Consider the following 57,671-nt stretch of genomic DNA (forward strand, 5'->3'; position numbering starts at 1 on the left):
TACCTTATTCTGGTCATACTACCAGCGATAAGAACTTATCGGATACAAAAAACGTTTTTTAGGAGGATTCACCATGCCTTTAGTTTCTATGAAAGAAATGCTAAACAAAGCACTAGAAGGAAAATACGCAGTTGGTCAATTCAACATGAACAACTTAGAGTGGACTCAAGCTATCTTAGCTGCTGCGGAAGAAGAAAAATCTCCTGTAATCCTAGGTGTATCTGAGGGTGCAGCTCGTCATATGACTGGTTTCAAAACAGTTGTAGCTATGGTTAAAGCTTTAATCGAAGAAATGAACATCACTGTTCCTGTAGCGATTCACCTTGATCATGGTTCAAGCTTCGAAAAATGTAAAGAAGCAATCGATGCAGGTTTCACATCTGTAATGATCGACGCTTCTCACCACCCATTCGAAGAAAACGTTGAAACTACTAAACAAGTAGTAGAATACGCACACGCTCGTAACGTATCTGTTGAAGCTGAGCTTGGAACAGTTGGCGGACAAGAAGACGACGTAATCGCTGAAGGCGTAATTTACGCTGACCCAGCAGAGTGTAAGCACCTTGTTGAAGCAACAGGTATCGATTGCCTAGCTCCAGCTTTAGGTTCTGTACACGGTCCTTACAAAGGTGAGCCTAACTTAGGATTCGCTGAAATGGAACAAGTTCGTGACTTCACTGGCGTACCTTTAGTATTACATGGTGGTACTGGTATCCCAACTGCTGATATCGAAAAAGCTATCTCTTTAGGTACTTCAAAAATCAACGTAAACACTGAGAACCAAATCGAGTTTACAAAAGCTGTTCGTGAAGTATTAAACAAAGACCAAGAAGTTTACGATCCTCGTAAATTTATCGGACCTGGCCGCGACGCTATCAAAGCAACTGTTATTGGTAAAATTCGCGAATTCGGTTCTAACGGTAAAGCGTAAGAATAAAATTCCGTTTTGGAAACCGTCTAGTCTTTTAGACGGTTTCCTTTCGTTGTATAATGAAAGCGTGAACAAGTCTAAAGATTTTATCATTTTTGTTTTTAAATAGAAAATAATGTGCATAGTCCTATTAATAAATGTGATAACGTATCTAAATTGATAAAGTGCATTCGATGAATAGTTGATCTTTATCTATTCGTGCTACAGGAGAAATGAAGATAATGGTTTCCTATTTATTGAGTTTTGGGATGGAAAGAGTAATTGAGATTCTTAAGGGGAGCTTTCTATAAAAAGATAGAAAGTAAATACATTCACAAGAAGGGAGCTCAATATGGAAAAATTGCTAATTGAAGGCGGAAGAGCTTTAAATGGAACAATTCGAGTAAGTGGTGCAAAGAACAGTGCCGTTGCATTAATTCCAGCGACAATTTTAGCAGATACTCCAGTAACTATTGGTGGTGTCCCTAATATTTCGGACGTGAAAATGTTAGGAGACTTACTAGAGGAAATTGGAGGGAAAGTAACTTATGGACAGGAGGAGGAGATGGTAGTCGATCCTTCTAACATGGTTGCAATGCCTTTGCCAAATGGAAAAGTGAAAAAATTGCGCGCTTCTTATTATTTAATGGGTGCAATGCTTGGCCGTTTTAAAAAAGCTGTTATTGGGCTTCCGGGTGGATGTCATTTAGGACCGAGGCCGATTGATCAGCATATTAAAGGGTTTGAAGCGCTAGGTGCACATGTTACGAATGAACAAGGTGCCATCTATTTAAGAGCAGATGAGCTACGCGGGGCACGTATTTATTTAGATGTTGTTAGTGTAGGAGCTACGATTAATATTATGCTAGCAGCTGTACGAGCAAAAGGTAGAACTGTTATTGAAAATGCAGCGAAAGAGCCTGAGATTATTGATGTAGCTACATTGTTAACAAGCATGGGGGCACGTATTAAAGGTGCTGGTACAGATGTAATCCGAATAGATGGTGTGGACTCTTTACATGGTTGTCACCATACTATCATCCCAGATCGTATTGAAGCTGGTACGTATATGATTCTAGGAGCTGCATCAGGAGGAGAAGTAACGGTTGATAATGTTATTCCTCAGCATTTAGAATCAGTTACTGCAAAGCTAAGAGAAGCTGGTGTTCAAGTTGAAACGAACGATGATCAAATTACGGTGAACGGTAATAGAAAATTAAAAGTAGTTGATATCAAAACGCTTGTATATCCAGGTTTTCCAACAGATTTACAACAGCCGTTTACGACGCTTTTAACAAAGGCGCACGGAACGGGAGTTGTAACAGATACGATTTACGGTGCCCGTTTCAAACACATTGATGAATTACGTCGTATGAATGCTCAAATTAAAGTAGAGGGTCGTTCGGCAATTGTAACTGGTCCTGTGTTACTGCAAGGTGCAAAAGTGAAGGCGAGTGATTTACGAGCGGGAGCGGCACTTGTTATTGCAGGATTAATGGCAGATGGAATTACAGAAGTAACAGGACTGGAGCATATTGATCGAGGTTATGAGAATATAGTGGACAAGCTTAAAGGGCTTGGAGCAAACATTTGGCGAGAACAAATGACAAAGCAAGAAATTGAAGAAATGAAGAACGCATAAGTGATACTTCCGCAAGGGGAAGTGAAGCATCACTACTTGCGGAAGTACACTTTATAGAAAAACACGGTTCACAAAATACGGCAGAAATATAAAGACTTAAAGGAGAGGGATTATCGTGGAGAGAAGTTTATCTATGGAGTTAGTACGTGTAACAGAGGCTGCAGCTTTATCATCAGCGCGTTGGATGGGGCGCGGGAAAAAGGATGAGGCAGACGGTGCAGCAACATCAGCTATGCGTGATGTATTTGATACAATTCCGATGAAAGGGACAGTTGTAATTGGTGAAGGTGAGATGGATGAAGCACCAATGCTATATATCGGAGAGAAATTAGGTACAGGATATGGACCACGTGTAGACGTTGCGGTTGATCCTTTAGAAGGGACAAACATCGTAGCAGCTGGTGGCTGGAATGCTCTTGCTGTTATTGCAATTGCAGACCACGGTAATTTGTTACATGCCCCTGACATGTACATGGATAAAATCGCGGTTGGCCCAGAAGCAGTTGGGGCGGTCGACATTGATGCGCCTATTATTGATAACTTACGTGCAGTTGCGAAAGCGAAAAATAAAGATATTGAAGATGTTGTAGCGACAGTTTTAAATCGTCCACGTCATCAAGAAATTATCGAAGAAATTCGTAAAGCTGGTGCTCGCATTAAATTGATTAATGATGGAGATGTAGCTGGAGCGATTAATACAGCGTTTGATCGTACAGGTGTAGATATTTTATTTGGATCTGGTGGAGCACCTGAAGGTGTATTAGCAGCAGTTGCTTTAAAATGTTTAGGTGGAGAAATTCACGGAAAACTATTGCCACAAAACGAAGCTGAATTAGCGCGTTGTAAAAAAATGGGTATAGAAGACATTAATCGTATCCTTCGTATGGAGGACTTAGTAAAAGGTGACGATGCAATCTTTGCAGCAACAGGCGTAACAGATGGAGAACTATTACGCGGTGTTCAATTTAAAGGTAGCGTAGGAACAACGCAATCCCTTGTTATGCGCGCAAAATCAGGCACAGTACGCTTCGTGGATGGACGTCATAGCTTGAATAAAAAACCAAACTTGGTTATTAAATAAAAAGCGTAAGCAGCTCGTTCAGAATGGGAGGGGGATGGAGCTTCTGACGTAGAGGCGCTTTTTGCCTCGTAGGAAGAAGTGAAGCCACCGACCATTCTAGCTGCTGAAGCTGGATTAAGTAAAAAGCGGAGGTGGCTTGCTCAGAAGGGGAAGGCATTGGAACTCCTGACGAAGAGGCGTTTTGTGCCTCGCAGGAAGGGGTGAAATGACTGATCCTTCTAGACACCGGAGCTGGATTAAATAAAAAGTGCAAGCGGCTCGTTCAGAATCGCAGGCTATTTGGAGCTCTCGACCTTGAAGCGCTCTTTGCTTCGAGTGAGAGAGTGAAATGGTCGACTTTTCTAACTATCGGAGCTGGAACTAAATTAAATAAGAAGCGAAGACAAATTTTCTTGTCTTCGCTTCTTGTATTTGTGTTCCAACGTATTGATTAAAACTAGATAAAAGGGTTACAATAGTGAATATTACCCTACTTGAACTTATTGCCTTTCATTATTAATTATTTGCCTTCCGTATTTTTTCCCTTTACCCATGAAAAAAGAGAATAACGTTAAAGTGTGGTGTCTGAATGAATTTGTCAATTGCAGCATTAGAAAACATGAAATTAAAAGAGTTATACGAGCTTGCGAAAGAATTTAAGATTTCGTATTATAGCAAGTTAACGAAAAAAGAGTTAATTTTTTCTATTTTGAAAGCTCGAGCAGAAAAAGAAGGTTTCTTTTTCATGGAAGGCGTATTAGAAATTATTCAATCAGAAGGATTTGGATTCCTACGTCCTATCAACTATTCTCCAAGCTCAGAAGATATTTATATCTCAGCTTCGCAAATTCGTCGTTTCGATTTACGTAATGGAGATAAGGTTTCTGGTAAAGTACGACCTCCGAAAGAAAATGAACGCTATTTTGGGTTATTACAAGTTGAAGCTGTAAACGGAGATGATCCAGATTCAGCAAAAGAGCGTGTGCATTTCCCTGCATTAACACCATTATACCCAGATCGCCAAATGAAATTGGAAACGGAACCTAAAAAGTTACCGACACGCATCATGGATTTAATCGCACCAGTTGGATTTGGACAACGTGGTTTAATTGTTGCGCCTCCAAAGGCTGGTAAAACAAGTCTATTAAAAGAAATTGCACATAGTGTTACAACAAATCATCCGGAAGCAGAATTAATTGTACTTTTAATTGATGAGCGTCCAGAGGAAGTAACAGACATTGAACGTTCTGTTAAAGGAGATGTTGTAAGTTCTACTTTTGATGAAGTACCAGAAAATCATATTAAAGTAGCTGAGCTTGTGTTAGAACGTGCGATGCGTCTTGTAGAGCACAAGAAAGATGTTATCATTTTAATGGATAGTATTACCCGTTTAGCTCGAGCTTACAACCTCGTTATTCCACCAAGTGGTAGAACATTATCAGGTGGTATCGATCCAGCTGCCTTCCATAGACCGAAGCGTTTCTTTGGAGCTGCGCGTAATATTGAAGAAGGCGGTAGCTTAACAATTTTAGCAACAGCCCTTGTTGATACAGGATCCCGTATGGACGATGTTATTTACGAGGAATTTAAAGGAACTGGAAATATGGAACTTCACTTAGATCGTTCATTAGCTGAACGTCGTATCTTCCCGGCGATCGATATTCGTCGCTCTGGTACACGTAAAGAAGATCTATTAATTCCAAAAGAACATTTAGACAAGTTATGGGGCATTCGTAAAACAATGCGTGATACACCAGACTTCGTTGAAAGTTTCTTACGTAAGCTTCGTCAAACGAAGACAAATGAAGAGTTTTTACAAAACATTGTTGCAGACTCAAAAAGGTATGTAACAACTAAGTAAAGGGAAAAAATCAGGACTCGCTTATTTTATAGTAAGCGAGTTTTTTATGCTGTTTAGGTGATATTAAAGAGAGAGAGAAGTGAGAGAAACTTAGCCAGTCAGAGCTAAACGAGCCGTCTCCACTTTAAGATAATATCCAGTTCCGGTGGCTAGCTCTTCGCATCTAAGAACCTTCTGCCCGAAAGGTAAAAAGCACCTTTAGGGCGAAAGAACCTTAGCTGGTCAGAGCTGAGCGAGCCACCTCCACTTTAAATTTAATATCCAGCTTCAGCGGCTAGAATGGTCGGTGGCTTCGCGTCTTCCTACGAGGCAAAAAGCGCCTCTACGTCAGAAGCTCCATCCCCCTCCCATTTTGAACGAGCCGCTTGCGCTTTTAAAATTAAAAAGACAAAAACAGGTAGTTGCAAAATGAAGTTAGCCTTGTTATAATTTCATCATATGTGTTTCATCAATATAGTTGTGTATGCAGCTGAAGATGAAAAACTCTGTTTCGAAAATGATTCAGGGCGGAAGGAGATGAAAAGAATGAAAGCAGGAATTCACCCAGATTACAAGAAAGTTGTATTCATGGACACAAACACAGGCTTCAAATTCTTAAGCGGATCTACTAAAGGATCTAACGAAACTGTTGAGTGGGAAGATGGTAACACTTATCCATTACTAAAAGTTGAGATCAGTTCTGATTCTCACCCATTCTACACTGGACGTCAGAAGTTTGCTACTGCAGACGGACGCGTTGACCGCTTCAATAAGAAATACGGTCTTAAGTAATAAAAACATAAAACAGGCAAGTGTATGTATTCGCTTGTCTGTTTTTTTTGCGAAAATATTATACCTTTACCCTACTTTTAACTGAAAAGTAGATGAAAGGAGAGCTTCATGTACTTAATAAATCAAAATGGCTGGATTGAAGTGATTTGCGGTAGTATGTTTTCTGGCAAGTCAGAAGAGCTAATCCGCCGTGTGCGCCGTACGCAATTTGCAAAACAACATGCAATTGTATTTAAACCATGTATTGATAATCGATATAGTGAAGAAGATGTAGTATCACATAATGGATTAAAGGTAAAAGCAGTTCCTGTTTCAGCTTCAAAGGATATATTTGAACATATTACAGAAGAGCTGGATGTTATTGCAATCGATGAGGTGCAATTTTTTGATGGGGACATTGTGGAAGTGGTGCAAGTATTGGCAAATCGTGGCTATCGTGTCATTGTAGCTGGTTTAGACCAAGATTTCCGTGGTCTACCATTTGGACAAGTTCCTCAGCTGATGGCGATTGCTGAACATGTAACAAAACTACAAGCAGTATGTTCTGTATGTGGATCTCCAGCAAGTCGTACACAACGATTAATTGATGGAGAACCAGCGGCATTTGATGATCCAATTATTTTAGTTGGAGCTTCAGAATCGTATGAACCGCGTTGTCGTCATTGTCATGCAGTACCTGCAAACAAAGATAAGTAAAACTCGCTGCGCAAGGCGGGTTTTTTTCAAAATAGAGAGAATGAGCGGTGTGAGCCGCTTACGCTTTTAAATATATCTAGTTCTGGTGGCTAGCTCTTCGCATCTAAGAACCTTCCGCCCAAAAGGTAAAAAGCACCTTTAGGTCGAAAGAACCTTAGCTGGTCAGAGCTGAAAGAGCCACCGCCACTTTTAAATATATTATCTAGCTCCAGCGGCTAGAATCTCCGGCCATTTCACTCTCTCGCTCGAAGCAAAGAGCGCTTCAAGATCGAGAGTTCCAATGTCCTGCGATTCTGAACGAGCCGTTTGTGCTTTTAAATATAATTTGCGTTTTTTTGAGTAAGTACCATATACTATTTGTATTAGATACTAGGATGTAGAGGTGAATGATGTGTTAGATCGTTTGCAAGCTGTAGAAAATCGTTATGAGAAGTTAAATGAATTGTTAAGTAATCCAGCGATTATTAGTGATTCAAATAAGCTTCGTGAATATTCAAAGGAACAGTCTGATATACAGGAAACGGTAGAGGTGTATCGTGAGTATAAGGATGTTCGTGAGCAATTAAAAGATGCGAAAGCAATGTTAGAAGATAAGTTAGACGCAGAAATGCGTGAAATGGTAAAAGAAGAAGTTTCTGAGTTAGAATCACAAGATAAAACATTATCAGAGCGTCTGAAAATTTTACTTGTTCCAAAAGACCCTAATGATGATAAGAACGTTATCGTTGAGGTTCGTGGAGCTGCTGGTGGAGACGAGGCAGCTTTATTTGCTGGTGACTTATACCGTATGTATAGCCGTTACGCTGAGGTACAGGGCTGGAAAACGGAGATTATTGAGGCTAGCTATACAGAGTTAGGTGGATATAAAGAGATTATCTTTATGATTAATGGTAAAGGTGCTTTCGCGAAGCTGAAATTCGAGAATGGTGCTCACCGTGTCCAACGTGTTCCTGAAACGGAATCTGGTGGACGTATTCATACATCTACAGCAACTGTAGCTGTATTACCAGAGGCAGAAGAAGTAGAAATTGATATTCATGAGAAAGATGTTCGTGTTGATACATTCGCTTCTAGTGGACCTGGTGGACAGAGCGTTAATACAACGATGTCAGCGGTGCGTTTAACGCATTTACCGACTGGTGTAGTTGTATCTTGTCAGGATGAGAAATCACAGATCAAGAATAAAGAAAAAGCGATGAAAGTATTACGCGCACGTGTTTATGATAAGTTTAGACAAGAAGCGCAAGCTGAGTATGATCAAAACCGTAAACAAGCTGTTGGTACGGGAGATCGTTCAGAGCGTATTCGTACGTATAACTTCCCGCAAAACCGTGTTACAGACCATCGAATCGGTTTAACGATTCAAAAGCTAGATCAAATCTTACAAGGTAAGTTAGATGATTTCATCAATGCCTTAGTGATGGAAGATCAGGCTCAAAAGATGGAGGCAGCTGAGTAATGCGTGTCTATGAAGCCCTGAAATGGGCTTCTTCTTTTTTACAGGAAAATGGACGAGATGAAAATGCGGGAGAAATTGTCCTTTGTCATGTATTAAAGGTGAACAGAACAGGATTACTTATGAATATGCGTGAAGAAATAACTGAGGATCAAGAGAAAAGCTTTACGGAGTTTATCCACAAGCATGTAGAAGGTATTCCTATTCAATATATGATTGGTTATGAAATGTTTTATGGACGGTCTTTCTTTGTGAATGAAGAAGTATTAATACCAAGACCGGAAACAGAAGAGCTTATAGTGGGAGTATTAGAAAGAATCGAGCGCCATTTTGGTGATGAGAAACTACATGTAGCAGATATAGGTACAGGTAGTGGAGCGATTTCTATTACGCTTGCTTTAGAAAATGAAAATCTTCATGTTTATACAGTAGATATTGCACAAGAGTCGATTGAAGTTGCAAAAGAAAATGCAAAAGCTTTAGGTGCAGAAGTAACGTTCTATCACGGTGATTTATTGTCACCATTTCATAAAACGGGTCAAAAGCTAGATGTTGTTGTTTCAAATCCTCCATATATACCGGAAGAGGATTGGCGTGGTCTTTCTCCTGTTGTGAAAGAGCATGAGCCGAAGAGAGCACTTGTTGGTGGTGAAGACGGATTAGATTTCTATCGCCGTTTTATGGAAGAATTGCCGAATGTGTTGCAGAAGAAAGCGATTGTGGCGTTTGAAATTGGAGTAGGACAAGGTGAGGATGTAAAAAGATTGTTACAACAAGCTTTTCCACATGCTCATGTTGAGGTTGTTTTCGATATTAACGGAAAAGATCGTATGGTATTTGCAGAGATGGAGTAAGGTTCACACCTTACTCTATTTTTTTGTGGAAAAATTCATATAGATTTTGAATTTAATAGTTTAGAAAGATGAAAGTCTGTCCACACTGTTTGTAGAAGGGACGGTGGAGGAAATGAAAAAACAAGTTATTGCTTATCTTCTTATACTATTAATTGGTGCACAGTTACTTGTGCAGTTTGGATATATGAAAGCTGATGCGAAAGGGCCTTCAGTTATTCCGAAAGAGGCCGTTCGATTACGAATTTTAGCAAATAGTGATTCAGATAAAGACCAGGCATTGAAACGTAAAGTGCGTGATGAAGTAAAAGCACAAATTGATGGGTGGGTAGCGGATTTAACTTCATTTGAAGAGGCACGCAAAGTAATTCAAAGTCATATTCCAGAAATCGAGAAAACGGTGGAAAATACGTTAAAAAGAGAAGGAAGTAAAGATTCATTTCAAGTTAAATTTAGTAAGAATGTAAAGTTTCCTACAAAGGTATACGGGAATTTTATTTATCCAGCAGGAGAATATGAAGCGGTATTAATCACAATTGGAGAAGGTGAAGGGGCGAACTGGTGGTGTGTATTATTTCCACCAATGTGTTTCTTAGATTTTTCGAGCGGGACAGCTGTAAGAAAGGAAGAGCACGTTGTGAAGGCGGAATCTCCTGAAGAGGAGCAGGTGAAACAACTAGATGAGGAAGTAATAGATAAAGAAGAGAAGAAAGTAGATAAGGTAAAAGAAACGAAAGCTGTAAAGCAGGAAGTAGTAAAAAAAGTAACAGCTTCTGAAAAGAAAGTAGTAAAAAATGAAACAAAAGTCGAAGAGCAGCCTGTAAGTAAAGAAGAAATGAAAACTGTGGAAAAAGTGGAGAAACCTGTGGAGAAAAAACAAGAAAAGCAAAATGAGTATGTAAAAGTAGAAGAGGAAGAAGAAAAGCCAGAAGTTAAATTGTTTATTGTAGAAGCTTTTACATCTTTATTCTCTAAATAGTACTATTAATAAATCCCTCTTCATATATAAAAATGAGGAGGGATTTATTATGAAGAAAGTGTATTTTGCTACGAAAGCAGATGTGGAAAGATTACATTCTTTTTTCGGACAAGCTAATAAAAAAGATGATAAAATAAATGAGTTGTACGCACAATTTATGATTTTGGAAGAGGCGGAAGAAATACGAGCTGTAATTGGTTATGAACAAAGTGGGGAAGATGTGCTTATTCGTTCTTGTTTATTCACACCTCATGTGGATAAACAGACTTTCTTATATTTTTTTGAAATGTTTTTGCAGTATATGAAAGAAAAAAGTGTTCAACAATTGTACTTACTAACAAATCATCCACAATCTGTACCGATCTTTCAGTTTTTTGACTTTTTTACTATAGAAAAGGATGAGGTTCCAGAGGGAATTCAACAACTAGAACATTTTTGTAAAAATATAAAAGAGCAGAATGCAATAATACTAAATTGTCAGCTATTCACAAAGTTATCCACGGATTAATTAGGTTTATCCACATTTTGTGGATAAACCTTGTTTGTCTTTTGGATAAATCTCATAGTAAACTAAAAATATACAAGTATTTAAGGGTAGAAAAGGACGTGGAAAAAAATGCATACAAACATGTGGGTTGTGGATAATGTTGTGGAAAGAAAAAAATATTATCCACAGTTACAAGAAGCAGCAAAATTATTAAGAGAAAATGAGGCGGTGGCTTTCCCTACGGAAACAGTATATGGGTTAGGTGCAAATGCGATGGATGATGAAGCAATCGCGAAAATTTTCGAAGCGAAAGGAAGACCGAGTGATAATCCACTCATTGTCCATATAGGTACAAAATCTCAGTTAGATGGGATTGTGAAAGAAATTCCACCAGTTGCAGAGAAGTTAATGGCGCATTTTTGGCCAGGACCATTAACAATTATTTTGCCGAGAAAAGAAGGGATTTCAGAGAAGGTGACGGCAGGACTTAATACGGTTGGAGTAAGAATGCCTGATCATCCAATTGCACTTGCTCTTATTGAAGAGGCGAATGTACCTGTTGCAGCACCAAGTGCGAATCGTTCAGGGCGTCCAAGTCCAACATTAGCTTCTCACGTATATGAAGATTTGAATGGGAAGATTGCAGGTATTGTTGATGGTGGTGCAACTGGAGTAGGCGTTGAATCAACTGTAATTGATTGTACAAGCGCGGTTCCAACAATATTACGTCCAGGTGGGATTACGAAAGAACAATTAGAAGCGGTGATAGATACTGTTTCTTTAGATCCAGCTTTAAAGGATGAGAAGGAAAAACCGAAATCGCCTGGAATGAAATACACACATTATGCGCCGAAAGCACCACTTAGTATTGTTGAGGGTTCACGTGAGTTTATTCAGCATCTTGTGGATGAGAAAAAGGAAGAAGGATTTAAAGTAGGCGTATTAACGACAGAAGAGTATCAGCATGTATATAGTGCAGATGTTATATTATCTTGTGGTGTTAGAAGTGACTTAGCTAGTGTTGCGACTAAATTATATGATGTACTTAGAACATTTGATGCAAGTGAAGTGGATGTTATTTTTAGTGAGTCATTCCCTAATGAAGGAATAGGGAATGCGATTATGAATCGTTTAACAAAAGCGGCAGGACATCATATTATTATTGAATGATAAGGTAAGATTAGCAAACAGAATATTTCTCCTTGGATAAGCATATTGTGAAGTAGCACGTCCAAGGAGGGGCATGAATGACGTTTGAACAGCTAATACCTTTAATAATTATGGCATTCGCCTTAGGGATGGATGCGTTCTCGGTGAGTCTTGGTATGGGGATGATACCCCTAAAGTTAAGACAAATCCTGTATATTGGTATGACGATAGGGATATTTCATATTATTATGCCGTTTATAGGAATGGTACTAGGTCGTTTTTTATCAGAGAAGTATGGAGATATCGCACATTTTGCGGGTGCTATTTTATTAATCGGACTAGGGTTTTATATCGTATATTCAAGCATTTTACAAAATGAAGAGACTAGAACAGCCCCTATTGGAATTAGTTTATTCGTATTTGCATTTGGCGTCAGTATAGATAGTTTCTCAGTAGGACTTAGTCTTGGTATTTATGGGGCACAAACAATTATTACGATTTTACTTTTTGGATTTGTTAGCATGTTATTAGCGTGGATGGGTTTATTAATTGGGAGACATGCGAAAGATATGCTCGGTACATATGGTGAGATAGTAGGTGGTATCATTTTGGTTGGGTTTGGATTATATATCCTTTTTCCTATATAATTTTATGTAGGAGGGAATTATGAACAAGCTATTGGAATGGTATGTTAAATTTTTAACCTTCTATCCTCGATGGCTAAGAAGACTTATAATTTGGGGTATTATTTTGCAAATTTCGATGTTAGGTTGGATTAAGTTAATTCGTGAATGGTGAGATAGTTCCTTTCTGTGAATATTTTGTTTGTACTATATTTATTGCGCTAAAAATTACAGATATAGAAAGGATGAGATGAATGACGAGATTGAAGCAAGTTTTTGGTATTATTATTAGTTTTTTTGTTTTTTGGTTTAGTATGCTCGGTGTACAAATGTTTGCTGAGTTTTTAGATATTGAGTCATTGAAATTTGTTGCGGGAAAGACTGAGGCGGCGCGTGCCTTTTACTCTCCGTACCCGTTTTTAATTGTTTTTCTTATTACATTGCTTTCCCTATACTTCTTCGTAATTAAGCTAGGGAAGCCGAAAAAAGAGAAAATGCCTACTTTAGAGGAAAAGAAGGAAGAATTACAATGATAAAATCCCCTGCTAAAAAGCAGGGGATTTTATATTTGAGTGATGGGAGGAATCTAGCCGCCTTGCTTTTAAATATATCCAGCTCCAGCGGCTAGAATGGTCGGTGGCTTCGCGTCTTCCTGCGAGGCAAAAAGCGCCTCTACGTCAGAAGCTCCATCCCCCTCTCATTCTGAGCGAGCCGCTTCCGCTTTTAGATATTATCCAGTTCCAGCGGCTAGAATGGTCGGTGGCTTCGCGTCTTCCTGCGAGGCAAAAAGCGCCTCTACGTCAGAAGCTCCATCCCCCTCTCATTCTGAGCGAGCCGCTTCCGCTTTTAGATATTATCCAGTTCCAGTGGCCAGCTCTTCGCATCTAAGAACCTCCCGCACGAAAGGTAAAAAGCACCTTTTGTGCGAGAGAACCTTAGCTGGTCAGAGCTAAACGGGCCACTTCCACCTTTAAACTGGCCTAACTAATTCAAATTGTTCTCCTAATTTTGCATAGTTGTGTCCTGCTAGGCGGCTTATTGGTTTGAGTCCTTCGGCGTGAATGCGCCCTTTTTCATATAGATGTTCGGCAACGTGGAAACGAACGACGCGTCCAATTAGTAGATCACAAGCTGGTGAGTCTTCCGTTCCGCCAAGTGGAATTGCACGTTCTAATACGCATTCCATTCGAATATTTGCTTCTTTTACACCTGGAACAGAGATGACTTCACTTTCGATTGGTGTTAGTTTTGCTAGTTCAATTTCACTTTCATTTGGCGGGAGATTAGCTGCTGTTTCGTTAATTGCTACTACATATGATTCGTCAGAAATATGTACGACAAATTCTCCTTTTTCAATTGCGTTTCGGGAAGTGTCCTTTCTTTCTCCGGCTTTTCGTTGTACAGATACTGAGATAAGTGGTGGATTAGCAGCGACAATATTGAAATAACTATATGGTGCTCCGTTTAGTACGCCTTCTTTTGTTACAGAAGTAACGAATGCGACAGGACGAGGGATGATACTTCCAGTAAGTAATTTGTAATTATCTTTTTCAGTTTGTTCATTTGGATTAATGGATAACATGCTTGTAATCCCCTTTCTAAATATGAATACTTATTGTTTGTTTACAAGATAACGATGAGAAAATCCTGCTGGAAATAATATTTTGTTTCATAAAAAGAACTTACTTCAATTGTAATGAAGTAAGTTCTTTTTTCAAGAATCTCAAATTTGAGATAAAAATTAAAGTAAAACGTATGCGCCAGGTCCGATTAAAGCTACACCAACAGCGACAGCAATTAACATTAAGTTATATTCATATCCGTTTTGTGTTACCCAGTAACCATTTTTTCCGTGAACAGTGAAGATAGCCATTAACATTGTTCCAACGATAAATAATGAACCAACTACAATGAAAATACCTGATGCAAATAAGAAACCACCTAGTAATTCAGTTGCGCCAGCCATAAATGCCATAAATACACCAGGACGTAAACCGATTGACTCCATCCAGCCACCTGTTCCTTTTAAACCGTAACCGCCGAACCAACCAAATAATTTTTGAGCGCCATGACCCATGAATGTAATTCCTATAATAAGACGAATAATAAGTAGACCGAAATCCATCATTTTTAAAAACCTCCTAAAAGTTATTAACTTACCTTACGTAAGTAATAATAAGATAGTTACTTACTTTAGTAAAGTTGATTTTGAAAAAAGTTTGAATTAAATTTTACAAATTAACAACAAAAAATAAAATGTAGTAAAGACCTCTAGACAAGTTGGGCAAAAAAGAGAAAATATAAATAGAAGTTAACTTCTAATTGTTATTCAGACAATCAGAATTGACTGGAATTTTGTGAAGCGCTACAATAAGAGTCTATTAGTAATGACGTAATTTATTTCGAAAGCGTTTTTACAGTATAATATTCGAAGTATGAAGTCTTACATGTATCCCGAGCTTTACTAGGGATTGCCCTATAAACTTTTAGGTAAATTATAAGGAGGACTATCCTATGTTTAAAAAATTATTCGGTCTTGGTTCAAAAACAAATGAAGAAACAATCGTAGCTCCATTAACTGGAGCAGTGAAAAATATTGAAGAAGTACCAGATCCAGTATTTGCTGGTCGTATGATGGGTGACGGTGTTGCAATCGATCCTACTGAAGGTGTAGTTGTATCTCCAGTTGATGGTGAAATCGTACAATTATTCCACACAAAACATGCTATCGGAATTAAAGCGAAAAACGGTACAGAAATTTTAATCCACGTTGGATTAGAAACTGTAAAAATGGAAGGCGAAGGTTTCGAAGCTCACGTTTCTGAAGGCCAAGCTGTAAAAGCTGGAGATAAATTAATCTCATTCGACTTAGAATTAATCCGTGAAAAAGCGAAAAGCACAATTACTCCAATTGTTATTACAAACACAGATGCAGCTGAGTCTATTAAGACAACTGTAGGCGTAGCAGCTACAAAAGGTTCAACAGAAGTAATGAAAGTTACAATGAAATAATTGCAATATAAGAGGAATCCGTTTCGTATGAAATGGATTCCTTATTTTGTTGCATGTTCAGCATGTATGTTAAAATACTCTAGGCACTTGGAAATAGGGTTTCACATATATGTGGATAAGGCGCATTTTTCTTAGAAAAAATATAAGAGAAATGCGCCTTTTGTATATTCACATTTCTTTTGTTCTATTCTAATGTAAGTTATGATGAATGGTAAGAAATCGAATATAGGGGTGGGTTTGAATGAAACGAGTGTTATTTGTTTGTACTGGCAATACATGTCGTAGTCCAATGGCTGAGGCGTTGCTTCGTCATCACGGAGGAGATAAGTTTGAAGTGCAATCTGCTGGTGTTTTCGCCTATCCTGGGAGCGATGCATCGATACATGCGAAGGAAGCTTTAGCTGAAAAAGGAATTTTAATTGATCATGCGGCGCAGCAAGTAAATGAAACTTTGCTTGATTGGGCTGATATTGTCGTAACGATGACAGAAAACCATAAGCAAATTGTACTTGGGCATTATCCGAGCGTTGAAAAGAAATTAAATACGTTATATGGATTAACTGAAGGTATAGGCAAGGACATTTCAGATCCCTTTGGAGGCTCGCTTTCTATTTATAAAGAAACGTTAGATGAGATGGAAAAACTTGTACAAACTTTACTGAAAAAACATTCAGTAGGTTGATGTTTCGTGTATAATACGATATTGGAGATCACTTCTTCCTATGTGAGGTAGCGAGTGTGAAATGAAGATAATTGATTGAAAATTTGGAGGGGTAAAAATGAAAGTAGTAATAGCATCTGATCACGGCGGTATGAATATCCGCAAAGAACTTGTAAGTTTATTAGAAGAGTTAAATATTGAATATATTGATTTAGGTTGTGAATGTGAAGCTGGTTCTGTTGATTACCCTGACTTTGCGTTTCCAGCAGCTGAAATGGTAGCGAATGGTGAAGTAGATCGTGGTATTTTAGTTTGTGGGACAGGCATTGGTATGTCAATCGCAGCAAACAAAGTAAATGGTATCCGTTGTGCGTTAGTTCATGATACTTTCAGCGCGAAAGCAACGAGAGAGCATAATGACACTAACATGCTAGCGATGGGCGAGCGTGTAATTGGTGCTGGTCTAGCGCGTGATATCGCGAAAATCTGGTTAACAACTGACTATGAAGGTGGTCGTCACGAAAACCGCGTAGGAAAAATTAAAACATACGAAACAAAGTAATAGATTCTAACTATCAGTAGTGTGAAATATAATTTGGTGAACCAACCTGTGAAAGGAAGAGGCGTAATGACAGAAATCGTAAAGGTAAGAGAACAGCTACAAATGTCGCTTTCTGATTTCCAAGAACAAGCTTCATTACAAAGCGGTCAAATTTTTGTAGTGGGTTGTAGCACGAGCGAAGTGCTAGGCGAAAGAATTGGAACATCAGGAACGATGGAAGTAGCAGAGGCGATTTTCTCTGAGTTAAAACAATTTCAAGAGCAAACAGGTATTGAATTAGCGTTTCAATGTTGTGAGCATTTAAACCGTGCTTTAGTAGTTGAGAGAGAAGTAGCGATAAAATATCAATTTGAAATTGTAACAGTTACGCCTGTTAGATCAGCAGGTGGTGCATTGGGGACATACGCGTATCACAATTTGAAAGATCCGGTAGTAGTTGAGTTTATTAAAGCTGATGCAGGAATGGATATTGGTGATACATTTATCGGTATGCATTTAAAGCATGTAGCTGTTCCGGTTCGTACAAGTGTGAAGGCAATTGGAAGTGCGCATGTAACGATGGCCAAAACACGTGGAAAACTAATTGGTGGAGCGCGTGCTGTCTATGCGGCAGTGGAAGAGACTACCACTTGCCGTTAAATATGAGAAATTAGGAAGTCATATAGTAACTGTTTATCATAAGATAAAAGGTATGTTGTCTGACTTTATAATAGAAGAAAGAAAAGACCGATTTTCGGTCTTTTTTTTCTTTTATGATATAGAAAGTCATGTTAGAATGTAGTTGAAAACATGAAGGTTCGAAAGAATTACAACCTGAATTTTCGTTTTTTCTGAATAAATAAGAAAAAACTGTTGGGAATCGATGTAATTCGTTCAGAAAAGGGGGATTTTGGTGGATCATTTAAAACGTCAAGATGAAAAGGTATTTGCTGCAATTGAGGCAGAACTAGGAAGACAGCGTTCAAAGATTGAGTTAATTGCTTCGGAAAACTTCGTAAGTGAAGCAGTAATGGAGGCACAAGGTTCTGTTTTAACGAATAAGTATGCTGAAGGATATCCTGGAAAACGTTACTATGGTGGCTGTGAACACGTAGACGTAGTAGAAGATATCGCACGTGATCGCGTGAAAGAAATTTTCGGCGCAGAGCACGTAAATGTTCAACCACACTCTGGTGCACAAGCGAACATGGCAGTATACTTTACGATTTTAGAGCAAGGCGATACAGTACTTGGTATGAACTTATCTCATGGTGGTCACTTAACACACGGAAGCCCTGTTAACTTCAGTGGAGTACAATATAATTTCGTAGAATATGGCGTGGATGCTGACTCTCACCGTATTAATTACGATGATGTATTAGCAAAAGCGAAAGAACATAAACCAAAATTAATCGTTGCAGGTGCAAGTGCATACCCTCGTGTTATCGATTTCAAGCGATTCCGTGAGATTGCAGATGAAGTGGGCGCTTATTTAATGGTTGATATGGCACATATCGCTGGTTTAGTAGCTGCTGGTTTACACCCAAATCCAGTACCACATGCACATTTCGTTACAACGACAACACATAAAACGTTACGTGGTCCGCGTGGTGGTATGATTTTATGTGAAGAGCAATTTGCAAAACAAATTGATAAATCAATCTTCCCTGGTATTCAAGGTGGTCCACTTATGCACGTAATCGCTGCAAAAGCTGTTGCATTTGGTGAAGCACTTCAAGATGATTTCAAAACATATGCACAAAATATCATTAACAATGCGAACCGCTTAGCTGAAGGTCTTCAAAAAGAAGGACTTACACTTGTTTCTGGCGGAACAGACAATCACTTAATCTTGATTGATGTTCGTAACTTAGAAATCACAGGTAAAGTAGCAGAGCACGTATTAGATGAAGTTGGTATTACAGTGAACAAAAATACAATTCCATTTGAAACAGCAAGCCCATTTGTAACAAGTGGTGTACGTATCGGTACAGCAGCTGTAACATCTCGTGGTTTCGGTTTAGAAGAAATGGATGAAATTGCGTCACTTATTGCTTATACATTAAAAAATCATGAAAATGAAGCTGCATTAGAAGAAGTACGTAAGCGTGTAGAAGTGTTAACTAGCAAATTCACAATGTATCCAAATCTATAATAGATTGAAGAAGACTGCCGAGACTTAATTGTTTTGGCGGTCTTTTTTGTGGACATATATTATTTTTAAAGTATGTATACAAATGATGAATAAATTTTGGCGATATAATGAAGGATACAGCTCCCATAATTGGTAAAGATACTAGATAGATTCATCGTAAAATCATGATTTTGCCAAATTTGCCCTTGAATATTAGTAGCGTTTTCTTTACAATCGTAAATAGTGTAAAAAAGCGTGCAAACGCATGAATATCATCTAAAGGAGAGATTCACATGGGAAAACTGTATGTATTTGATCACCCGTTAATTCAACATAAGATTACATATATTCGCGATAAGAATACAGGTACGAAAGATTTTCGTGAATTAGTGGACGAAGTAGCAAGCTTAATGGCTTTCGAAATTACTCGCGACCTTCCACTTAAGGACATTGAAATTGAAACACCTGTAAGCAAAGCGACAACAAAAGTGATCGCTGGTAAAAAACTTGGTTTAATTCCGATTTTACGTGCAGGTTTAGGAATGGTTGATGGAATTCTGAAATTAATTCCAGCAGCAAAAGTAGGACACGTTGGTTTATACCGTGACCCTAAAACATTGCAACCGGTAGAATACTATGTGAAACTTCCAACGGATGTAGAAGAGCGTGACTTTATCGTACTAGATCCGATGCTAGCAACAGGTGGTTCTGCGGCTGAAGCAATTAACTCTCTGAAAAAGCGCGGTGCGAAACAAATTAAATTAATGTGTATCGTTGCAGCTCCAGAAGGGGTAAAAGTAGTACAAGAAGAACATCCTGATGTTGATATTTATGTAGCAGCATTAGATGAGAAATTAAATGACCACGGATATGTAGTACCAGGTCTTGGTGATGCTGGTGACCGTTTATTCGGAACGAAGTAAGACAACTGACGAGCAGGGGAGATTCCCCAGCTCGTCTTTTTTGTTGTAAGCAAGTAGGGGAGGGGGAGAGGATAAATATACATCGTATATACAACATAAGTTGCATACACCTCACATATAATATAGAAGTCTTACGTCTGAGGAACACTATATTATGGAAGAAAAGCGTTATATCTCGAAAATATAATAGTGACAAACTTGTGAACATTTCCTTCTATTATAAAGAGAAAACTGTTAGAAATTGCATATATGTAACCAGTATTTAGAAGGGGAACGTTTTCATTTTTGGGAGGAAATGCCTAATACTCAAATTTTTAGATTTTTTACGATTTCTCGTTGACACTGTTAATACCCTATTGTATGCTAACAACGGGGATAGATGGTAGGGCTTTCAGTGACAAAATTACATCTATTCCGTGACGAAAATGTAAACTTTTTGTTTTGTATAGGATTTATGCAAAAAAATGAGTTATTATTAACACATCGTGAATGAGGGTTACATATTGGAGGGATGAATCCTTGCAAAAAAACGATCGCAGCCATATAAAAGCTTATGCTTTAATGTCAGGTATTCTTGCTCAATTAGTCGGTTCTATTCTTGTTGGAATCTTTGGTGGGCAGTGGATTGATAATAAGGTTGGAACGTTTCCGTTGTTTCTTATTATAGGGTTATTACTCGGACTAGGAACAGGGGTATACGCAATGATTCGACTCATTCGACATTACTATTCGGGAGAGCAATGATGATAGACGTACATGGACTTGTCCAAAGACAAAAGAAATATATGTACTACTTGCTTGCGCTTCTAGTGCTAGGATGGGGATTTACCTCTTACAAGGATGTATTTCTTGGACTGATTATCGGGACGATTTTCAGTTTTCTTAGTTTGCGCATCATTGCACGTAGAACAGACAAGCTGCTAGATCGCGTAACAAATGGAGAAAACGTGAAGTTCAAGGCAACAGCGGTAAGTACATATTCAAGATTCGCCACGATTGGGTTATTAATTTTATTTGCAGCCAAATATCAAGAGTTAATCGCGATGTGGGGCCTAGGTGTAGGATTGCTGACAGGATACCTTGTCATGATCATAGATTTTCTTTATTTAGAGTATAAGAGCAGGGAAGAGAGGTGAATTACTAGTGGAACACGGTAAATTAGTTGAATTTCTAGGTTTAACGTTCGATTTGTCATCAGTTATGATGGTTACTGTAGCAGCAGTTATTGTTTTCTTAATCGCTGTTATCGGAACTCGCAGCTTAGCTCTTCGCCCAACCGGGATGCAAAACTTCATGGAATGGGTGTTTGACTTCGTGAAAGGGATTATCAATAGTACGATGGACTGGAAAACAGGTGGACGTTTCTTAACGCTTGGCGTTACGCTTATCATGTTTATCATCGTATCGAACTTCCTTGGTTTACCATTCATGTATTCAGCAACTGAAGCTGGCGAACATATTGCATGGTGGAGATCACCAACGTCTGATCCAGCAGTTACATTAACATTAGCCGTGATGGTAGTTACCCTCACCCATTATTATGGAATTAAGATGAAGGGTACGAAAGAGTACGTAAAAGGTTATTTCCAACCTATGAAATTCTTATTCCCATTAAAGGTTATTGAGGAGTTTGCTAACACATTAACGTTAGGTCTTCGTTTATTTGGTAACATTTATGCAGGTGAGATCTTATTAGGATTACTTGCTAAGTTGGGCGGAGCATCATTCCTTGGCGCATTAGGTGCACTTGTACCTATGTTAGCGTGGATGGGATTCAGTGTATTCGTTGGTTCAATCCAAGCATTTATTTTCGTTATGTTAACGATGGTTTATATGGCTCATAAAGTAAGCCATGACCATTAATATAATTTAAGTAAGAAAAAATTTATTTTTTTATAATACAAAGGAGGACAAATTAAATGAGTTTAGGTGTAATCGCAGCTGCAATTGCAATTGGTTTATCAGCATTAGGTGCAGGTATTGGTAACGGTCTTATCGTATCACGTACAATCGAAGGTGTTGCTCGTCAACCAGAACTAAAAGGCGCACTTCAAACAATTATGTTCATCGGGGTTGCTTTAGTTGAGGCACTTCCAATCATCGGTGTAGTTATTGCTTTCATCGTAATGAACAAATAAGGGAGACTCCCCTTACATAGATGGCGAAGAGTGTTTTTCCGAACTTTCTTCGCCATTGCTTTATGAATGAAACGTATGTCTTTTTTTTTCATATGATCAATTTAGATATTTTGAAGGGAGTGAATCCTTGTGCCAACTTTATTATTAGGTGCTGCCATTCCATTTGGAACGATTGCTTATACATTGTTCATTTTCTTACTTCTATTAGTAATGCTACGCAAATTTGCGTGGGGTCCTTTAATGGGAATTATGAAAGAACGTGAAGAGCATGTTACTAATGAAATCGACGCTGCAGAAAGAAGTAATGCTGAGGCGAAGAAGTTAGTAGAAGAACAACGTGAAATGTTAAAACAATCACGTGTTGAAGCACAAGAGTTAATCGAAAGAGCGAAAAAGCAAGCTGTAGATCAAAAAGATGTTATTGTTGCTGCTGCGAAAGAAGAAGCAGAATCAATTAAAGCATCTGCTGTACAAGAAATTCAACGCGAAAAAGAGCAAGCAATTGCTGCTTTACAAGAACAAGTTGCTTCTTTATCTGTTCAAATTGCTTCTAAAGTAATTGAAAAAGAATTAAAAGAAGAAGATCAAGTGAAGTTAATTCGCGATTATATTAAAGAAGTAGGAGAAGCGCGATGAGCAATGGGATTGTAGCAAAACGTTATGCTGTCGCTCTTTTTAAAATTGCTAAAGAAAAACACGTATTAGAAATGTTTGAAGAGGAATTACGCCTTGTACAAAACGTTTATGTAAAGAACGGAGAACTACATAGCTTTTTAACGCAACCGAACATTTCAAAGGAACAAAAGAAAACGTTTCTTGCAAACGTATTCGGATCTGTTTCTGAATCTATTTTAAATACGTTATATATTTTAATTGATAACAAACGCATTGATATCTTACCTGAAATTGCAGATGAATATGTTGTTCTTGCTAATGAAGAACGTAACGTAGCGGACGCAACTGTATATTCTACTCGTCTTCTATCAGAAGAAGAGAAGCTTAACATTGCAGAAGCATTTGCGAAGAGAACAGGAAAAGATGCAATTCGCGTGAAAAATGTTGTAGATGAAGATTTACTAGGCGGAATTAAAGTACGTATTGGAAATCGCATTTATGACGGAAGTTTACAAGGAAAATTAGCACGTATTCAGCGTGAATTAATGAAGAATAGATAGGGGTGAAGCACATGAGCATCAGAGCTGAAGAAATTAGCGCACTGATAAAGCAACAAATCGAGAACTATCAGTCTGAAATCGAAGTTAGTGATGTTGGTACAGTTATCCAAGTTGGTGACGGTATCGCGCGTGCTCATGGTCTTGATAACGTTATGGCTGGTGAACTTGTAGAGTTCTCTAACGGCGTTATGGGACTAGCACAAAACTTAGAGGAAAATAACGTAGGTATTATCATTTTAGGACCTTACACAGAAATTCGTGAAGGTGACGAAGTTCGTCGTACTGGTCGCATCATGCAAGTACCGGTAGGAAAAGAACTAATTGGTCGTGTTGTAAACCCATTAGGTCAACCAGTTGATGGTTTAGGCCCAATCAATACAACAAACACTCGTCCAATTGAAAGTCCAGCACCAGGTGTAATGGATCGTAAATCTGTTCATGAGCCACTTCAAACAGGTATTAAAGCGATCGATGCTCTTGTACCAATTGGCCGTGGTCAACGTGAGTTAATCATTGGTGACCGTCAAACTGGTAAAACAGCAGTTGCACTTGATACAATCATTAACCAAAAAGATGAAGATATGATTTGTATCTACGTAGCAATTGGACAAAAAGAATCAACTGTACGTAACGTAGTAGAAACACTACGTAAGCACGGTGCATTAGAGTACACAATCGTTGTAACTGCATCTGCTTCTCAACCAGCTCCATTATTATACCTAGCTCCTTACGCTGGTGTAACAATGGGTGAAGAGTTCATGTACAATGGTAAACACGTATTAGTAGTATATGATGACTTATCAAAACAAGCAGCGGCTTACCGTGAGCTGTCATTACTATTACGTCGTCCTCCAGGTCGTGAAGCTTACCCAGGGGATGTATTCTACTTACATTCTCGCTTATTAGAGCGTGCAGCAAAATTAAGTGATGCAAAAGGCGGCGGTTCTTTAACTGCACTACCTTTCATCGAAACACAAGCAGGGGACGTATCAGCATACATCCCAACAAACGTAATTTCTATTACGGATGGACAAATCTTCTTACAATCTGACCTATTCTTCTCTGGCGTACGTCCAGCGATCGATGCGGGTACTTCTGTATCTCGTGTAGGTGGATCTGCTCAGATTAAAGCAATGAGTAAAGTATCAGGTACACTTCGTCTTGACCTTGCATCTTACCGTGAGTTAGAAGCGTTCGCTCAGTTCGGTTCTGACCTTGATAAAGCAACTCAAGCGAAATTAAACCGTGGTGCTCGTACTGTTGAGGTATTAAAACAAGGATTACACAAACCATTACGTGTAGAGAAACAAGTTATCATTCTTTACGCTTTAACACGTGGATTCCTAGATGATATCCCAGTAGTAGATATCACTCGTTTTGAAGAAGAATTCCATGCTTGGTTAGATTCTAATGCGACTGACTTATTAGAAGAAATCCGCACAACTAAGAAACTTGCGGATGACGACAAATTTGCAGCAGCAATCAATGGATTTAAAAAAGTATTTGTAGCTTCTGAATAATAATAAAAAGTGAAGCCGACTGTTCAGCCCCATCGGCTAAGGTTCTTTCTCACAGAAGGTGCTTTTTACCTTCTTGTGGGGAAGGTTCTTAGACGAAAGGGGCTAGGAGGCGGAACTAGATTAATAAAAGCGGAAGCGGCTCGTTGTGAATGTGAGGGGGATGGAGCTTCTGACGAAGAGGCGGTGTTTGCCTCGTAGGAAGAAGTGAAGCCACCGAGCATTCAAGCCGCTGGAGCTAGATAGTATATATAAAAGGCATCTCGGGCTCTGAGATTGCTAAAGGTCATGTAAAGGAAAAGAGTAGGTGCACCTATTCTTTTCCTTCAATCATGAGCAAGAATATCTTGCAACGTAGATTAGGAAGAGGATTCTTACTAATCGTGCCAACTTCCGGAAAAAAGGTGGTGAAAACCTGTGGCATCTTTACGCGATATAAAAGCGAAGATTAACTCGACAAAGAAAACGAGTCAAATTACGAAAGCGATGGAGATGGTATCTGCATCTAAGTTAAACCGTGCAGAGCAAAATGCTAAATCTTTCGTTCCGTATATGGAAAAGATTCAAGAAGTAGTAGCGAGCATTGCGCAAGGAAGCAAAGGGATTAATCATCCAATGCTAAATGCGCGTCCTGTAAAGCGTACAGGATACATCGTTATTACGTCTGATCGCGGACTAGCAGGTGGTTATAACAGTAACGTATTACGTACAGTAAGTAACGTAATTCGTGAACGTCATAATATGGATTCAAACCAATATTCTATTATTGTGCTTGGACGACTAGGACGTGATTATTTAAAACGTCGCGGCTTTAACATTATTGATGAAGTAGTTGGATTATCTGACCACCCATCATTTACTGATATTAAAGACCTTGCTTCTCGAGCAATTGCGATGTTTGCAGATGGTGCTTATGATGAGCTGTACATCTACTACAACCATTACGTAAGTAAAATTTCACAAGAGGTAACGGAAAATAAAATTTTACCGCTTACTGATGTGGCGTCTGACAAACCGACGACAGCTTATGAATTCGAACCTTCTGAAGAAGAAATTTTAAAAGTACTATTGCCACAATACGCAGAAAGCTTAGTGTACGGTGCATTACTAGACGGTAAAGCAAGTGAACACGCAGCGCGTATGACAGCAATGAAGAGTGCTACAGACAACGCAATGGAAGTTATCGATTCACTTACACTTTCATTCAACCGTGCGCGTCAGGCAGCGATTACGCAAGAAATTACGGAAATCGTTGGTGGAGCAGCAGCGTTAGAATAGTATTAAAAGGCGGAAGCGGCTCTGTCAAAAGAGTCGCGTAAGCTATAAACCAATAAAAAATTAAAAGCTAGCTGCTCGTAGAAAGTTGGCTAATTAAAAGAAAGCTAGGAGGGAACCCGATGAATAAAGGGCGCGTTACGCAAATCATGGGTCCGGTTGTAGACGTTAAGTTTGATGGCGGAAAGCTACCAGAAATCTACAACGCCCTTACGGTAAAACAAAGCAACGAAAACGGAAGTATTAACTTAACATTTGAAGTTGCACTTCATTTAGGTGATGATACAGTTCGTACAGTTGCAATGTCTTCCACAGATGGACTTGTTCGTGGCACAGAAGTAGAAGATACTGGTAAACCAATCTCTGTACCAGTTGGTGATGTAACACTTGGTCGCGTATTTAACGTATTAGGTGATGCAATTGACTTAGATGGTGAGGTTCCTGCAGATGTACATCGTGATCCAATTCACCGTCAAGCACCTGCATTCGAAGAATTATCTACTAAAGTAGAAATTCTTGAAACTGGTATTAAAGTAGTAGACTTACTTGCTCCTTACATTAAGGGTGGTAAGATCGGCCTATTCGGTGGTGCCGGCGTAGGTAAAACAGTATTAATTCAGGAATTAATTAACAACATCGCACAAGAGCACGGTGGTATCTCTGTATTCGCTGGTGTAGGTGAGCGTACTCGTGAGGGTAATGACTTATACCACGAAATGAGCGATTCTGGCGTAATCAAGAAAACTGCGATGGTATTCGGACAAATGAACGAGCCACCTGGAGCACGTCAACGTGTTGCATTAACAGGTTTAACAATGGCTGAGCATTTCCGTGATGAGCAAGGACAAGACGTACTTCTGTTCATCGATAACATCTTCCGTTTCACGCAAGCGGGTTCTGAAGTATCTGCCCTTCTTGGTCGTATGCCATCTGCGGTAGGTTACCAACCAACACTTGCAACAGAAATGGGTCAATTACAAGAGCGTATTACATCTACAAATAAAGGGTCTATCACGTCTATCCAAGCGGTATATGTACCAGCCGATGACTATACTGACCCAGCACCAGCTACAACGTTCGCTCACTTAGATGCAACAACAAACTTAGAGCGTCGTTTAACGCAAATGGGTATTTACCCAGCCGTAGATCCATTAGCATCTACATCTCGTGCACTTTCTCCAGAAATCGTAGGAGAAGAACATTATGAAGTAGCTCGTCAAGTACAGCAAACTTTACAACGTTATAAAGAGCTTCAAGATATCATCGCTATCTTAGGTATGGATGAGTTATCTGAAGAAGATAAGTTAGTTGTACATCGTGCTCGTCGTATTCAATTCTTCTTATCTCAAAACTTCCACGTAGCTGAGCAGTTTACAGGTCAAAAAGGTTCTTACGTACCTGTAAAGAATACAGTTAGTGGTTTCAAAGAAATTCTAGAAGGAAAATATGATGACCTTCCAGAAGATGCATTCCGCTTAGTAGGTGGCATTGAAGAAGTTATTGAAAACGCGAAGAAAATGATGGCGTAAGGCCTTAGGAGGGACGAAGTATGAAGACATTTCCAGTCAGTATTGTAACTCCTGATGGACCGGTTTACGAAAAAGAAGTAGAAATGGTAAGTGTAAAAGCAGAGAGTGGGGAAATGGGGATCTTACCAGGTCACATTCCAACTGTTGCACCATTAAAAATTAGTGCAGTTCGTCTGAAAAATGGTGGACACACTGATTATGTAGCAGTAAGCGGTGGCTTTATCGAAGTTCGTCCAGATAAAGTGACTGTATTATCATCATCTGCTGAAGAAGCAAACCATATCGATATCCATCGCGCAAATGAAGCGAAGCGTCGCGCTGAGCAACGTCTGCAAGATAAACAAGCACATGTTGACTTTAAACGTGCAGAAATGGCATTACAACGTGCCGTGAACCGTTTAAACGTTTCCGATATGAAGTGAAAAAATCCGTAAGGGCTTTGCCTTTACGGATTTTTTTTGTGTATTTTATGGATAATTTTACAAAACTGGTATAATTATATTGATGCTTGTATAAGTAGAAGTGTACAACAATTTATATTTCATAAAGGGGATGAATCAATGATTGGTGAAATGAAGCGAGAAGCATTGTACTCTTTAAAGGGAAAATGGGGACTAGGTGTTGGATCAACAATTTTATATTTTATTTTAAGTTATGTTGTTTCGATGGCTGCAATGCTTATACTATTAATTCCAGGAATTATTATATTTCTCTTATTTGCTGGTTTAGTAGGTTCACTTGAAGGGCAAACAATATCAAATGGAGCAAGTGTTACATTCGGGATTTTTTATTGCATTATGATAATTTTGAGTAGTGCATCCTATGGGATTACATCATACGGTTATACAAATGTATTTTTACAGATTAGTAAACGAGAAGATGCTAAAGTAGATTACTTATTCGAAGGATTTCGTGGCTTTAAAAGAATGATGAAAACAATATGGGCAATGCTTGCAATTTTATTATATACAGGTACATGGATTCCGATATTGTTAGTAGCCTTATTTGCATTTTTTGGTGAAGAAGGAAATGCGTCGTTTGCTATTGCTATCTGTGTACTACTAGCTATTTCAATCGTTGGTATGACTGTGATGTATTTTTCTTATGCACTGACGTACTATGTGATGATTGAAAATCCAGAATATAGTGTTTCGCAGGCGATGAAGGAAAGTAAGAATCTTATGAAGGGTCATAAGTTAGATTTGTTTCTTTTATGGCTGAGCTTCATAGGATGGGCTATTTTAGCGCTTCTTACTTTTGGAATAGGATTTCTTTGGCTTAGTCCGTATATGAGTACGACGACAGCACACTTTTATCGCTATATTTCAAAAGGTGAATTTCAATAGGAACATGCTATACTAATAGAATTATTGTGTATAGGAGGCGAGGCTACGCATGATTAGTGATTTAAAAGGAGAAGCACTAGATTCATTAGAAGGAAAATGGGGATTAGCTGTTGGAGCTACACTACTCATTTCAATTCTTATCACGGCTTTTAGTTTTAGTGTTGATTGGGGATTTTCTTTGATTTTCGGTTGGCAAAAAACAAATGGTTCACTTTCAACGAATATTCTTACATTTTTTGTTACTGGACCGTTAACTTTAGGTGGATATTACCTTGGTTTAAATATCCTTCGTGAAAAGCAAGCTAGTATTGGTAATGTATTCATTTGGTTTTCAGAGGGAAAGAGATTTCTAAAATCATTTTTATTATATTTATTAGTAAATCTTTATCTTTTCTTATGGACGTTATTGTTCATTATTCCAGGTATTATTAAATCATTTTCTTATGCGATGACATACTTTATTATAAACGATCATCCTGAGTATTCACTGAACCAAGCTATTACAGAAAGTCGTCGTATGATGGATGGACATAAGATGGAGTATTTCATTTTATGTTTAAGTTTTATTGGCTGGTTTATATTAAGTTGTATTACGTTAGGGATTGGATTCTTATGGTTAATTCCATATTTCTATACGACATCTGCAGCTTTTTACGAAGAGATTGCAGAAGAATATTATGAGAAAAATATTTAGCACTAAAAAACCCCCGGTATGAATTATTTGTTCATACTGGGGGTTTTTTGTAGAAACTTTATAAACTGATTGCTAGTAAGTGGTTTACTGAAATAGTAACCTTGCATATATTTACAGTTATGTTTTTGCAGAAACTTAAGTTGTTTTTCGGTTTCAATTCCTTCGGCGACGACTGAAAGATTTAAAGTATTCGCGAGGGAAAGTATTGTAGAAACGATGGCTCGTTCTTCAGGACGATGATCAGCTAATTGTGTAAATTCTCTCGGTACTTTTAATGTGTCGATTGGAAAAATTGATAAATAAGCAAGAGAAGAGTATCCAGTACCGAAGTCATCAATGGAAGTTTGGATACCGTATTCTTTTAATTGCTTCAGTCTTAATAACGTTTCTTTCTCGTCAACCATTGCAATTCTTTCTGTTAACTCAAGTGTTACATATTTTGGATCGACTTGCACGTCGTTTAATATTTGTGAAATGCTTTCAATTAATTGATCTTGCCGGAACTCTTTTGCGGATAGATTAACACTTATTTTTAAATTTTGGTAGCCAAAGGTATGCCATATTTTTAATTGGAGACAAGCTTCTTGTAATACCCAATGTCCAAGTGGGACTACTTGTGGCGTCTCTTCTACAATTGGAATAAACTCACATGGTGAAATGTCACCTAATAGTGGGTGTTTCCAACGTATTAAAGCTTCAGCGCCGATAATTTTATTTGTTGTCGTATCAATTTGTGGTTGATAAACGAGATAAAATTCTTTGTTTACTAAAGCGATTGGCAAATCTTTTTCAATTCGAGCTTTTCGTTCCATTTTTTTATATAGTTCTTTCGTGTAAAGAGAGCTACCGTTTTTTCCTTTATTCTTTGCTTCGTACATGGCCATATCAGCATGCTGCAAAATGGATAGCGCATCTTCACCTGCTTCAGGATATATTGCAATTCCGATGCTCGGTGAGATTTGTAAATGTTGATTTTCGATTTCAAATGGCTCATTCATGGCCGTTACAATCCTATCAGCTATTTTTTGGACATCTGGCTTTTTTTTGTAATTCTCGATAAGGATTGTGAACTCATCCCCAGCTAGCCGCGCGAGTTTCATATTTGATGTTGCTATTCTTTCGAGCCTTTTTGCTACTGCGATGAGCAATAGGTCTCCTACTCGATGACCGAGGGTATCATTAATAACTTTAAAACGGTCTAGGTCGAGAAACATAACAGCAAAAGGCTTTTTCGATATTTTTGCTCGCGCAATTGCCTGTTCTAAATGTTGATGAAATGCACGTCGATTTGCAAGCTCTGTTAAAGTATCATGGTATGCTAGGAAATTAATTTGTTCTTGTTGTTGTTTGCTTTCTGTAATATCTTTAATCATTAAATAAACCCCAGAAATTTTCTCCTTTAAAAAGATCGGTACGGCGGTAACGTGCAAGTAGTAAATATCTCTGCTTTTATGGTAAGCCCGTATTTCTAAAGAGATAGAATACCCCTTTTTCACGCGATGAAAGGTGTTAATCATTTCTTCTAAATCTTCTTCGTATATGAGTGAATAGTAAGGCTGGTTTAATAATTCATTCGTTTGATAACCGAGTAAAGTAGTGCCAGCGTTATTTACTTTGAGAAAATTACCGTACAAATCTAATGTGAAGATTGGATCTGGATGATGCTCGTATAAAGATTTAAACATTTGTTGATTATGATAGAGTTCATTTTTCTGTTCTACTAAATCTTCTGTACGTAGTTTAATTTGTTTCTCGAGTTCTGAGTTGAATTGCATTTGAGCAAACAATAATATTTTATTTTGTTTTCGAACTAAGCTATGACGTATGAGAACGAAAGAGAAAGTTATTATAAGTCCGATTACTATAATAGGCGCAAAAACGTATTCAACTAATATAAAAACAATAAGCATTACTACCGAAATATACGGTAATGATAATCGGATTGATTCACCAATTTTAGGTGTTAGTAGTACTTGTTCTTGTTTTTCAGGCTTTTTTGTATGGAGAATACAGGCGATTGCTACTAGTACTAAGGTTACTTGATAGAAAGGAGTAACTGTAAACATAGAATACTCTGGTATGAAGTATTTTATATACGCATAAATCGCATCTGTAGTAGCATATAAAATTAAAGCACTGCCAAGAAGTGCACCGACCTTTTTAGGTAATAAGGATAGTGGTTTGAATAAAAGGTTGATTCCTATTAAGAGAAAGAGTAAATCAGCCATTGGATAGGTAAGTTGAACAAATATGTCGATATAGGATGTTGTAAAGATATGAATAGTTCGTTCAATAAGTAAGTAGTAACTTAAAGTAAATTGGGCTGTAACGATAATACAAATATCACATAGCATAAAAAGTTTTTCTAATAAATCTCGGTTATAAATGATTTCGTATAGAAAGGAAAACGTAAAGCTAACTAAAAAAAGTAAGTAAAAAAAGTCAGATGGATCAACGAACGTATAGAAGTCCTTTACAATTAAACGCTGATAGGCAACGACTATATCACCGATAAAATAAGAGAGAGCTCCAACAGATAATATGATCCAAAATAAACGAGATAGCCCTTCTTTCATGTTTGAAAAATAAAGTATATAACTACAAGCGATAATATCAATTAATAGGGTACTCGTTCCGATTAATAGCTGAAAAGAAAATGAGTATTCATATAGAAAAGGCATCGCTACATAGTGAAGCGTTATAGACAGCAATACAATGCTTATAAGAATACTTACATGTGTTTGTTTTTTCATTTATATCACCTACGGTTTCTTGAAAAGCATATATAAGTTTATATTTATTTTGCACAATTATAGCAAGTTGTAAAGATAGATTTTAATAATTCTTGTTTCTGCCTCCCAACATATCGACATAGGAATTTGAAGTTTGCTATAATGGTTAGAATAGTTGCATTATTTAGAAAAATTTAAAAATAATAATTACTGCAACTAGGACATATTGTTTACTATGTGAACTTGTTCTTAATTTAGGGGGGAGGGTTTCACAATGGCAAGTGTATATGAAAATAGTTATATGATCGTTTTGATTTTCTTGCTATTAGGTATATTGCTGCCGGTAGTGGCTCTTACATTAGGAAGGATGCTGCGCCCAAATAAACCAAGTGCAGCAAAGGCGACGACGTATGAGAGTGGAATTGAGCCTTTTCATGATGCAAATATTCGGTTTCATGCTCGTTATTATATTTTCGCTTTATTGTTTGTGATCTTTGATGTAGAAACTTTATTTTTATATCCTTGGGCTGTTGCGTATGACAAGCTAGGTTTATTTGCATTAATTGAAATGCTCATCTTTGTTGTAATGTTGCTAGTTGGATTAGCGTATGCTTGGAAAAAGAAGGTGTTACAATGGTTATAAATTTTGAGGAATTACATCCAAATGAGCGAGCAGAATTAGAACGAAATATCTTTTTTTCTACATTGGAACAGTTGAAAGGATGGGCGAGGAGCAATTCTTTATGGCCGATGACATTCGGACTGGCGTGCTGTGCAATTGAAATGATGGGAGTAGGCTCATCACATTATGATTTAGATCGATTTGGGTCATTTTTTCGGACTTCACCAAGGCAATCGGACGTCATGATTGTATCGGGAACGGTAACGAAGAAGATGGCTCCTATTGTTCGGCGCTTATATGATCAAATGCCCGAACCGAAATGGGTTATTGCGATGGGATCTTGTGCAACAGCAGGTGGTCCGTATGTAAATTCATATGCTGTTGTGAAAGGTGTAGACCAAATTGTACCAGTTGATGTGTATATTCCTGGTTGTCCCCCAAATCCAGCTGCTTTAATTTATGGAATTAATAAATTAAAAGAAAAAATTCGTTACGAAGCAAAGACCGGGAAGCAGGTGACGAATAAATGAGCAATCCAAATAAAGATTTAGAGGAGCTGAAAAAAGAAGCAGCTAGGCGTGCAAAAGAAGAAGCGAGAAAACGCCTTGTAGCGAAACACGAGGCGGAAATAAGTGAGCTTGAGGAAGAAGATCAAGAAAAAGAGAAAGCGCTACCAAAAAAAGATGATATTACTATAGAAGAAGCAAAACGACGTGCAGCAGCAGCTGCAAAAGCAAAAGCGGCAGCATTAGCGAAGCAGAAAAGAGAAGGAACCGAAGAAGTAACGGAAGAAGAAAAAGCGGAAGCCAAGGCGAAGGCAGCGGCAGCTGCCAAGGCAAAAGCGGCGGCGTTAGCGAAGCAGAAAAGAGAAGGGACAGAAGAAGTAACGGAAGAAGAAAAAGCGAAAGCCAAGGCAAAAGCGGCGGCGTTAGCGAAGCAGAAAAGAGAAGGAACCGAAGAAGTAACGGAAGAAGAAAAAGCGAAAGCCAAGGCGAAGGCGGTGGCAGCTGCCAAGGCAAAAGCGGCAGCATTGGCGAAGCAGAAAGCCTCGCAAGGTGATGGGGATTCGGGAGATGAAAAGGCAAAGGCAATTGCAGCGGCAAAAGCGAAAGCAGCAGCGGCTGCAAGAGCGAAGACAAAGGGGGCTGAAGGTAAGAGAGAGGATGAGCCGAAGCAGGAAGAACTGTCCGTAAATCAGCCGTATTTAAATCAGTATGTTGAGGCTATTAGGGAGAAGTTAGGAGAGGGTGCATTAGTAGATTCCTACATTAATAAACTGTCAAAGGATGTGCCAACTCTTGTGGTGGATCACGAAAAATATTATGAAGTGATGGAGTCACTGCGATTCCATGAGGGACTTGCTTTTGATTATATGTCAGAGCTACATGCGACGGATTTTGTGACACATATGGAAGTGTATGTTCATTTGTTTTCATATAGTAAGAAACAATCGGTAGCGGTGAAGGTAAAGGTAGACCGGGAAACGCCGCAAGTCGAATCTGTGACAGCGCTTTGGAAAGGGGCTGACTGGCCGGAGCGAGAAGCATACGATTTGCTCGGCATTATATTTAAAGGGCATCCGAATTTAACACGTATTTTAATGCCAGAGGATTGGGTAGGATATCCGCTTAGAAAAGACTATGAACCGTATGATGTGGAGGTGTAGCTATGATCCGCACGGAAGAGATGCTTTTGAATGTAGGACCTCAGCATCCGAGTACACATGGTGTGTTCAGGCTCGTAATTAAGATTGACGGGGAAATTATTAAAGAAGCTACACCTGTTATTGGGTATTTACATCGCGGGACGGAAAAGATCGCTGAGAGCTTACAGTATACGCAAATTATCCCTTATACAGATCGAATGGACTATTTATCAGCTATGACGAATAATTACGTCATTTGCCATGCTGTAGAGACGATGATGGGGCTTGAAATTCCAGAGCGTGCCGAATACTTGCGAGTACTTGCGATGGAGCTAGGAAGAATTGCGAGCCATCTCGTTTGGTGGGGGACGAATCTTCTTGATATAGGAGCGGTTAGCCCGTTTTTGTACGCTTTTCGTGAACGAGAGATGATTATAAATTTATTAAATGAATTATGCGGGGCACGGCTTACTTTTAACTATATGAGAGTTGGTGGTGTGAAGTGGGATGCGCCAGATGGTTGGATTGAAAAGGTGGAAGAGTTTGTTCCGTATATGAGAGAGCAACTGGCAGGTTATCATGATCTTGTTAGCGGTAATGAGATTTTCTTAAATCGTGTGAAAGGCGTTGGTATATATAGCGCGGAAGAAGCGATTTCGTATTCTTTAAGCGGAGCAAATTTGCGGTGCACTGGAGTAAACTGGGATCTTCGCAAAGATGAGCCGTATTCGATTTATGATCGTTTTGATTTTGATATTCCTGTTGGAAGCGTGGGAGATGCTTGGGATCGCTACGTTTGCCGAATGCAAGAAATCGAGGAGTCTTTAAAGATTGTTGAGCAAGCGGTTCAGCAGTTCCCGAAAGATGGAGCTGTGCTGGCAAAAGTACCGAAAATTATTAAGGCACCTAAGGGAGAAGCATTTGTACGTATCGAATCGCCGCGCGGAGAGATTGGTTGCTATATTGCTAGTGACGGAAAGAAAGAGCCGTACCGCTTGAAGTTTCGTAGGCCGTCTTTTTACAATTTGCAAATTTTACCGAAGTTATTGAAAGGTGAAAACATCGCCAATTTAATTACGATTTTAGGTGGAGTTGATATTGTACTTGGGGAGGTTGATGGCTGATGATTGAAACGCTCTTACAATCACCTTCAAGCTGGACGAATTTCTTCATTTTTTTCGGATTAGCGGTACTTCTACTATTTGCAGTCCTTGGCTTTGTTACATATGGAATTTTGGCAGAACGGAAAGTGATGGGGTTTATGCAAGGGCGGATTGGACCAAACCAGGTTGGAGGCCGATTCGGTTTACTGCAAACGGTAGCTGATGTTTTAAAACTATTATTGAAAGAAGATAGTATTCCGAAAGCAGCAGATAAACCGCTGTTTATATTAGCACCTGTCATTGCATTTGCGCCAGCATTTATGGTGCTTGCAGTTATCCCGTTCACTGATAAATTTCAATTTGCAGATATTGGAGTCGGGTTACTTTATTATATCGCTGTTTCCGGTATTACGACGATAGGTGTTGTAACTGGGGGATGGGCATCGAATAATAAATATTCCCTTTTAGGAGGGATGCGTGCGGCGGCGCAAATGATTTCTTATGAGATTCCGCTCGTAATGAGTGTAATTGGTATCGTTTTGCTAGCTGGTAGTCTGAATTTAAATGAGATTGTAGCGGCGCAGGAGAAGGTTTGGTACATTTTCGTACAGCCAATTGGCTTCGTCGTTTTCTTAATCGCAGCAGTTGCAGAGTTAAATAGAACGCCATTCGATTTGCCAGAAGCGGAGTCAGAACTTGTTTCTGGATATCATACGGAATACTCAGGGTTTCGCTGGGCGTTTTTCATGCTTTCAGAGTACGTATATTTCTTCGGGATGGCATCGTTAATTACAGTGCTTTTTTTAGGCGGATGGAATCCAGTCATGTTTCTTGGATTTATCCCAGGTGCCGTATGGTTTGCTTTGAAATTTAGCAGTGTAGTCTTTCTATTAATTTGGTTCCGCGTTACGTTCCCGCGTATAAGAGGTGACCAGTTAATGGAGTTTGGTTGGAAAGTATTATTGCCGATTGCACTTGCAAATATTTTCTTAACGGCATTGATTAAGGAGTTATTCTTCTAATCTATGAGGGGGGTGCCAGTAAGAGATGAAAGGACTATTTAAAGGATTAAAATATACATTAAGTAATTTGAGCAAGAAGAAGGTAACGTATGATTATCCAAATCAACCGTTGCCGTTGCCAGACCGTTTTCGAGGAATTCAAAAATTTTATCCGGAGAAATGTATTGTTTGTAATCAGTGCTCTAACATTTGTCCGACAGACTGTATTCAGTTAACAGGAAAGAAACATCCGGATCCTACGAAAAAAGGAAAAATTATCGACACGTATGATATTAATTTTGAAATTTGTATTCTTTGTGATTTATGTACAGAAGTTTGTCCGACAGAGGCAATTGTCATGACAAATAACTTTGAACTCGCGGAATATTCACGTGATGACTTATTTAAAAATTTGCAGTGGCTTGACGAAAACGACGAAAACGTCAGGAAGGAGAATAAGGCATGAATGGCGAGTTTGTAGCATTCTTTATACTATCCTTGTTTGCAATTATCGGCGGTGTTCTTATGTTGAACTTAACGAAAGTTATGCACATGATGTTAGCTCTCGTTCTGACATTTCTCAGCATTGCAGGTTTGTATTTTCTTTTATCAGCCGAATTTATAGGCGTTGCACAAATTTTACTTTATTCTGGTGCAATCACAATTATTATGATTTTCGGCATTATGTTAACGAAACATAACGCGGAAAATGAATCGCGTCTTACTCTTCGAAAATGGATTATCTTCTTTGCAGTTGTAGCATTTGGAGCGGTTATGTATTTCGCTGTTAATAATGTTGATTTTGCAAATGAAAGCACACAAGGAAGTTTACCTCTCCATGAAAACAACACACTTCAAATCGGTACGCTTCTCTATTCAAAATATATTATCCCATTTGAACTAACTTCAGTTATTTTACTTGTAGCACTCGTTGGCGCAATTATACTTGCGAAAAAGGACGAGAAAGAGGAGGATTCCAATGAGTAGCGTTCCAGCTTCTGCATATTTAACACTTGCGATTATTTTGTTTTGCATCGGTCTATTTGGAGCTTTAACAAAGCGGAATACAGTAATCGTATTAGTTTGTATCGAATTAATGCTGAATGCTGCCAATTTAAACTTAGTGGCGTTTAGTAAATTAGGCTTATTTCCGAATTTAACAGGTCAAATTTTCTCACTGTTTACGATGGCTGTAGCGGCAGCGGAAGCGGCGGTAGGACTCGCTATTTTAATTGCTTTATATCGTAATCGTACAACAGTTCAGGTGGATGAAATGGATACGCTTAAAGGATAGCATTGTGACCGAAAAAGGGGGAAGGAAACAATGATCGATTATGCATGGCTCATACCGCTTTTCCCACTCGTTTCGTTTTTGTTACTTATTATATTCGGGAAGAAAATTAGAGAAGGAAGCAGCGTACTTAGTATTTTTTTCGTCTTTCTCTCCTTTATACTTGCGGTACTTGTGTTAATAGAAAGGTTTTCAGAAGCAAGCGTGAAGCATAAGTGGGTGTGGCTTAGAGCTGGAGATGTGGATATATCATTCGGCTTTGAAGTGACTGCATTAGGAGCTTTAATGTTATTTATCGTGACGCTTGTGAGTCTACTTGTACATGTGTATTCGAAAGGTTATATGAAAGGTGATGAACGATTACCAACCTTTTACGCATATTTAGGACTCTTTACATTTGCGATGTTAGGGCTTGTTATATCAACGAATTTATTACAGCTTTATATATTTTGGGAATTAGTTGGCCTTGGTTCATTTTTACTTATCGGTTTTTATTTCTTTAAAGAAGAAGCGAAGGCTGCTGCAAAAAAGGCTTTTATTATGACCCGTATTGGGGATGTTGGTTTATTTATCGGGATGATTTTAATTTTTTGGTACGCAGGTAGTTTTGAATATGACGCAATATTTAGGGCGATTTATACAGGGGATCTACCTCCTTACATGATTACAATAACAGCGATATTAATTTTTATCGGGGCGATGGGAAAATCAGGTCAGTTCCCGCTTCATACGTGGTTGCCAGATGCAATGGAAGGGCCAACGCCCGTTTCGGCACTTATTCACGCGGCGACGATGGTCGCAGCTGGCGTATATTTAGTAGCGACGATGTTTCCTCTATTTTCAGCAAGTACAGTGGCGATGCAGACAGTGGCAATCGTTGGAGCTTTCACTGCAATCTTTGCGGCCTCTATCGGTCTTGTGCAAACAGATATAAAGAGGGTGCTTGCTTATTCTACAGTTAGCCAGCTCGGGTATATGATGCTCGCGTTAGGTTCTGCCGGTTATGTAGCTGGTATATTCCATTTAACGACACACGCTTTTTTTAAAGCACTACTATTTTTGGCGGCAGGAAGTGTAATTCATGCTGTGCATACGCAAAACATTAATAAAATGGGCGGTTTACAGAAGAAGATGAAAGTAACTGGTACGCTATTTTTAATAGGTACCCTTGCCATTAGCGGTGTTCCGCTGCTTTCCGGTTTTTTCAGCAAAGATGAAATTTTAGCGGCGACGTGGATGAATGGCAATTACGTTTTATTTACTTTAGCAGTAATTGCGGCGTTTTTAACAGCATTTTATATGTTCCGCCTTTACTTTCTTGTCTTTACTGGAGAAACGAAGACGAAGGAAGAAGTGCATGAATCGCCTCGCGTTATGACGTATCCAATGATTGTTCTCGGCGTTCTTGCGGTAGTGGCAGGATATATAAATACACCATGGTTTGGGACATTTCTCGGAGATTGGTTGACGAAAGATGTAGGGTTTAAGGTTGAAGAAGCGCATGGACCAGTTTGGATTATGATTGTTGCGACACTCGTTTCATTTGCGGGAATCGCTCTTGCATATTTCATATATGGCAAGAAATCAATTTCTAGAGATTGGGCTGGGGGTACGGAAACATCTCTTTATAATCTTTTGAAAGAAAAATATTATGTGGATGAACTATACAACATGACGGTGATCCCTATTACGAAAGGAATCGCTCATGTGCTTCGCTTATTTGAAGTGTATGTAGTCGAAGGAATTGCAGTTTTAATTTCAAGTGTAGTTAAAGGCACAAGTAATCTTGGATCGAAACTTCAAAACGGGAATGTACAAGTGTACGGTACTGTAACGGCGGTTTCGCTCGCTGTACTCGTCATTATTTTGCTCTATACGGGAGGGGATTTACGATGAATGATTTGTTGTTAACGTTCTTCATTTTTTCCCCGCTTTTAGGAATTTTATTGCTTGTATTAACACCGAAAAAGGAATTACGTACAGTGCGGGCGCTTGGCTTATTTGGGACGGCACTTCCATTTGGAATTGCTATCGTCCTCGCTTGTACATATGCTTCTGGAAAGAATTTGTCACTATTTGATGAAAAGGTGAAATGGATTAAGTTTGGAGATTTTACAGCGGTGGATAAAAGGTGGTTTTCTATTTATTACGAGCTCGGTATTGATGGTTTGTCGCTTGTCATGATGGTACTGACGGCTCTTCTAGCGATGCTTGCAGCAATTGCAGCCTTTTCTATTAAAAGAAACTTAAAAGCATTTTATATGCTGTTACTTATGCTAGAAATAGGAATGCTCGGCGTCTTTGCTGCTCAAAACTTAATGTTGTTTTTTATCTTCTTTGAAATTACGTTGCCACCAATGTTCTTATTAATTGGAAAGTGGGGAAAATTGTCGAGTGAAAAGGCTGCGTATAGTTATTTAATATATAACGGTATTGGCTCAGCTATTTTGCTCATTGTTTTCTCAATTTTGTTCGCGAAAACAGGTACAACAAATATTGTGGAGCTGAAAGAGATATTAAGAAGCGTAAGTGCAGAGGGAGCACTCGTCATCCCAAGTAGTTTGCAGCTTAGTGTATTTATTGCCATAATGATTGCTTTTGCAATTAAACTACCTGTTTTTCCGTTGCACCGCTGGATGGTCAATGTACACATAGAAGCGCATCCAGCTGTAGTTATGCTTCATGCGGGTGTTTTGCTAAAGATTGGAGCGTACGGTATTATTCGCTTCGGGAAAGGGCTATTCCCGGAATATTTTCACGATGTTGCAACGCTAATTGCGATATTAGGCGTAATTAATTTATTATACGGTGCCTTTTTAGCGCTCATCCAAACGGACTTTAGGAAAGTACTGGCTTACTCTAGTATTTCGCATATGGGAATTGTGTTAATGGGACTTGCGTCACTTAATGCACCTGGTACACAAGGAGCGTTATTCCAAGTTGTATCACATGGTTTAATTGCAGCCTTGCTCTTCTTCCTACTGGGTGTTATAGAACAACGATTTGGAACTTCGGACATTACGGTGCTAGGCGGACTTGCGAAAAGTGTACCGATACTTAGCGGATTCTTTTTAGCAGGAGGAATGGCATCGCTTGGATTACCAGGGATGTCTGGGTTTGTTAGTGAATTTCTTGCCTTTCTCGGTTTATTTCAAGGAGAGCCCGTCATTGCTGCAGTCGGTGTGATTGGCATCATTTTGACCGCTGTATACGTATTAAGGGCGACACTTCAAGTGACATTTGGAAAGAAAGAGTGGGAAGAAAAATCTGATATACACGGATGGGAGTATGTCCCTGTTTTACTACTTATCTTTTGTATTATTGCAATTGGAGTTATGCCAGAGTTACTAGGGGATCCGCTTCAAAATACATTGAAAACATTGGGGGTGAAGTAGGATGGATATGAATACGTTACTTAGCTTATCGTGGCATCTAATGGTGCCAGAATTTATTATTCTCGGCGCCGCCATCCTCTTTTCCATATGTGATTTGTTTTTTAAGCTGAATCATAGATATGTAGCTCTTGGTGCGATTGCTGCTATCGTATTAGCAATCGTGTCATTAATTACGCTATATAGCGAACCAGCTGGAGATATTTTAAACGGATCGTTTGTGTTAGATGGATTTTCAAAAGGGTTTAAAACATTGCTATTAGGTGCCTCAGCTCTCATTTTATGCACCGCAATGAGCGATGATAAGAAGAATCCAATTGAAGATAAGGGTGAATATTATTACTTATTTTTAATGGCACTTCTTGGTGCGATGTTCATGGCTTCTAGTGTTGATTTCATTACCCTTTTCGTTGGTTTGGAGTTACTTTCACTTTCTTCCTATATTTTAGTAGGAATACGAAAAAAGAGCCGTGCATCAAATGAAGCGGCAATGAAATACGTCATTAGCGGAGGAATTGGAACAGCGATTACGCTCTTCGGAATGAGTTATTTATACGGTATTACAGGTTCAACTAACATTATAGATATGCAAAAGGTACTCACTGGGGAGCTCGCTAGTGGTATTCAGTTATTGTTAGCTCTCGCATTTCTTTTATTGCTAGTCGGTCTCTCATTTAAAATTGCCACAGTGCCGTTTCATATGTGGGCACCTGATGTGTATGAAGGAGCGGCTACACCAGTTACTGCTTTTCTTGGAACGATTTCTAAAATTGCTGGGTTCCTGCTCATTATTCGTTTGTTCCTTATGGTTTTTGCAAGTGTATTAATACAAGGAGATATGCAATCTTTATATGGGCATATGAGTATATATATTGCGGTGCTAGCAAGTATTACGATGATTGTTGGGAATGTAGTCGCGTTAAAACAATACAATATAAAGCGTTTATTTGCTTATTCGGGCATTGCTCATGCAGGGTATTTACTCGTTCCACTTGTGGCATTATCACCATTTACGATGGATAGCATGTGGTTTTATATGCTGGCATACATGCTTATGAATATAGGTGCATTTGCTATCATCCACGGCTTAATCTTACAAAATGATGAGGAAAATATAACGATTTTCACAGGTTTATATAAAAGGTCACCATTTGCAGCGATTATGATGACAATCTTTATTTTATCGCTGGCTGGGATACCAGGAACGGCTGGCTTCATTGGAAAGATTAACATCTTTTTAGGCGCGCTTCATGTAGAGCCAGCACATTACGTACTAGCTTCGATTATGATGGGTACGACAGTTGTTTCATTCGTATATTATTTCCGTATTTTACAACAAATGTTTTTCCGCACCGGAGAGACAGAAGAGAGGATACGGTTACCGTTAAATATAAAGGTTGTTATGAGTCTTTGTGCAATTTCGATTGTAATACTAGGGATTATGCCGATGATTGGGTACAATTTCTTTTATGAATATTTTCCATTAATGAAAGATTTCTTCTTCTTAGGGAACGTGGTACAATAGTGAAAATAAAAGGTGTGGAGTCAGTACTCTGCGCTTTTTATTTTGTGTTAACTTGTAATGTAGATATACGTTTTTGGAAAGAAAATCACGATGTAAAATGTAAGATGTCTATGTGCATTTGAAAAAGTGTAGCTCCTACTTATTATGGTATCGTTTTTATATTCTTTCATAAGTAGTAGCTGAGTAAAAAGGGGTCGATTTTTTGGCACAACTTTTAGGGCAACAAGCACTGATTGCCATTGTTTCGCATTTATTGTTTATTACCATTACGTGGTGGGCCTTACAAGGCATTCACATTGAGCGTTTAATGAAGTCCGGAAAAGTGCTGCAGACGCGAGTATTACTCATCTTAATTACAATTGCAATTGGGACATCTGTAAGTAACTTTTTCCTTGATTATTTAGGCTATTCGAAGAGTTTAACGTATTTAGTAAAGTAAGTGTATAGAACCTCAAATCTCCGTTAACAATGGGGATAGGAGGGGATGAAATTGAAGCTTAAAGCCATTCTTATTGTTGCACTTAGTGTTGTTTTATTTTTGGTTGGATATAGAGAGATGAAACCGATAAGCGATGAACAGAAAATGGAGAGCATGATCAAGGCTTTAGAGAAAAATGATGCTAAAGTAGAAAAATGGTCATGGTTAGCGAGAGAAACAAAAACAATTTCTAACATACATACGTTTCAAAAGTTGTTAAACGATGTGAAGGAAAAGGCAAATATTCAAAAGTGGGAAGTAGAGCAATCTCCAGATGGATATAAAGCTACATCCTATAAAAAGCTTTCTTCTTATGAAGAACGAGTAGTAGTAACTTGGAGTAAAGAAAATACTAAAGAAAACACTTTCATTATCTTTGAAGTAAGTGGGGCGAAATGGGACCCGAAGTATGTTCAAAACATGAATAAAATTTTTAGTGAAAAACCTATAATTTACACTTGTGTTCAAGGTGTACTGAATGATAAGATTGAAGGTGTTTTGCAAAATAAAACCAATCAGGTTTTGAAAGATCTTTCAGCAAGAGCGATCGAACAAGTAGAAGAAAGAGCATTTGTGTCAGTCTCCGCATACAATAAAAAGTGGGATGACGCTCTTTCAACAAATAGAGAGAAAATAAATGTGCAAATAGCAATACGTTCTACAGACAACAAAGATACAATTGTGGTTGGCACACCGATCATAACTTCTGAGTATTGAGTGAATAGATACTGAAAAAAGGACACGGAGGGGAATAATTTGGAAAAGATCATCGTCCGTGGCGGAAAGCGGTTAAACGGCACAGTGCGTGTTGAGGGCGCAAAAAATGCTGTATTACCTATAATCGCTGCAGCCCTATTAGCGAGTGATGGAAAGAATGTACTATCTGAAGTACCAGTTTTGTCTGATGTATACACAATTAATGAGGTATTACGTCATTTAAATGCTGAAGTCGTATTTGAAAATAATCAAGTAACAATCGATTCTTCTAAAGAACTAAACATTGAAGCACCATTTGAATATGTACGTAAAATGCGTGCATCTGTTCAAGTAATGGGACCATTATTAGCACGTAACGGTCGTGCTCGTATTGCACTTCCTGGTGGATGTGCAATTGGTTCACGTCCAATTGACCAACATTTAAAAGGCTTCGAAGCAATGGGAGCAAAAGTACAGGTTGGTAACGGTTTTGTTGAGGCATATGTTGAGGGAGAACTAAAAGGAGCTAAAATCTACTTAGACTTCCCAAGCGTAGGCGCGACAGAAAACATTATGTCTGCAGCTACATTAGCAAAAGGGACAACAATTCTTGAAAACGCAGCGAAAGAACCAGAAATCGTTGACTTAGCTAACTTCTTAAATGCGATGGGAGCAAAAGTACGCGGAGCTGGAACTGGAACGATTCGTATCGAAGGCGTTGATAAATTATATGGTGCAAACCACTCTATTATTCCTGACCGTATTGAAGCGGGAACATTCATGGTTGCAGCAGCAATTACTGGTGGAGACATCTTAATTGAAAATGCTGTACCTGAACATTTACGCTCAATTACAGCGAAAATGGAAGAAATGGGTGTTAAAATTATTGAGGAAAACGAAGGTGTACGTGTTATCGGCCCAGATAAGTTAAAAGCGGTTGATATTAAAACTATGCCTCACCCAGGTTTCCCAACAGACATGCAATCACAAATGATGGCATTATTACTACAAGCTGATGGAACAAGCATGATTACAGAAACGGTATTCGAAAACCGCTTTATGCACGTTGAAGAATTCCGTCGTATGAATGCTGATATTAAAATTGAAGGTCGTTCTGTTATTATGAACGGTCCAAACAGCTTACAAGGTGCTGAAGTAGCAGCAACTGACTTACGTGCTGCAGCTGCATTAATCTTAGCTGGTTTAGTATCAGAAGGTTATACTCGTGTAACTGAGTTAAAACATCTTGACCGTGGCTATGTAAACTTCCATAAGAAATTAGCTGCATTAGGTGCAACTATTGAACGTGTAAACGAAAAAGTAGAAGAAGTGAAAGAACAAGAAGTTTCTGATCTTCACGCTTAATTGAAATAGTCTCTATGTCTTTTGACATAGGGGCTATTTTTTTGGGTTATTACTGTTATAGTCAATAAATTCTGTACTTATGCACGTACCAGTAAAAATATTTAGAAAATTTCTGTTTTATACTCTTCCCCTTAAGTATGTTCTAAAAGAAAGAGTTGTTCCATAAGAATGAATGGAGTAAAGCTTTTATATTGGGGGAAAATAGGATGAAATTTTCAAAGCCACTTTTTATTACAGTAGCGCTCTTAATAGCGCTCGTTATCATTGTACCTGCAGCCCTTGTTATTCCATTTGCGAAAGCAAAAGTAGGGGAAGAAACGGCCTCTAAAACTCCTCCAGCGATAGAAAGTATACCAACTCCAGGAAAAGTAGATACAGCTGTTCAAGTTGCTGTATATCGCGAAAAACAGAAGAAGGTAGAAACATTACCAGTGGAGGAGTATGTGACAGGTGTAGTAGCTTCTGAGATGAATGCCAGTTTTGAAATAGAGGCACTAAAGGCGCAGGCATTAGCAGCGAGAACATTTGTAGTACAACGTATGCTAAGCGGAGGAAAGAAAAATAATGCGGACGTGACAGATACGGTGAAAGATCAAGTGTACAAAGGCAAAGATGAATTGAAGAAGCAATGGGGCAATAACTACGAAAATAATTTGAAGAAAATCGAAGAAGCCGTTTCGAAAACAGCAGGACAAGTTTTAACGTATGATGGAAAACCAATTTCAGCATCCTTCTTTTCAACGAGTAATGGCCGAACAGAAAATGCAGCTGACTATTGGGGAAATGATTATCCGTACTTGAAAAGTGTAGATAGTCCGTGGGATCAAGCCTCTCCAAAGTTTACGAGCGAGCAAACATTTACAGTAGCTGATTTTCAAAAACGTCTCGGTGTGAAAGTGCTAGCAGACGGGAAGGTTGGAAATATTAAAGACCTTACGGAAGGAAAGCGCGTAAAGGATGTAGCTTTTCAAGGAAAAACATTAACAGGAAAAGAAGTTCGTGAAAAGTTAGATTTACGTTCTTCTGATTTCACGTGGAAACAACAAGGAGATAAAATCATCGTTACAACGAAAGGCTTCGGTCACGGCGTTGGTATGAGTCAATACGGGGCGAACGGCATGGCAGCGGAAGGAAAGAAATATACAGATATCGTCGCTCATTACTATAAAGGCGTTGAAATAAAGACGATGAATGATTATGAAGGAAAACTGATGGTGAAGAAATAGGTGTCAGAACTCTGGCACCTATTTTTTTCTGTTTAAAATATCATAATTTTCCATTAACTGTTTGATATAATAGGATAAAAAGGCATTTGGGGGAGATGAAATGGCGTTACTAGAGTTGAAACAGTTAGGGAAGACGAACCAGTTACCGGAAATTGAGCTAAAGGTTGAAAAAGGACAATGTATTGTTTTGCAATGCAATAATCATACAGCTAAAGTGTTACACCGCATTATTATTGGTGAAGAAGAAGCTTCAACTGGCAACGTACTGTTTGAAGGGGAAGCAATTGGAAAGAAAAATTATTCTCGCATCGGTTTTTGTTTTTTGAAAGATGAAGCATATGATCGTTTGAAGGTGAAGGAATACTTTAAGTTTCTATTAGGACTTTATGAATCAAAGGTAAGTATAGAAGAAGTCGTACAGTATGTTGGTCTCCTAGATAAACTAAACGTTAAAATAGAAAAATTGTCATTTTCAGAGAAGCGCCGTCTTCATATAGGACGAATTATGATTCATCATCCAGATTTAGTCATTTTGGAAGAGCCAGAGCAAAATGTAGATATAGAGAGTACGATTATTATTCGAAAAGCAATTATGAAAATGAAAGAGCAAGGAAAGGCAATCTTTATTACGTCATCTTTCCTATCGGATGCCCTTTCGTTAACAGAGGATGTATACATATTAAACAACGATGGTGTGAAAAAAGTAGAAATTGAACAAGAGGAAGCAGAAGAAGTCGATGAAGAGAAGGTCGTTCAAATAATTCCTCAAATGAAGTTAGAAAGAATACCTGCGAAAGTGAACGATAAAATCATTTTACTTGATCCGATGGAAATCCATTTCATTGAAACACAAAACGGAGTAACACATATTCACGTTCGTGAAGGAGATTTCGTATGCGCTTTAACATTAGGTGAACTAGAAGCAAGGTTAACAGGTTTTGGTTTCTTTAGATGTCATCGCTCGTACCTTGTGAATTTACAAAGAGTGCGAGAAGTGATTACTTGGACTCGTAACAGTTTTAGCTTAATTTTAGACGACGAAAGAAAAAGTTCAATCCCGCTTTCAAAAGGACGAATGGATGAATTAAAAGGTGTTATTGGACTATAAAAGTGCTCCAATAAGCTCAACATGCGATTCATTCACCGGTAAAAATACTCCTTTTACCGGTATTTTAATGCGCCTATCCTTTGTTTTTCATATGATTGAGTCAAGAAAAGCGAAACAAACGAACGAAAAGCGCTAAAGCGACTTTCATCTATAAAGAAGAAAAACAAAGGGGATGAAGAAATGACATTGGCAATTGAAATGAAAGATGTAATGAAAAGTTTCAGTGGAAAAACGGCACTTCGAAATGTAAATATTGAGGTGAAGCAAGGAGAGATATTCGGATTCCTTGGACCGAGTGGATCTGGTAAGACGACAACAGTAAAAATTTTAACTTCTCAATTGCTTCATAGTGTTGGAACGGTAAGAGTATTAGGGAAAGATATTACAGGACCAAGTAGCATCGATTACAAACGAATTGGTATTTTAACAGATAACAGCGGCTTATATGAAAGACTTAGCATTTATGATAACTTACTATTATTTTGTGACTTATACGATTGCAAAAAAGAACGAATCGATGAAGTACTAGCACAAGTGAATTTATTAGATGATAAAAAAACACCAGTAAAAAAATTATCAAAGGGAATGAAGCAACGCGTCACACTAGCAAGAGCAATCCTTCATAAACCAGATATCCTCTTCTTAGACGAACCAACATCTGCACTTGATCCAGTAAACGTACAAAACATTCATAAAATCTTAAAAGACTTAAATAAAGAAGGAACGACGATTTTCTTAACGACTCACAACATGGACGAAGCAGAAACGCTTTGTAACCGCATTGCCTTCCTGTGTGGCGGAGAGATTGTAGCACTCGATACACCGGAGAACCTTCGCTTACAATACGCGAAAGATCAAATACAAGTCGTGTTAAAGGATAAGAAGAAAGAAACGGTACAAAAAGATGAATTAGGTGCAAAACGTATTTCAGAATGGATGAACAAAGGAGAATTACTATCCATTCATTCACACGAACCAACTTTAGGCGATATTTTTATTGAAGTTACTGGGAGGGGATTATAATGACATTTTCAATGAGACGTGTATCAGCTATTTTTAGAAAAGAAGTACAAGATTTTAAGACAAATTCACAAGTGTTGTTAATGGCATTTTTACCAATTATACTTTCATTTTTGTTTAGCAGATTTGGAGCGGGAAAGGAAATGTTAGGCATTACTACTATAACGGCCTTCCTATTTGTCGCAGGCTTTGTTCAATCTATGGTAATTGCAGAAGAAAAAGAAAAACATACATTGCGTGTATTAATGCTATCACCGGCATCTTCGGTTGAAGTTCTACTTGGAAAAAGTATATTAACAGCATGTTTGACATTGGGCATTTGTATTGTGAACTTATTTATTTTGGATCAATTCAGTGGAAATCTATTATTGCTAGGATTTATTTTCTTATGTGGAACAATTTTATTTATTGTGATTGGAACAATGATTGGATTGTTAGCTGCATCTGTACCACAAACATCAATAATTGGAATGCCGATATTAATGACGATGTATTTGGCTGTACAGTTTGAGCCAATGGTTGAAAATAAAGTAATTAAGACGATGATTGGATATCTTCCAACATCTCATATTGTGAAAGCACTTAACAGTTTAGTAGGTGGGGCGGGATTTGGTAGTATTAGTGGGCATGTATTAAATGTTGCAGTTTGGCTTATTATATCGCTCTTTGTATGTTTAATCGTATATAAAAAGAAACAATTAGACTAAAAACTGAGCCGAAACGCTCAGTTTTTTCTTTTTTCTATCATTTCCTCGGAAATTTTACAATTCTTATACATATTTTTACAGATTTTGTCGAAAAGTAATTAGTTATACGTTGTATAGGATACGTGAATATTGTTCAAAATGATTGCTGAGGTGATGATGGAATGCGAGGAAGAAATAATAAAAAGTCGCAAAAGGTAGTACATTTATTTCAAAAAAGATGGGTGTTTCCGGCACTATACATTGCTTGTGCAGCGGTAATCTTAATGGTTGCGCTATGGTTCCAAGGAGCTAATCCGAAGAAGACTCCAAACCACGATCAAGCAACACCGTATACACAATCGGAAGATCCAGCAGTACCAGTAACAAAATCTTCAGAAGTAGTGAAAATGCCAGCTGCCGCGAATGCGGAAGTAGTCGTACAGAAGAAATTCTATGAAGATGCAGCAACTGAGGCGGAACAAGAAAAAGCACTTGTCTTTTATAACAACACATATTCCCCGAACAAAGGAATTGACATTGCTGCGAAGAATGGAAAAGAATTCAATGTTGCTGCTGCTTTAAGTGGTACAGTAACGAAAGCTGAAAAAGATTCACTTCTTGGTTATGTTGTAACAGTTGATAGTGGAAATGGTGTAGCGGTATCTTATCAAAGCTTAGGCAGTGTGAAAGTAGAAAAAGGTGCAAGAGTTGCACAAGGTGAAGTATTAGGAACATCCGGTCTAAGTGCAATGAATAAAGAGGCAGGCTCTCACGTTCACTTTGAAGTACGTAAAGACAATGTGGCTGTGAACCCTGAACGTTACTTAAATAAATCAGTAACAGAAATTAAAGCTGATGCAGGTGCTGCAAAGGCTACGAATGCTTCTGGTAAAAAAGCTGATGACAAATCTCAAAAAGAAGAGAAGTCAACGAGCACGAAACCTGAAAGTAAAACAGAAGACAAGTCTCAAAAAGAAGAGAAATCAACAAGCGGTTCAACTAGTGACAAAAAAGAAGAACCGAAGAAAGAAGAAAAATCAACAAATGGTTCTACAGAATCATCTAACGATTCTTCTTCACAAGAATAATGAAGAGAAAAAATCAGTTCCCACTAGGGGAGCTGATTTTTTTATTTTTATATAAAAATACTCAATTTCGAGAAAAAAGTTGCAATAACAAGGAAAAATGACGAGATTCTCGAATATATATTACAAAAGGGAGGGGATACTGTGTCATTTTTGTTTGTTCTGTCGACTGCTATTATTTTATTGTTTGTTTTATTCACTTTATATTATTACATTGCCGGTAAGAAAGAGGTTCCCCACCATCAATTGTTAGAAGAAGAATTGGAACGAGAAGAATGACACCTTATATATAAGGTGTCATTTTTTTCGCTATAATAGTCAGTTTTAACGTATTTCTCACAAAAAAACGTAATTTTTCTTAACTTAGTCCGCAAAAATAGTGAACATGTAGCATATATCAGTAGTGCGGGCAATACAATGGTATAAACCAAAGCAAAGAGAGTGTTTGAGGTGAGAAATCGTGAATCATTTCATTATAAATCCAAGAATGTTTAACGCTTACAAACAGCACTCACACTTACTTCTTAGTCGTATGCAGCGAGGCTCATTTCACCCTTCTCACATCCAAATTAGGGAGGCGAGTGGTGTGCACGATTACATCAAAGAGAGAACTATCAAGATTGGTAAGTATATCGTGGAGACAAGAAAGACAGTGCGTGTCATTGCAAAGGAATTTGGGGTATCAAAGAGTACAGTCCATAAAGATTTAACAGAACGTCTACCAGAAATTAATCCAGAGCTCGCAAATGAAGTGAAAGAAATTCTTGATTATCATAAGTCTATTCGTCATTTAAGAGGGGGAGAAGCAACAAAACAAAAGTATAGAAAAGAAGATGTAGAGAAGCCTGTACGTCAATAATGTTACAGTAGCAAACATTCCGTTCACATTCGGTAATATTTTTCAGAAGAATTCTTTTTGCGAATATTACGTTTCTGTTAAATTTATGATAAAATCAGAAATTAGGTGAAAAGAATTCGGGTGTAACCTGATTTTGAATATCGAGGAGGAAAAAACGGGAATGTTTGCGCGAGATATCGGAATTGACCTAGGTACGGCTAACGTATTAATTCATGTTAAAGGTAAGGGTATTGTATTAAATGAGCCATCTGTTGTGGCGATTGATCGTAATAGTGGTAAAGTATTAGCAGTAGGTGAAGAAGCGAGAAGCATGGTGGGACGTACGCCTGGTAATATTGTAGCAATTCGTCCACTTAAAGATGGTGTAATCGCAGATTTCGAAATTACAGAAGCAATGTTAAAGTATTTCATTAACAAATTGGACGTAAAGAGCTTCTTTTCAAAACCTCGTATTTTAATTTGTTGTCCAACAAATATTACATCAGTAGAACAAAAAGCAATTCGTGAAGCTGCTGAACGTTCAGGTGGTAAAACAGTATTTTTAGAAGAAGAACCAAAAGTAGCCGCAGTTGGTGCTGGTATGGAAATCTTCCAACCAAGCGGTAACATGGTTGTTGATATTGGTGGAGGTACAACAGATATCGCTGTACTATCTATGGGTGATATTGTTACCTCTTCCTCTATCAAAATGGCTGGCGATAAGTTTGATATGGAGATCTTAAACTATATTAAACGTAAGTATAAGCTATTAATTGGAGAACGTACTTCAGAAGATATTAAAATTAAAGTTGGTACAGTATTCCCAGGTGCACGTAGCGAAGAACTTGAAATTCGCGGACGTGACATGGTAACAGGCTTACCACGTACAATTACAGTATGCTCTGAAGAAATTACAGAAGCATTAAAAGAAAATGCAGCTGTTATTGTACAAGCTGCAAAAGGCGTATTAGAGCGCACACCACCAGAACTATCTGCAGATATCATCGACCGCGGTGTTATTCTAACAGGCGGTGGAGCTTTACTACACGGTATCGACATGCTTCTAGCAGAAGAACTAAAAGTACCAGTATTAATTGCTGAAAACCCAATGCACTGCGTTGCGGTTGGTACAGGTATTATGTTAGAGAATATCGACAGATTACCAAAGCGTGCTTTGAGATAATTTGAAAGAACTAAGGCTAATGCCTTAGTTCTTTTTTCGTTTTTATATTTTTTTATTTTGTTTTTTTGCGAAAATGGAAGGAAAATAGAGAAATATGAAGGAAACAGGTAAAATATTCATATATATGGTTAAATTTAATATTTCCTTAATTGAAAACGTTTATAATATAATGAGTCGAATACGACATTAAGGCAAATAATGTTTCAATACATATTGCCTTTCCCTAATTTGGGCATACACTCTTTTCCACCTCCGTGTCAGTTGCAAAAATGTGCAACTATTTTAATGGAATAGAGTGTGTGCATTTTTTTTAGGAAATTGTGCTAAATATAAAATGTTACTTTGTAATGACAAACAATAAACAAAATGGGATAATAGCAATATGTCCAAGTGGTAAGACCAATATTACAAAAGGGGCGATTGTTACATGCTAAATATAGAACAAATTAAAGAAATCATTCCTCACCGCTATCCATTTTTACTTGTTGATAAAATATTAGAAGTAGATGAAGGAAAAAGAGCGGTTGGGATTAAAAATGTATCCGCAAACGAAGAATTCTTTAATGGACACTTCCCTGACTATGCAGTTATGCCTGGTGTACTTATTGTAGAAGCATTAGCGCAAGTAGGAGCAGTTGCAGTATTAAAGAAAGAAGAAAACCGCGGAAGACTTGCTTTCTTTGCAGGTATCGACAATTGCCGTTTCAAAAAACAAGTACGCCCAGGTGATCAGCTTCGTCTAGAAGTAGAAATGACACGCGTACGCGGCCCGATTGGAAAAGGAAAAGCAATCGCAACAGTAGATGGTGAAGTTGCATGTGAGGCAGAAATTACATTTGCGATTGGTGATAAAAAAGAATAGATAGTACTAAAAAATCTCCTTGTAAAAAGACAAGGAGATTTTTTTAATTTCTGCTATATAACGATGAAACGATAATATACAAACTAATCAGAAAATTACTTGTAAATAGATGGTAATTACCATATACTTACTTTATTGTTTATCTAGAAAACAGGATAAGTGATAAAGGTAATAAAGAAATAAGGGCATTGTCATATTGTTAAGGTACTTAAATAAGACAAAGTAGAATGTTATTGATTATGATGAAATGTAGGGAAATCAGCAAGAATATTAATTAGACGTATGAAATCGAGCATAAGAGAGAGAAAAGGGAAATGTCGCATTTCACAAAAGGAGATTATGAATATGTTCGGGAGAAAGAAAAGAAAACCATTACGACAATTAATTACACATAAAGAGCCTAAATCGCGTATTACAGAACAATACCGTAACATTCGTACAAACATTGAGTTTACATCTGTAGATAATCATGTTCGTTCTATTATTGTTACTTCAGCCGATCCAGGTGATGGGAAAACAACGACAATCTCAAACTTAGCAGTTGTTTTCGGACAACAAGGAAAGAAAGTTTTATTAATTGGAGCTGACTTGCGGAAGCCGACGATACAAAACTTATTTGCTATTCATAGTTCAAATGGATTAACAAACTTATTATCAGGACAAGCAAAACTTATGCAATGCATTCAAAAAACAGATATAGAGAACGTATACTTAATGGCAGCAGGTCCAATCCCGCCAAACCCAGCAGAACTATTAGGGAGCCGGGCAATGGACGAGGCGTTGCTAGAAGCATATAACATGTTTGATATTATATTAATAGATACACCACCTGTCCTTGCGGTTACAGATGCACAAATACTTGCGAATAAATGTGATGGAATCGTACTCGTTGTACGAAGTGAAAAGACAGAAAAAGATAAAATCGTAAAAGCGAAACAAATATTAGATAAAGCATCAGGAAAACTACTAGGTGTTATTTTGAACGATAAAAGAGAAGAAAAAGAACAATATGGTTATTACTAAAATATGAAAAAGCCAACAAAAATTTTGTTGGCTTTTTTGTTTTCTGATAATTATTTATCAAGTTATACATTATAAAAACGTGATAAAATAAAAATTTTGGGAAATGATTGGAATGTGTTGTCATATTTAAGATTATTTTGTAAGATTAAACTTGTTTCTTGTGAACAAATATAGAACTGAATTATTAAAAATAAAAAATGTAAGATTTATATGTTATAATTTTTCCTATGTGTAAATTTTAGAAAGTTGGAGGAACCTATGGAAGAAACAATTAGTCTAAAAGAGTTATTTCATATCTTAAAAAAACGTTTAGCAATGATCCTCGTAATCGCCTTTGGTGCAGCTATTGTAAGTGCTATCGTTAGCTTTTTCTTTATGACACCAATCTATCAATCTTCGACGCAAATTCTTGTTAACCAAAAGAAACAAGAGGGTACAGCAATTCAGTACAATGAAGTACAAACAAATATTCAATTAACAAATACATATAAGGTTATTATAAAAAGCCCTGTTATTTTGGACCAAGTGAAAGAAAAATTAGGTTTAAACATAACAACACAAGAATTGAACAAAAAAATCGAAGTGGCTAATGAAAAAGATTCACAAGTCGTAGCGGTAACTGCGCAAGACAAAAATCCGAAATTAGCTCGTGACATTGCTAACACAACTGCAGAAGTGTTTAAAGGTGAAGTTGCGAAGATTATGAGTGTGGATAATGTTACGGTACTTTCTAAGGCAGAGTTATCAGAAGAATTATCGCCAATTAAACCACGCCCAATGTTAAATGTAGTAATTGCTTTCATTGTTGGTTTAATAGCTTCAGTTGGACTTGCATTCTTACTAGAATACTTAGATAACACAGTGAAAAAGGAAGAAGATGTAGAGAACTTACTTGGCTTGCCAGTGTTAGGTATTGTAGCTCGTATGGATGAAGAAACAATGAACGTGAAATCACACGCTCCATCATCAAGAAAAGTGAGGGGACAAACAATTGGCTCTTAATTTATTTAAAAAGAAAAAGAATCATCGTCAACGTCGTCAATTAATTGCTCATCAACAACCGAAATCACCAATTTCAGAACAATATCGTAATATTCGAACGAATATTGAGTTTGCGGCTGTTGATACGAATTTACATTCATTAATGGTAACATCTGCGAACCCAAGTGAAGGAAAAACGACAACGACAGCGAATATGGCAGTTGTGTTTGCTCAACAAGGAAAAAAAGTATTATTAATTGATGCAGATATGCGTAAACCAGCAATGCATCAAATGTTCCAAGTAGATAACATTTTCGGATTAACGAACGTATTAACACATAGTGAACGTTTAGAGAACTGCGTACAAACGACATCTGTAGAAAATCTGAACTTTTTGGCATGTGGTCCAATCCCACCAAATCCAGCAGAATTATTAGGTTCAAAATCAATGAAAGAACTTCTTGGACAAGCATACAGCATGTACGATCTAGTTATTTTTGATATGCCACCAATTTTAGCTGTAACCGATGCGCAAATTATGGCAAATGTATGTGATGCTTCTGTTCTTGTTGTTCGTAGTGAATCAACAGAGAAAGAAACAGCAGTAAAAGCAAAAGGATTATTGGAGTCTGCAAAAGGTAAATTGTTAGGTGTTGTTCTGAACGACCGTGAACGTGAAGAAGGCTTACATTATTATTACGGTGTAAACTAATTAAAAGAGTGAGATATGGTTGAAACATATCTCCTTTTTTCCCTTGAACATGAGAAATCTCTCATATTCAAGGGAAAAAAGATCTTTATAGGAGAGAGGGAGGATGAAACAAATGATAGATTTACATTGTCACATTTTACCTGGTATCGATGACGGTGCACAGACAGTAACAGATAGTTTAGCGATGGCACAACAAGCCGTGTCAGAAGGAATACATACAATTGTCGCAACGCCGCATCATCAAAATGGAAAATATGTAAATGAACGTACCTCAATTATTCATCACGTAAAACAACTAAATGATGAACTACAACAACATAATATCCCGCTTACTATTTTACCTGGGCAAGAAGTCAGGTTATATGGCGATTTATTAGAAGACTATGAAGCTGGTAAAATCGTTACTCTAAATGAAACAAATAAATACATATTCATTGAATTTCCATCGAATCACGTACCTCGTTATGCCGAACAATTATTATACGAATTACGTGTAAAGGGAATGATTCCAATTATTGTTCACCCAGAACGTAATGCCGAGTTAATCGAGCGGCCAGATAAGTTATATAACCTTGTTAATAAAGGTGCACTGACGCAAGTAACAGCAGGGAGTTTGCTAGGGAATTTTGGTAAAAAAATTAAAAAATTCTCACTACAGCTTGTGGAATATAACTTAACACATATGATTGCATCAGATGCGCACAACACGACATCGAGAGGATTTCATTTAGCAGAAAGTTATGAACTAATTGAGAAAGAATTCGGAATGAATGTTATGAGTGATTTAAAAGAAAATCCGTACTTATTAATTAGTGGGAAAGCAATTTACAAAGAAGATCCAGAACAAATTCGTCGTAAAAAATTGTTCGGTATTTTTTAAATAAAGAATTGGTGATGTCTCCTAACCGTTATCAACGGGGGCACTCGGTCATGCTGTGGGTAGAAATTTTTATTTCGAACCTACCTTAGACGCTTGTCGTCGGGAGTATGACGTGAGGATGGGTTAGATGCCCATAATTATTTGTAACAGAAACTCTACCTATGTAGTAATAACTATGACTTTATAGGTAGGGTTTTTGTTATTGTTACATATAAATATAATAATTTGTTTTTGGGGGTACTAGATTTGAAAAAAGTAAGGAAAGCAATTATTCCAGCAGCTGGTCTTGGGACAAGATTTTTACCAGCAACAAAAGCGATGCCGAAAGAAATGTTGCCAATCGTCGATAAACCGACAATTCAATACATAGTGGAAGAAGCAATAGAATCAGGAATTGAAGATATTATTATTGTTACTGGAAAAGGTAAACGTGCCATTGAAGATCACTTTGATCATTCTTTTGAGTTAGAGCAAAACCTTTTAGAAAAAGGAAAGTATGAGGTGCTTGAGAAAGTCCAAGCTTCTTCTAAAATTAACATTCATTACATAAGACAAAAAGAACCAAAAGGTTTAGGACATGCAGTATGGTGTGCTCGTAAATTTATTGGAAATGAGCCATTTGCAGTATTACTTGGTGATGATATTGTACAAGCGAATACACCATGTTTACGTCAATTAATGGATCAATATGAAGCAACACAATCATCCGTTATTGGTGTACAAACGGTTCCGGAAAATGAAACACATCGTTACGGTATTATTGATCCAGTTGAACAAAATGAACGTC

The 57,671-nt window shown here is 37.9% G+C and carries 64 protein-coding genes (1 of these 64 running past the window's edge); 61 read left to right on the forward strand and 3 right to left on the reverse strand.

Annotation, left to right across the window (positions count from 1 at the left end):
* Positions 1–73: 73 nt before the first annotated feature.
* The 14 genes from AU379_RS18215 to AU379_RS18275 all read left to right on the forward strand — a co-directional run bounded on the left by AU379_RS18215 (position 74) and on the right by AU379_RS18275 (position 13,018).
* A complete protein-coding gene (locus AU379_RS18215; protein ID WP_001131855.1) occupies positions 74–931 on the forward strand; it encodes a class II fructose-bisphosphate aldolase in 858 nt (285 codons plus the stop codon).
* Between the two features lie 331 nt (positions 932–1,262).
* Entirely contained in the window at positions 1,263–2,552 is a 1,290-nt protein-coding gene (murA, locus tag AU379_RS18220) for a UDP-N-acetylglucosamine 1-carboxyvinyltransferase (RefSeq protein ID WP_000413254.1), read from the forward strand.
* 115 nt (positions 2,553–2,667) lie between these two features.
* On the forward strand, positions 2,668–3,633 hold the full coding sequence (glpX, locus tag AU379_RS18225; protein ID WP_000442340.1) for a class II fructose-bisphosphatase: 966 nt from the start codon (positions 2,668–2,670) through the stop codon (positions 3,631–3,633).
* Between the two features lie 568 nt (positions 3,634–4,201).
* Entirely contained in the window at positions 4,202–5,473 is a 1,272-nt protein-coding gene (rho, locus tag AU379_RS18230; protein ID WP_001053903.1) for a transcription termination factor Rho, read from the forward strand.
* Between the two features lie 525 nt (positions 5,474–5,998).
* Entirely contained in the window at positions 5,999–6,244 is a 246-nt protein-coding gene (locus AU379_RS18235) for a type B 50S ribosomal protein L31 (RefSeq protein WP_000643433.1), read from the forward strand.
* 108 nt (positions 6,245–6,352) lie between these two features.
* Positions 6,353–6,940 (forward strand): thymidine kinase, encoded by a 588-nt coding sequence (locus AU379_RS18240; protein WP_000280859.1) that lies wholly within the window; start codon positions 6,353–6,355, stop codon positions 6,938–6,940.
* A 391-nt stretch (positions 6,941–7,331) separates the two neighbouring features.
* Positions 7,332–8,399 (forward strand): peptide chain release factor 1, encoded by a 1,068-nt coding sequence (prfA, locus tag AU379_RS18245; RefSeq protein ID WP_061139587.1) that lies wholly within the window; start codon positions 7,332–7,334, stop codon positions 8,397–8,399.
* Entirely contained in the window at positions 8,399–9,250 is an 852-nt protein-coding gene (gene prmC, locus AU379_RS18250) for a peptide chain release factor N(5)-glutamine methyltransferase (RefSeq protein WP_001267055.1), read from the forward strand. Before prfA ends, prmC begins: the two co-directional genes overlap by 1 nt.
* Positions 9,251–9,362: 112 nt before the next feature.
* Positions 9,363–10,226, forward strand: a complete 864-nt coding sequence (gene spoIIR, locus AU379_RS18255; RefSeq protein ID WP_002097913.1) for a stage II sporulation protein R — start codon at positions 9,363–9,365, stop codon at positions 10,224–10,226.
* A 49-nt stretch (positions 10,227–10,275) separates the two neighbouring features.
* Positions 10,276–10,734 (forward strand): mechanosensitive ion channel protein, encoded by a 459-nt coding sequence (locus AU379_RS18260; protein WP_000758437.1) that lies wholly within the window; start codon positions 10,276–10,278, stop codon positions 10,732–10,734.
* 108 nt (positions 10,735–10,842) lie between these two features.
* Complete coding sequence (locus AU379_RS18265) at positions 10,843–11,883, forward strand: L-threonylcarbamoyladenylate synthase (RefSeq protein ID WP_044585027.1); 1,041 nt, start codon at positions 10,843–10,845, stop codon at positions 11,881–11,883.
* 77 nt (positions 11,884–11,960) lie between these two features.
* Positions 11,961–12,509, forward strand: a complete 549-nt coding sequence (locus AU379_RS18270; protein WP_000142463.1) for a manganese efflux pump MntP family protein — start codon at positions 11,961–11,963, stop codon at positions 12,507–12,509.
* 19 nt (positions 12,510–12,528) lie between these two features.
* On the forward strand, positions 12,529–12,660 hold the full coding sequence (locus tag AU379_RS31150) for a hypothetical protein (protein ID WP_001037636.1): 132 nt from the start codon (positions 12,529–12,531) through the stop codon (positions 12,658–12,660).
* 79 nt (positions 12,661–12,739) lie between these two features.
* The gene (locus tag AU379_RS18275) at positions 12,740–13,018 is read left to right on the forward strand and encodes a DUF3935 domain-containing protein (protein WP_000197472.1); all 279 of its coding nucleotides are present in this window, start codon (positions 12,740–12,742) and stop codon (positions 13,016–13,018) included.
* Between the two features lie 437 nt (positions 13,019–13,455).
* Here the strand turns inward: AU379_RS18275 and AU379_RS18280 are convergent, their stop codons facing one another.
* Together AU379_RS18280 and AU379_RS18285 are read right to left on the reverse strand one after the other, a co-directional pair.
* Positions 13,456–14,067 (reverse strand): flavin reductase family protein, encoded by a 612-nt coding sequence (locus AU379_RS18280; protein ID WP_061139588.1) that lies wholly within the window; start codon positions 14,065–14,067, stop codon positions 13,456–13,458.
* Positions 14,068–14,226: 159 nt separating this feature from the next.
* Positions 14,227–14,613, reverse strand: a complete 387-nt coding sequence (locus AU379_RS18285) for a DoxX family protein (RefSeq protein WP_000968616.1) — start codon at positions 14,611–14,613, stop codon at positions 14,227–14,229.
* 386 nt (positions 14,614–14,999) lie between these two features.
* Between AU379_RS18285 and AU379_RS18290 the strand changes: the two genes are divergently transcribed.
* The 19 genes from AU379_RS18290 (at position 15,000) to AU379_RS18380 (ending at position 29,430) form a co-directional block, all read left to right on the forward strand.
* The gene (locus tag AU379_RS18290) at positions 15,000–15,497 is read left to right on the forward strand and encodes a PTS glucose transporter subunit IIA (RefSeq protein ID WP_000473665.1); all 498 of its coding nucleotides are present in this window, start codon (positions 15,000–15,002) and stop codon (positions 15,495–15,497) included.
* Positions 15,498–15,738: 241 nt separating this feature from the next.
* The gene (locus tag AU379_RS18295; RefSeq protein ID WP_047387270.1) at positions 15,739–16,179 is read left to right on the forward strand and encodes a low molecular weight protein arginine phosphatase; all 441 of its coding nucleotides are present in this window, start codon (positions 15,739–15,741) and stop codon (positions 16,177–16,179) included.
* 97 nt (positions 16,180–16,276) lie between these two features.
* On the forward strand, positions 16,277–16,720 hold the full coding sequence (gene rpiB, locus AU379_RS18300) for a ribose 5-phosphate isomerase B (protein ID WP_000869542.1): 444 nt from the start codon (positions 16,277–16,279) through the stop codon (positions 16,718–16,720).
* A 66-nt stretch (positions 16,721–16,786) separates the two neighbouring features.
* Positions 16,787–17,359 carry a TIGR01440 family protein gene (locus AU379_RS18305; RefSeq protein ID WP_000136376.1) on the forward strand — a complete coding sequence of 191 codons (573 nt, stop codon included), beginning with the start codon at positions 16,787–16,789 and terminating at the stop codon, positions 17,357–17,359.
* Between the two features lie 253 nt (positions 17,360–17,612).
* Positions 17,613–18,854 (forward strand): serine hydroxymethyltransferase, encoded by a 1,242-nt coding sequence (gene glyA / locus AU379_RS18310; RefSeq protein ID WP_061139589.1) that lies wholly within the window; start codon positions 17,613–17,615, stop codon positions 18,852–18,854.
* Between the two features lie 272 nt (positions 18,855–19,126).
* Positions 19,127–19,756, forward strand: a complete 630-nt coding sequence (gene upp, locus AU379_RS18315) for a uracil phosphoribosyltransferase (protein WP_000517539.1) — start codon at positions 19,127–19,129, stop codon at positions 19,754–19,756.
* A gap of 379 nt (positions 19,757–20,135) precedes the next feature.
* A complete protein-coding gene (locus AU379_RS18320) occupies positions 20,136–20,249 on the forward strand; it encodes a DUF4024 domain-containing protein (RefSeq protein ID WP_000232962.1) in 114 nt (37 codons plus the stop codon).
* Between the two features lie 26 nt (positions 20,250–20,275).
* Complete coding sequence (locus AU379_RS18325) at positions 20,276–20,500, forward strand: AtpZ/AtpI family protein (protein WP_001171223.1); 225 nt, start codon at positions 20,276–20,278, stop codon at positions 20,498–20,500.
* On the forward strand, positions 20,500–20,892 hold the full coding sequence (locus AU379_RS18330; protein WP_000567600.1) for an ATP synthase subunit I: 393 nt from the start codon (positions 20,500–20,502) through the stop codon (positions 20,890–20,892). The genes AU379_RS18325 and AU379_RS18330 overlap by 1 nt, the downstream gene beginning before the upstream one ends.
* 7 nt (positions 20,893–20,899) lie before the next feature.
* Positions 20,900–21,619, forward strand: coding sequence for a F0F1 ATP synthase subunit A (atpB, locus tag AU379_RS18335; protein ID WP_000399870.1), 720 nt, complete (start codon positions 20,900–20,902; stop codon positions 21,617–21,619).
* A gap of 56 nt (positions 21,620–21,675) precedes the next feature.
* Positions 21,676–21,894 carry a F0F1 ATP synthase subunit C gene (gene atpE / locus AU379_RS18340; RefSeq protein WP_000052064.1) on the forward strand — a complete coding sequence of 73 codons (219 nt, stop codon included), beginning with the start codon at positions 21,676–21,678 and terminating at the stop codon, positions 21,892–21,894.
* Between the two features lie 129 nt (positions 21,895–22,023).
* On the forward strand, positions 22,024–22,530 hold the full coding sequence (gene atpF, locus AU379_RS18345) for a F0F1 ATP synthase subunit B (protein WP_001142618.1): 507 nt from the start codon (positions 22,024–22,026) through the stop codon (positions 22,528–22,530).
* The gene (atpH, locus tag AU379_RS18350) at positions 22,527–23,069 is read left to right on the forward strand and encodes a F0F1 ATP synthase subunit delta (protein ID WP_000064683.1); all 543 of its coding nucleotides are present in this window, start codon (positions 22,527–22,529) and stop codon (positions 23,067–23,069) included. The genes atpF and atpH overlap by 4 nt, the downstream gene beginning before the upstream one ends.
* Before the next feature lie 11 nt (positions 23,070–23,080).
* Positions 23,081–24,589 carry a F0F1 ATP synthase subunit alpha gene (gene atpA, locus AU379_RS18355; RefSeq protein WP_000027518.1) on the forward strand — a complete coding sequence of 503 codons (1,509 nt, stop codon included), beginning with the start codon at positions 23,081–23,083 and terminating at the stop codon, positions 24,587–24,589.
* Positions 24,590–25,003: 414 nt separating this feature from the next.
* The gene (atpG, locus tag AU379_RS18360) at positions 25,004–25,864 is read left to right on the forward strand and encodes a F0F1 ATP synthase subunit gamma (RefSeq protein WP_000157696.1); all 861 of its coding nucleotides are present in this window, start codon (positions 25,004–25,006) and stop codon (positions 25,862–25,864) included.
* A gap of 119 nt (positions 25,865–25,983) precedes the next feature.
* Complete coding sequence (atpD, locus tag AU379_RS18365) at positions 25,984–27,390, forward strand: F0F1 ATP synthase subunit beta (RefSeq protein WP_001032593.1); 1,407 nt, start codon at positions 25,984–25,986, stop codon at positions 27,388–27,390.
* A gap of 20 nt (positions 27,391–27,410) precedes the next feature.
* Positions 27,411–27,812, forward strand: coding sequence for a F0F1 ATP synthase subunit epsilon (gene atpC, locus AU379_RS18370; RefSeq protein WP_000847211.1), 402 nt, complete (start codon positions 27,411–27,413; stop codon positions 27,810–27,812).
* Between the two features lie 36 nt (positions 27,813–27,848).
* Positions 27,849–28,736 carry a DUF975 family protein gene (locus AU379_RS18375; protein WP_157462691.1) on the forward strand — a complete coding sequence of 296 codons (888 nt, stop codon included), beginning with the start codon at positions 27,849–27,851 and terminating at the stop codon, positions 28,734–28,736.
* A gap of 49 nt (positions 28,737–28,785) precedes the next feature.
* The gene (locus AU379_RS18380) at positions 28,786–29,430 is read left to right on the forward strand and encodes a DUF975 family protein (protein ID WP_000622467.1); all 645 of its coding nucleotides are present in this window, start codon (positions 28,786–28,788) and stop codon (positions 29,428–29,430) included.
* 23 nt (positions 29,431–29,453) lie between these two features.
* Here the strand turns inward: AU379_RS18380 and AU379_RS18385 are convergent, their stop codons facing one another.
* The gene (locus AU379_RS18385) at positions 29,454–32,183 is read right to left on the reverse strand and encodes an EAL domain-containing protein (RefSeq protein ID WP_061139591.1); all 2,730 of its coding nucleotides are present in this window, start codon (positions 32,181–32,183) and stop codon (positions 29,454–29,456) included.
* A 253-nt stretch (positions 32,184–32,436) separates the two neighbouring features.
* Between AU379_RS18385 and nuoA the strand changes: the two genes are divergently transcribed.
* The 28 genes from nuoA to bpsC all read left to right on the forward strand — a co-directional run.
* Entirely contained in the window at positions 32,437–32,805 is a 369-nt protein-coding gene (nuoA, locus tag AU379_RS18390; protein WP_000179273.1) for an NADH-quinone oxidoreductase subunit NuoA, read from the forward strand.
* Positions 32,796–33,314 (forward strand): NADH-quinone oxidoreductase subunit NuoB, encoded by a 519-nt coding sequence (gene nuoB / locus AU379_RS18395; protein ID WP_000236331.1) that lies wholly within the window; start codon positions 32,796–32,798, stop codon positions 33,312–33,314. Before nuoA ends, nuoB begins: the two co-directional genes overlap by 10 nt.
* Positions 33,311–34,450, forward strand: a complete 1,140-nt coding sequence (locus AU379_RS18400; protein ID WP_061139592.1) for an NADH-quinone oxidoreductase subunit C — start codon at positions 33,311–33,313, stop codon at positions 34,448–34,450. The genes nuoB and AU379_RS18400 overlap by 4 nt, the downstream gene beginning before the upstream one ends.
* Before the next feature lie 2 nt (positions 34,451–34,452).
* Entirely contained in the window at positions 34,453–35,553 is a 1,101-nt protein-coding gene (nuoD, locus tag AU379_RS18405; protein WP_000621434.1) for an NADH-quinone oxidoreductase subunit NuoD, read from the forward strand.
* Positions 35,553–36,554 carry an NADH-quinone oxidoreductase subunit NuoH gene (gene nuoH, locus AU379_RS18410; protein WP_000573426.1) on the forward strand — a complete coding sequence of 334 codons (1,002 nt, stop codon included), beginning with the start codon at positions 35,553–35,555 and terminating at the stop codon, positions 36,552–36,554. Before nuoD ends, nuoH begins: the two co-directional genes overlap by 1 nt.
* Before the next feature lie 25 nt (positions 36,555–36,579).
* Positions 36,580–36,999, forward strand: a complete 420-nt coding sequence (gene nuoI, locus AU379_RS18415; RefSeq protein WP_000677191.1) for an NADH-quinone oxidoreductase subunit NuoI — start codon at positions 36,580–36,582, stop codon at positions 36,997–36,999.
* A complete protein-coding gene (locus AU379_RS18420; protein WP_001012807.1) occupies positions 36,996–37,520 on the forward strand; it encodes an NADH-quinone oxidoreductase subunit J in 525 nt (174 codons plus the stop codon). Before nuoI ends, AU379_RS18420 begins: the two co-directional genes overlap by 4 nt.
* Positions 37,513–37,827: an NADH-quinone oxidoreductase subunit NuoK gene (gene nuoK / locus AU379_RS18425; protein ID WP_000100079.1), complete on the forward strand. Its 315-nt coding sequence runs from the start codon at positions 37,513–37,515 to the stop codon at positions 37,825–37,827. The genes AU379_RS18420 and nuoK overlap by 8 nt, the downstream gene beginning before the upstream one ends.
* A gap of 30 nt (positions 37,828–37,857) precedes the next feature.
* A complete protein-coding gene (nuoL, locus tag AU379_RS18430) occupies positions 37,858–39,720 on the forward strand; it encodes an NADH-quinone oxidoreductase subunit L (RefSeq protein WP_000568225.1) in 1,863 nt (620 codons plus the stop codon).
* The gene (locus AU379_RS18435) at positions 39,717–41,219 is read left to right on the forward strand and encodes an NADH-quinone oxidoreductase subunit M (protein WP_000998932.1); all 1,503 of its coding nucleotides are present in this window, start codon (positions 39,717–39,719) and stop codon (positions 41,217–41,219) included. The genes nuoL and AU379_RS18435 overlap by 4 nt, the downstream gene beginning before the upstream one ends.
* 7 nt (positions 41,220–41,226) lie before the next feature.
* Positions 41,227–42,741 (forward strand): NADH-quinone oxidoreductase subunit NuoN, encoded by a 1,515-nt coding sequence (gene nuoN, locus AU379_RS18440; protein ID WP_061139667.1) that lies wholly within the window; start codon positions 41,227–41,229, stop codon positions 42,739–42,741.
* A gap of 202 nt (positions 42,742–42,943) precedes the next feature.
* Complete coding sequence (locus tag AU379_RS18445) at positions 42,944–43,180, forward strand: DUF1146 family protein (protein ID WP_000057889.1); 237 nt, start codon at positions 42,944–42,946, stop codon at positions 43,178–43,180.
* A 45-nt stretch (positions 43,181–43,225) separates the two neighbouring features.
* On the forward strand, positions 43,226–43,936 hold the full coding sequence (locus tag AU379_RS18450; protein WP_002005985.1) for a YwmB family TATA-box binding protein: 711 nt from the start codon (positions 43,226–43,228) through the stop codon (positions 43,934–43,936).
* A 39-nt stretch (positions 43,937–43,975) separates the two neighbouring features.
* Complete coding sequence (gene murA, locus AU379_RS18455) at positions 43,976–45,280, forward strand: UDP-N-acetylglucosamine 1-carboxyvinyltransferase (protein WP_000411274.1); 1,305 nt, start codon at positions 43,976–43,978, stop codon at positions 45,278–45,280.
* A gap of 206 nt (positions 45,281–45,486) precedes the next feature.
* Positions 45,487–46,506, forward strand: coding sequence for a stage II sporulation protein D (gene spoIID, locus AU379_RS18460; protein ID WP_061139593.1), 1,020 nt, complete (start codon positions 45,487–45,489; stop codon positions 46,504–46,506).
* A 100-nt stretch (positions 46,507–46,606) separates the two neighbouring features.
* Entirely contained in the window at positions 46,607–47,614 is a 1,008-nt protein-coding gene (locus AU379_RS18465; protein WP_001185959.1) for a LytTR family transcriptional regulator DNA-binding domain-containing protein, read from the forward strand.
* Positions 47,615–47,794: 180 nt separating this feature from the next.
* Positions 47,795–48,637: an ABC transporter ATP-binding protein gene (locus AU379_RS18470; RefSeq protein ID WP_000170864.1), complete on the forward strand. Its 843-nt coding sequence runs from the start codon at positions 47,795–47,797 to the stop codon at positions 48,635–48,637.
* A complete protein-coding gene (locus AU379_RS18475; RefSeq protein ID WP_000144441.1) occupies positions 48,637–49,341 on the forward strand; it encodes an ABC transporter permease in 705 nt (234 codons plus the stop codon). The genes AU379_RS18470 and AU379_RS18475 overlap by 1 nt, the downstream gene beginning before the upstream one ends.
* A gap of 161 nt (positions 49,342–49,502) precedes the next feature.
* Positions 49,503–50,408 (forward strand): M23 family metallopeptidase, encoded by a 906-nt coding sequence (locus tag AU379_RS18480; RefSeq protein ID WP_001214926.1) that lies wholly within the window; start codon positions 49,503–49,505, stop codon positions 50,406–50,408.
* Positions 50,409–50,549: 141 nt separating this feature from the next.
* On the forward strand, positions 50,550–50,684 hold the full coding sequence (locus tag AU379_RS18485; RefSeq protein ID WP_000008903.1) for a hypothetical protein: 135 nt from the start codon (positions 50,550–50,552) through the stop codon (positions 50,682–50,684).
* Between the two features lie 307 nt (positions 50,685–50,991).
* Positions 50,992–51,264, forward strand: a complete 273-nt coding sequence (gene spoIIID / locus AU379_RS18490; RefSeq protein WP_000544012.1) for a sporulation transcriptional regulator SpoIIID — start codon at positions 50,992–50,994, stop codon at positions 51,262–51,264.
* A gap of 160 nt (positions 51,265–51,424) precedes the next feature.
* Entirely contained in the window at positions 51,425–52,426 is a 1,002-nt protein-coding gene (locus tag AU379_RS18495; RefSeq protein WP_000457978.1) for a rod shape-determining protein, read from the forward strand.
* A 427-nt stretch (positions 52,427–52,853) separates the two neighbouring features.
* Positions 52,854–53,288, forward strand: coding sequence for a 3-hydroxyacyl-ACP dehydratase FabZ (gene fabZ, locus AU379_RS18500; RefSeq protein WP_000931959.1), 435 nt, complete (start codon positions 52,854–52,856; stop codon positions 53,286–53,288).
* Between the two features lie 345 nt (positions 53,289–53,633).
* Entirely contained in the window at positions 53,634–54,311 is a 678-nt protein-coding gene (locus AU379_RS18505) for a CpsD/CapB family tyrosine-protein kinase (protein WP_061139594.1), read from the forward strand.
* A gap of 258 nt (positions 54,312–54,569) precedes the next feature.
* Positions 54,570–55,313 carry a Wzz/FepE/Etk N-terminal domain-containing protein gene (locus tag AU379_RS18510; RefSeq protein WP_061139595.1) on the forward strand — a complete coding sequence of 248 codons (744 nt, stop codon included), beginning with the start codon at positions 54,570–54,572 and terminating at the stop codon, positions 55,311–55,313.
* On the forward strand, positions 55,303–56,004 hold the full coding sequence (locus AU379_RS18515) for a CpsD/CapB family tyrosine-protein kinase (RefSeq protein ID WP_061139596.1): 702 nt from the start codon (positions 55,303–55,305) through the stop codon (positions 56,002–56,004). Before AU379_RS18510 ends, AU379_RS18515 begins: the two co-directional genes overlap by 11 nt.
* A gap of 112 nt (positions 56,005–56,116) precedes the next feature.
* Positions 56,117–56,884 carry a CpsB/CapC family capsule biosynthesis tyrosine phosphatase gene (locus AU379_RS18520; protein WP_061139668.1) on the forward strand — a complete coding sequence of 256 codons (768 nt, stop codon included), beginning with the start codon at positions 56,117–56,119 and terminating at the stop codon, positions 56,882–56,884.
* Between the two features lie 246 nt (positions 56,885–57,130).
* Positions 57,131–57,671, forward strand: the 5' portion of a protein-coding gene (bpsC, locus tag AU379_RS18525; protein ID WP_061139597.1) for a UTP--glucose-1-phosphate uridylyltransferase BpsC. It continues 341 nt past the right edge of the window; only the first 541 of its 882 coding nucleotides appear in the window; it begins with the start codon at positions 57,131–57,133; the stop codon falls past the right edge of the window.

Source organism: Bacillus sp. JH7 (genome assembly GCF_001563515.1).
Classification (GTDB): Bacteria; Bacillota; Bacilli; order Bacillales; family Bacillaceae_G; genus Bacillus_A; species Bacillus_A cereus.

Bases quoted from the DNA above. Each gene is read 5' to 3' on its own strand.
- AU379_RS18470 (WP_000170864.1), top strand. From the start codon at position 47,795: ATGACATTGGCAATTGAAATGAAAGATGTAATGAAAAGTTTCAGTGGA.
- rho (WP_001053903.1), top strand. From the start codon at position 4,202: ATGAATTTGTCAATTGCAGCATTAGAAAACATGAAATTAAAAGAGTTA.
- AU379_RS18520 (WP_061139668.1), top strand. From the start codon at position 56,117: ATGATAGATTTACATTGTCACATTTTACCTGGTATCGATGACGGTGCA.
- AU379_RS18285 (WP_000968616.1), bottom strand. From the start codon at position 14,613: ATGATGGATTTCGGTCTACTTATTATTCGTCTTATTATAGGAATTACA.
- AU379_RS18505 (WP_061139594.1), top strand. From the start codon at position 53,634: ATGTTCGGGAGAAAGAAAAGAAAACCATTACGACAATTAATTACACAT.
- AU379_RS18495 (WP_000457978.1), top strand. From the start codon at position 51,425: ATGTTTGCGCGAGATATCGGAATTGACCTAGGTACGGCTAACGTATTA.
- spoIID (WP_061139593.1), top strand. From the start codon at position 45,487: ATGAAATTTTCAAAGCCACTTTTTATTACAGTAGCGCTCTTAATAGCG.
- nuoK (WP_000100079.1), top strand. From the start codon at position 37,513: ATGAGTAGCGTTCCAGCTTCTGCATATTTAACACTTGCGATTATTTTG.
- nuoH (WP_000573426.1), top strand. From the start codon at position 35,553: ATGATTGAAACGCTCTTACAATCACCTTCAAGCTGGACGAATTTCTTC.
- nuoL (WP_000568225.1), top strand. From the start codon at position 37,858: ATGATCGATTATGCATGGCTCATACCGCTTTTCCCACTCGTTTCGTTT.
- AU379_RS18320 (WP_000232962.1), top strand. From the start codon at position 20,136: ATGGTAGGGCTTTCAGTGACAAAATTACATCTATTCCGTGACGAAAAT.
- nuoD (WP_000621434.1), top strand. From the start codon at position 34,453: ATGATCCGCACGGAAGAGATGCTTTTGAATGTAGGACCTCAGCATCCG.
- AU379_RS18290 (WP_000473665.1), top strand. From the start codon at position 15,000: ATGTTTAAAAAATTATTCGGTCTTGGTTCAAAAACAAATGAAGAAACA.
- AU379_RS18450 (WP_002005985.1), top strand. From the start codon at position 43,226: ATGAAATTGAAGCTTAAAGCCATTCTTATTGTTGCACTTAGTGTTGTT.
- AU379_RS18380 (WP_000622467.1), top strand. From the start codon at position 28,786: ATGATTAGTGATTTAAAAGGAGAAGCACTAGATTCATTAGAAGGAAAA.
- AU379_RS18475 (WP_000144441.1), top strand. From the start codon at position 48,637: ATGACATTTTCAATGAGACGTGTATCAGCTATTTTTAGAAAAGAAGTA.
- nuoB (WP_000236331.1), top strand. From the start codon at position 32,796: ATGGTTATAAATTTTGAGGAATTACATCCAAATGAGCGAGCAGAATTA.
- spoIIR (WP_002097913.1), top strand. From the start codon at position 9,363: ATGAAAAAACAAGTTATTGCTTATCTTCTTATACTATTAATTGGTGCA.
- upp (WP_000517539.1), top strand. From the start codon at position 19,127: ATGGGAAAACTGTATGTATTTGATCACCCGTTAATTCAACATAAGATT.
- fabZ (WP_000931959.1), top strand. From the start codon at position 52,854: ATGCTAAATATAGAACAAATTAAAGAAATCATTCCTCACCGCTATCCA.
- atpD (WP_001032593.1), top strand. From the start codon at position 25,984: ATGAATAAAGGGCGCGTTACGCAAATCATGGGTCCGGTTGTAGACGTT.
- AU379_RS18260 (WP_000758437.1), top strand. From the start codon at position 10,276: ATGAAGAAAGTGTATTTTGCTACGAAAGCAGATGTGGAAAGATTACAT.
- AU379_RS18270 (WP_000142463.1), top strand. From the start codon at position 11,961: ATGACGTTTGAACAGCTAATACCTTTAATAATTATGGCATTCGCCTTA.
- AU379_RS18385 (WP_061139591.1), bottom strand. From the start codon at position 32,183: ATGAAAAAACAAACACATGTAAGTATTCTTATAAGCATTGTATTGCTG.
- atpA (WP_000027518.1), top strand. From the start codon at position 23,081: ATGAGCATCAGAGCTGAAGAAATTAGCGCACTGATAAAGCAACAAATC.
- AU379_RS18275 (WP_000197472.1), top strand. From the start codon at position 12,740: ATGACGAGATTGAAGCAAGTTTTTGGTATTATTATTAGTTTTTTTGTT.
- prmC (WP_001267055.1), top strand. From the start codon at position 8,399: ATGCGTGTCTATGAAGCCCTGAAATGGGCTTCTTCTTTTTTACAGGAA.
- AU379_RS18240 (WP_000280859.1), top strand. From the start codon at position 6,353: ATGTACTTAATAAATCAAAATGGCTGGATTGAAGTGATTTGCGGTAGT.
- nuoI (WP_000677191.1), top strand. From the start codon at position 36,580: ATGAAAGGACTATTTAAAGGATTAAAATATACATTAAGTAATTTGAGC.
- AU379_RS18265 (WP_044585027.1), top strand. From the start codon at position 10,843: ATGCATACAAACATGTGGGTTGTGGATAATGTTGTGGAAAGAAAAAAA.
- AU379_RS18280 (WP_061139588.1), bottom strand. From the start codon at position 14,067: ATGTTATCCATTAATCCAAATGAACAAACTGAAAAAGATAATTACAAA.
- AU379_RS18235 (WP_000643433.1), top strand. From the start codon at position 5,999: ATGAAAGCAGGAATTCACCCAGATTACAAGAAAGTTGTATTCATGGAC.
- AU379_RS18465 (WP_001185959.1), top strand. From the start codon at position 46,607: ATGGCGTTACTAGAGTTGAAACAGTTAGGGAAGACGAACCAGTTACCG.
- nuoA (WP_000179273.1), top strand. From the start codon at position 32,437: ATGGCAAGTGTATATGAAAATAGTTATATGATCGTTTTGATTTTCTTG.
- rpiB (WP_000869542.1), top strand. From the start codon at position 16,277: ATGAAAGTAGTAATAGCATCTGATCACGGCGGTATGAATATCCGCAAA.
- AU379_RS18400 (WP_061139592.1), top strand. From the start codon at position 33,311: ATGAGCAATCCAAATAAAGATTTAGAGGAGCTGAAAAAAGAAGCAGCT.
- AU379_RS18295 (WP_047387270.1), top strand. From the start codon at position 15,739: ATGAAACGAGTGTTATTTGTTTGTACTGGCAATACATGTCGTAGTCCA.
- AU379_RS18420 (WP_001012807.1), top strand. From the start codon at position 36,996: ATGAATGGCGAGTTTGTAGCATTCTTTATACTATCCTTGTTTGCAATT.
- murA (WP_000413254.1), top strand. From the start codon at position 1,263: ATGGAAAAATTGCTAATTGAAGGCGGAAGAGCTTTAAATGGAACAATT.
- AU379_RS18435 (WP_000998932.1), top strand. From the start codon at position 39,717: ATGAATGATTTGTTGTTAACGTTCTTCATTTTTTCCCCGCTTTTAGGA.
- AU379_RS18215 (WP_001131855.1), top strand. From the start codon at position 74: ATGCCTTTAGTTTCTATGAAAGAAATGCTAAACAAAGCACTAGAAGGA.
- AU379_RS18330 (WP_000567600.1), top strand. From the start codon at position 20,500: ATGATAGACGTACATGGACTTGTCCAAAGACAAAAGAAATATATGTAC.
- atpC (WP_000847211.1), top strand. From the start codon at position 27,411: ATGAAGACATTTCCAGTCAGTATTGTAACTCCTGATGGACCGGTTTAC.
- atpE (WP_000052064.1), top strand. From the start codon at position 21,676: ATGAGTTTAGGTGTAATCGCAGCTGCAATTGCAATTGGTTTATCAGCA.
- AU379_RS18510 (WP_061139595.1), top strand. From the start codon at position 54,570: ATGGAAGAAACAATTAGTCTAAAAGAGTTATTTCATATCTTAAAAAAA.
- atpH (WP_000064683.1), top strand. From the start codon at position 22,527: ATGAGCAATGGGATTGTAGCAAAACGTTATGCTGTCGCTCTTTTTAAA.
- AU379_RS18480 (WP_001214926.1), top strand. From the start codon at position 49,503: ATGCGAGGAAGAAATAATAAAAAGTCGCAAAAGGTAGTACATTTATTT.
- AU379_RS31150 (WP_001037636.1), top strand. From the start codon at position 12,529: ATGAACAAGCTATTGGAATGGTATGTTAAATTTTTAACCTTCTATCCT.
- AU379_RS18305 (WP_000136376.1), top strand. From the start codon at position 16,787: ATGACAGAAATCGTAAAGGTAAGAGAACAGCTACAAATGTCGCTTTCT.
- nuoN (WP_061139667.1), top strand. From the start codon at position 41,227: ATGAATACGTTACTTAGCTTATCGTGGCATCTAATGGTGCCAGAATTT.